Origin of the sequence: Lonepinella sp. BR2474, from assembly GCF_051851555.1 — a bacterium.
Taxonomy (GTDB): domain Bacteria; phylum Pseudomonadota; class Gammaproteobacteria; order Enterobacterales; family Pasteurellaceae; genus Lonepinella.
The window spans coordinates 1-57,671 of sequence record NZ_JBPDVH010000006.1; the positions used below are offsets into that span (position 1 = coordinate 1).

At 41.5% G+C, this 57,671-nt stretch carries 57 protein-coding genes, 2 rRNA genes and 1 pseudogene (1 of these 60 running past the window's edge); 48 read left to right on the forward strand and 12 right to left on the reverse strand.

Annotation, left to right across the window (positions count from 1 at the left end; all coding sequences use genetic code 11):
- From ACTG7Q_RS07855 to ACTG7Q_RS07910, 12 genes and pseudogenes are all read left to right on the forward strand, one after another.
- A 23S ribosomal RNA gene (locus tag ACTG7Q_RS07855) occupies positions 1-132 on the forward strand; the annotation flags it as partial.
- Positions 133-312: 180 nt separating this feature from the next.
- Positions 313-428 (forward strand): 5S ribosomal RNA (rrf, locus tag ACTG7Q_RS07860).
- A gap of 229 nt (positions 429-657) precedes the next feature.
- Complete coding sequence (locus ACTG7Q_RS07865) at positions 658-1,443, forward strand: M15 family metallopeptidase (RefSeq protein ID WP_439242619.1); 786 nt, start codon at positions 658-660, stop codon at positions 1,441-1,443.
- A gap of 9 nt (positions 1,444-1,452) precedes the next feature.
- The gene (locus tag ACTG7Q_RS07870; protein WP_439242621.1) at positions 1,453-1,830 is read left to right on the forward strand and encodes a hypothetical protein; all 378 of its coding nucleotides are present in this window, start codon (positions 1,453-1,455) and stop codon (positions 1,828-1,830) included.
- Positions 1,831-1,958: 128 nt separating this feature from the next.
- Complete coding sequence (locus ACTG7Q_RS07875) at positions 1,959-2,393, forward strand: hypothetical protein (protein WP_439242623.1); 435 nt, start codon at positions 1,959-1,961, stop codon at positions 2,391-2,393.
- Positions 2,394-2,575: 182 nt separating this feature from the next.
- On the forward strand, positions 2,576-3,391 hold the full coding sequence (gene cysQ, locus ACTG7Q_RS07880; protein WP_439242625.1) for a 3'(2'),5'-bisphosphate nucleotidase CysQ: 816 nt from the start codon (positions 2,576-2,578) through the stop codon (positions 3,389-3,391).
- A 70-nt stretch (positions 3,392-3,461) separates the two neighbouring features.
- Complete coding sequence (gene zwf, locus ACTG7Q_RS07885; RefSeq protein WP_439242627.1) at positions 3,462-4,949, forward strand: glucose-6-phosphate dehydrogenase; 1,488 nt, start codon at positions 3,462-3,464, stop codon at positions 4,947-4,949.
- Between the two features lie 9 nt (positions 4,950-4,958).
- Positions 4,959-5,657, forward strand: coding sequence for a 6-phosphogluconolactonase (gene pgl / locus ACTG7Q_RS07890; RefSeq protein WP_439242629.1), 699 nt, complete (start codon positions 4,959-4,961; stop codon positions 5,655-5,657).
- Between the two features lie 37 nt (positions 5,658-5,694).
- Positions 5,695-6,123, forward strand: coding sequence for a toxin-antitoxin system YwqK family antitoxin (locus ACTG7Q_RS07895; protein WP_439242631.1), 429 nt, complete (start codon positions 5,695-5,697; stop codon positions 6,121-6,123).
- Between the two features lie 55 nt (positions 6,124-6,178).
- Entirely contained in the window at positions 6,179-7,633 is a 1,455-nt protein-coding gene (gnd, locus tag ACTG7Q_RS07900; protein WP_439242633.1) for a decarboxylating NADP(+)-dependent phosphogluconate dehydrogenase, read from the forward strand.
- 61 nt (positions 7,634-7,694) lie between these two features.
- Positions 7,695-8,321 carry a ribosome biogenesis GTP-binding protein YihA/YsxC gene (gene yihA, locus ACTG7Q_RS07905; RefSeq protein WP_439242635.1) on the forward strand — a complete coding sequence of 209 codons (627 nt, stop codon included), beginning with the start codon at positions 7,695-7,697 and terminating at the stop codon, positions 8,319-8,321.
- Between the two features lie 97 nt (positions 8,322-8,418).
- Positions 8,419-9,954, forward strand: a pseudogene (locus ACTG7Q_RS07910) (YifB family Mg chelatase-like AAA ATPase).
- Between the two features lie 97 nt (positions 9,955-10,051).
- Here the strand turns inward: ACTG7Q_RS07910 and ACTG7Q_RS07915 are convergent.
- Both ACTG7Q_RS07915 and ACTG7Q_RS07920 read right to left on the reverse strand, forming a co-directional pair.
- On the reverse strand, positions 10,052-10,546 hold the full coding sequence (locus ACTG7Q_RS07915; RefSeq protein ID WP_439242637.1) for a YfbU family protein: 495 nt from the start codon (positions 10,544-10,546) through the stop codon (positions 10,052-10,054).
- Between the two features lie 29 nt (positions 10,547-10,575).
- A complete protein-coding gene (locus ACTG7Q_RS07920; RefSeq protein ID WP_439242639.1) occupies positions 10,576-11,325 on the reverse strand; it encodes an MlaA family lipoprotein in 750 nt (249 codons plus the stop codon).
- A gap of 266 nt (positions 11,326-11,591) precedes the next feature.
- Here ACTG7Q_RS07920 and carA point away from each other — a divergent pair, with 266 nt between their 5' ends.
- From carA to ACTG7Q_RS07940, 4 genes are all read left to right on the forward strand, one after another.
- Positions 11,592-12,719, forward strand: coding sequence for a glutamine-hydrolyzing carbamoyl-phosphate synthase small subunit (gene carA / locus ACTG7Q_RS07925; protein WP_439242641.1), 1,128 nt, complete (start codon positions 11,592-11,594; stop codon positions 12,717-12,719).
- Positions 12,720-12,767: 48 nt separating this feature from the next.
- Positions 12,768-13,325 carry a RipA family octameric membrane protein gene (locus tag ACTG7Q_RS07930; protein WP_439242643.1) on the forward strand — a complete coding sequence of 186 codons (558 nt, stop codon included), beginning with the start codon at positions 12,768-12,770 and terminating at the stop codon, positions 13,323-13,325.
- 18 nt (positions 13,326-13,343) lie between these two features.
- Entirely contained in the window at positions 13,344-16,550 is a 3,207-nt protein-coding gene (gene carB / locus ACTG7Q_RS07935) for a carbamoyl-phosphate synthase large subunit (RefSeq protein WP_439242645.1), read from the forward strand.
- A gap of 129 nt (positions 16,551-16,679) precedes the next feature.
- The gene (locus ACTG7Q_RS07940) at positions 16,680-16,931 is read left to right on the forward strand and encodes a hypothetical protein (RefSeq protein ID WP_439242647.1); all 252 of its coding nucleotides are present in this window, start codon (positions 16,680-16,682) and stop codon (positions 16,929-16,931) included.
- Positions 16,932-16,999: 68 nt separating this feature from the next.
- Here the strand turns inward: ACTG7Q_RS07940 and ACTG7Q_RS07945 are convergent, their stop codons facing one another.
- Positions 17,000-19,429 (reverse strand): autotransporter outer membrane beta-barrel domain-containing protein, encoded by a 2,430-nt coding sequence (locus ACTG7Q_RS07945; RefSeq protein WP_439242649.1) that lies wholly within the window; start codon positions 19,427-19,429, stop codon positions 17,000-17,002.
- Between the two features lie 174 nt (positions 19,430-19,603).
- Complete coding sequence (gene ilvC / locus ACTG7Q_RS07950) at positions 19,604-21,085, reverse strand: ketol-acid reductoisomerase (RefSeq protein ID WP_439242652.1); 1,482 nt, start codon at positions 21,083-21,085, stop codon at positions 19,604-19,606.
- A gap of 63 nt (positions 21,086-21,148) precedes the next feature.
- On the opposite strand from ilvC, the gene ACTG7Q_RS07955 reads away from it, so the two are divergent.
- Both ACTG7Q_RS07955 and ilvY read left to right on the forward strand, forming a co-directional pair.
- Positions 21,149-21,385, forward strand: coding sequence for a hypothetical protein (locus ACTG7Q_RS07955; protein ID WP_439242654.1), 237 nt, complete (start codon positions 21,149-21,151; stop codon positions 21,383-21,385).
- A gap of 436 nt (positions 21,386-21,821) precedes the next feature.
- Complete coding sequence (gene ilvY / locus ACTG7Q_RS07960) at positions 21,822-22,700, forward strand: HTH-type transcriptional activator IlvY (protein ID WP_439242656.1); 879 nt, start codon at positions 21,822-21,824, stop codon at positions 22,698-22,700.
- Positions 22,701-22,767: 67 nt separating this feature from the next.
- Here ilvY and ACTG7Q_RS07965 read toward each other — a convergent pair whose 3' ends face one another.
- From ACTG7Q_RS07965 to ACTG7Q_RS07985, 5 genes are all read right to left on the reverse strand, one after another.
- Entirely contained in the window at positions 22,768-24,693 is a 1,926-nt protein-coding gene (locus tag ACTG7Q_RS07965) for a UDP-glucose:protein N-beta-glucosyltransferase (RefSeq protein WP_439242658.1), read from the reverse strand.
- Positions 24,694-24,702: 9 nt separating this feature from the next.
- Positions 24,703-26,037: a 30S ribosomal protein S12 methylthiotransferase RimO gene (gene rimO / locus ACTG7Q_RS07970; RefSeq protein ID WP_439242660.1), complete on the reverse strand. Its 1,335-nt coding sequence runs from the start codon at positions 26,035-26,037 to the stop codon at positions 24,703-24,705.
- Positions 26,038-26,201: 164 nt separating this feature from the next.
- On the reverse strand, positions 26,202-26,798 hold the full coding sequence (gene slyD / locus ACTG7Q_RS07975; protein ID WP_439242662.1) for a peptidylprolyl isomerase: 597 nt from the start codon (positions 26,796-26,798) through the stop codon (positions 26,202-26,204).
- A 58-nt stretch (positions 26,799-26,856) separates the two neighbouring features.
- The gene (gene rraB, locus ACTG7Q_RS07980; RefSeq protein ID WP_439242664.1) at positions 26,857-27,282 is read right to left on the reverse strand and encodes a ribonuclease E inhibitor RraB; all 426 of its coding nucleotides are present in this window, start codon (positions 27,280-27,282) and stop codon (positions 26,857-26,859) included.
- Between the two features lie 83 nt (positions 27,283-27,365).
- Positions 27,366-29,285 (reverse strand): ABC transporter ATP-binding protein, encoded by a 1,920-nt coding sequence (locus ACTG7Q_RS07985; RefSeq protein ID WP_439242666.1) that lies wholly within the window; start codon positions 29,283-29,285, stop codon positions 27,366-27,368.
- Positions 29,286-29,342: 57 nt separating this feature from the next.
- Here ACTG7Q_RS07985 and ACTG7Q_RS07990 point away from each other — a divergent pair, with 57 nt between their 5' ends.
- The 13 genes from ACTG7Q_RS07990 (at position 29,343) to ACTG7Q_RS08050 (ending at position 42,424) form a co-directional block, all read left to right on the forward strand.
- On the forward strand, positions 29,343-29,972 hold the full coding sequence (locus tag ACTG7Q_RS07990; protein ID WP_439242668.1) for a MarC family protein: 630 nt from the start codon (positions 29,343-29,345) through the stop codon (positions 29,970-29,972).
- Between the two features lie 24 nt (positions 29,973-29,996).
- Entirely contained in the window at positions 29,997-30,836 is an 840-nt protein-coding gene (locus ACTG7Q_RS07995) for a DUF5718 family protein (protein WP_439242670.1), read from the forward strand.
- Positions 30,837-30,934: 98 nt separating this feature from the next.
- Complete coding sequence (locus tag ACTG7Q_RS08000; RefSeq protein ID WP_439242672.1) at positions 30,935-31,195, forward strand: oxaloacetate decarboxylase subunit gamma; 261 nt, start codon at positions 30,935-30,937, stop codon at positions 31,193-31,195.
- 15 nt (positions 31,196-31,210) lie between these two features.
- A complete protein-coding gene (gene oadA, locus ACTG7Q_RS08005) occupies positions 31,211-33,013 on the forward strand; it encodes a sodium-extruding oxaloacetate decarboxylase subunit alpha (protein WP_439242674.1) in 1,803 nt (600 codons plus the stop codon).
- Between the two features lie 12 nt (positions 33,014-33,025).
- The gene (locus ACTG7Q_RS08010) at positions 33,026-34,327 is read left to right on the forward strand and encodes a sodium ion-translocating decarboxylase subunit beta (RefSeq protein WP_439242676.1); all 1,302 of its coding nucleotides are present in this window, start codon (positions 33,026-33,028) and stop codon (positions 34,325-34,327) included.
- Positions 34,328-34,545: 218 nt separating this feature from the next.
- Positions 34,546-35,511 carry a TAXI family TRAP transporter solute-binding subunit gene (locus ACTG7Q_RS08015; protein WP_439242678.1) on the forward strand — a complete coding sequence of 322 codons (966 nt, stop codon included), beginning with the start codon at positions 34,546-34,548 and terminating at the stop codon, positions 35,509-35,511.
- Positions 35,512-35,594: 83 nt separating this feature from the next.
- The gene (locus ACTG7Q_RS08020; RefSeq protein WP_439242680.1) at positions 35,595-38,240 is read left to right on the forward strand and encodes a TRAP transporter permease; all 2,646 of its coding nucleotides are present in this window, start codon (positions 35,595-35,597) and stop codon (positions 38,238-38,240) included.
- Positions 38,241-38,281: 41 nt separating this feature from the next.
- On the forward strand, positions 38,282-38,707 hold the full coding sequence (locus tag ACTG7Q_RS08025; protein WP_439242682.1) for a universal stress protein: 426 nt from the start codon (positions 38,282-38,284) through the stop codon (positions 38,705-38,707).
- 195 nt (positions 38,708-38,902) lie between these two features.
- Complete coding sequence (rpoH, locus tag ACTG7Q_RS08030) at positions 38,903-39,748, forward strand: RNA polymerase sigma factor RpoH (RefSeq protein ID WP_439242684.1); 846 nt, start codon at positions 38,903-38,905, stop codon at positions 39,746-39,748.
- A 125-nt stretch (positions 39,749-39,873) separates the two neighbouring features.
- On the forward strand, positions 39,874-40,137 hold the full coding sequence (locus ACTG7Q_RS08035; RefSeq protein WP_439242686.1) for a type II toxin-antitoxin system prevent-host-death family antitoxin: 264 nt from the start codon (positions 39,874-39,876) through the stop codon (positions 40,135-40,137).
- A gap of 2 nt (positions 40,138-40,139) precedes the next feature.
- Complete coding sequence (locus ACTG7Q_RS08040; RefSeq protein ID WP_439242861.1) at positions 40,140-40,559, forward strand: type II toxin-antitoxin system VapC family toxin; 420 nt, start codon at positions 40,140-40,142, stop codon at positions 40,557-40,559.
- 90 nt (positions 40,560-40,649) lie between these two features.
- The gene (locus tag ACTG7Q_RS08045) at positions 40,650-41,354 is read left to right on the forward strand and encodes a FadR/GntR family transcriptional regulator (RefSeq protein ID WP_439242688.1); all 705 of its coding nucleotides are present in this window, start codon (positions 40,650-40,652) and stop codon (positions 41,352-41,354) included.
- Positions 41,354-42,424 (forward strand): Gfo/Idh/MocA family protein, encoded by a 1,071-nt coding sequence (locus ACTG7Q_RS08050; RefSeq protein ID WP_439242690.1) that lies wholly within the window; start codon positions 41,354-41,356, stop codon positions 42,422-42,424. The genes ACTG7Q_RS08045 and ACTG7Q_RS08050 overlap by 1 nt, the downstream gene beginning before the upstream one ends.
- 39 nt (positions 42,425-42,463) lie before the next feature.
- Here ACTG7Q_RS08050 and ACTG7Q_RS08055 read toward each other — a convergent pair whose 3' ends face one another.
- Positions 42,464-43,570 carry a Gfo/Idh/MocA family protein gene (locus tag ACTG7Q_RS08055; RefSeq protein WP_439242692.1) on the reverse strand — a complete coding sequence of 369 codons (1,107 nt, stop codon included), beginning with the start codon at positions 43,568-43,570 and terminating at the stop codon, positions 42,464-42,466.
- Positions 43,571-43,777: 207 nt separating this feature from the next.
- Between ACTG7Q_RS08055 and ACTG7Q_RS08060 the strand changes: the two genes are divergently transcribed.
- From ACTG7Q_RS08060 to ACTG7Q_RS08120, 13 genes are all read left to right on the forward strand, one after another.
- The gene (locus ACTG7Q_RS08060) at positions 43,778-45,019 is read left to right on the forward strand and encodes an MFS transporter (RefSeq protein WP_439242694.1); all 1,242 of its coding nucleotides are present in this window, start codon (positions 43,778-43,780) and stop codon (positions 45,017-45,019) included.
- A gap of 307 nt (positions 45,020-45,326) precedes the next feature.
- Positions 45,327-45,638 (forward strand): 30S ribosomal protein S10, encoded by a 312-nt coding sequence (gene rpsJ, locus ACTG7Q_RS08065; RefSeq protein ID WP_001181005.1) that lies wholly within the window; start codon positions 45,327-45,329, stop codon positions 45,636-45,638.
- 17 nt (positions 45,639-45,655) lie between these two features.
- Positions 45,656-46,282, forward strand: coding sequence for a 50S ribosomal protein L3 (gene rplC, locus ACTG7Q_RS08070; RefSeq protein ID WP_386687933.1), 627 nt, complete (start codon positions 45,656-45,658; stop codon positions 46,280-46,282).
- Positions 46,283-46,296: 14 nt separating this feature from the next.
- Positions 46,297-46,899, forward strand: a complete 603-nt coding sequence (rplD, locus tag ACTG7Q_RS08075) for a 50S ribosomal protein L4 (protein ID WP_386691562.1) — start codon at positions 46,297-46,299, stop codon at positions 46,897-46,899.
- The gene (gene rplW, locus ACTG7Q_RS08080) at positions 46,896-47,201 is read left to right on the forward strand and encodes a 50S ribosomal protein L23 (RefSeq protein ID WP_439242696.1); all 306 of its coding nucleotides are present in this window, start codon (positions 46,896-46,898) and stop codon (positions 47,199-47,201) included. Before rplD ends, rplW begins: the two co-directional genes overlap by 4 nt.
- A 19-nt stretch (positions 47,202-47,220) precedes the next feature.
- On the forward strand, positions 47,221-48,042 hold the full coding sequence (rplB, locus tag ACTG7Q_RS08085; RefSeq protein ID WP_439242698.1) for a 50S ribosomal protein L2: 822 nt from the start codon (positions 47,221-47,223) through the stop codon (positions 48,040-48,042).
- A gap of 25 nt (positions 48,043-48,067) precedes the next feature.
- Positions 48,068-48,343: a 30S ribosomal protein S19 gene (gene rpsS / locus ACTG7Q_RS08090; protein ID WP_005539416.1), complete on the forward strand. Its 276-nt coding sequence runs from the start codon at positions 48,068-48,070 to the stop codon at positions 48,341-48,343.
- A 10-nt stretch (positions 48,344-48,353) separates the two neighbouring features.
- Positions 48,354-48,686 (forward strand): 50S ribosomal protein L22, encoded by a 333-nt coding sequence (rplV, locus tag ACTG7Q_RS08095; RefSeq protein WP_012072223.1) that lies wholly within the window; start codon positions 48,354-48,356, stop codon positions 48,684-48,686.
- A gap of 17 nt (positions 48,687-48,703) precedes the next feature.
- A complete protein-coding gene (gene rpsC, locus ACTG7Q_RS08100; RefSeq protein ID WP_132299970.1) occupies positions 48,704-49,411 on the forward strand; it encodes a 30S ribosomal protein S3 in 708 nt (235 codons plus the stop codon).
- Positions 49,412-49,424: 13 nt separating this feature from the next.
- Positions 49,425-49,835, forward strand: a complete 411-nt coding sequence (rplP, locus tag ACTG7Q_RS08105; protein WP_386695011.1) for a 50S ribosomal protein L16 — start codon at positions 49,425-49,427, stop codon at positions 49,833-49,835.
- Positions 49,835-50,026: a 50S ribosomal protein L29 gene (rpmC, locus tag ACTG7Q_RS08110; protein ID WP_078239930.1), complete on the forward strand. Its 192-nt coding sequence runs from the start codon at positions 49,835-49,837 to the stop codon at positions 50,024-50,026. The genes rplP and rpmC overlap by 1 nt, the downstream gene beginning before the upstream one ends.
- Positions 50,026-50,283 (forward strand): 30S ribosomal protein S17, encoded by a 258-nt coding sequence (gene rpsQ / locus ACTG7Q_RS08115; protein WP_439242701.1) that lies wholly within the window; start codon positions 50,026-50,028, stop codon positions 50,281-50,283. Before rpmC ends, rpsQ begins: the two co-directional genes overlap by 1 nt.
- Positions 50,284-50,361: 78 nt before the next feature.
- Positions 50,362-50,718: a hemocin immunity protein gene (locus tag ACTG7Q_RS08120; protein WP_439242703.1), complete on the forward strand. Its 357-nt coding sequence runs from the start codon at positions 50,362-50,364 to the stop codon at positions 50,716-50,718.
- A gap of 221 nt (positions 50,719-50,939) precedes the next feature.
- Here the strand turns inward: ACTG7Q_RS08120 and lsrK are convergent, their stop codons facing one another.
- Both lsrK and lsrR read right to left on the reverse strand, forming a co-directional pair.
- The gene (gene lsrK / locus ACTG7Q_RS08125; RefSeq protein WP_439242705.1) at positions 50,940-52,514 is read right to left on the reverse strand and encodes an autoinducer-2 kinase; all 1,575 of its coding nucleotides are present in this window, start codon (positions 52,512-52,514) and stop codon (positions 50,940-50,942) included.
- Between the two features lie 30 nt (positions 52,515-52,544).
- Positions 52,545-53,504 (reverse strand): transcriptional regulator LsrR, encoded by a 960-nt coding sequence (gene lsrR, locus ACTG7Q_RS08130; RefSeq protein WP_439242707.1) that lies wholly within the window; start codon positions 53,502-53,504, stop codon positions 52,545-52,547.
- Positions 53,505-53,736: 232 nt separating this feature from the next.
- Here lsrR and lsrA point away from each other — a divergent pair, with 232 nt between their 5' ends.
- The 4 genes in view from lsrA to lsrB are tightly spaced (at most 59 nt apart) and all read left to right on the forward strand, a layout consistent with a single transcriptional unit that may run on beyond the window.
- Complete coding sequence (gene lsrA, locus ACTG7Q_RS08135) at positions 53,737-55,251, forward strand: autoinducer 2 ABC transporter ATP-binding protein LsrA (RefSeq protein ID WP_439242863.1); 1,515 nt, start codon at positions 53,737-53,739, stop codon at positions 55,249-55,251.
- Between the two features lie 11 nt (positions 55,252-55,262).
- Positions 55,263-56,252 (forward strand): autoinducer 2 ABC transporter permease LsrC, encoded by a 990-nt coding sequence (lsrC, locus tag ACTG7Q_RS08140; RefSeq protein ID WP_439242709.1) that lies wholly within the window; start codon positions 55,263-55,265, stop codon positions 56,250-56,252.
- A 9-nt stretch (positions 56,253-56,261) separates the two neighbouring features.
- On the forward strand, positions 56,262-57,251 hold the full coding sequence (lsrD, locus tag ACTG7Q_RS08145) for an autoinducer 2 ABC transporter permease LsrD (protein WP_439242711.1): 990 nt from the start codon (positions 56,262-56,264) through the stop codon (positions 57,249-57,251).
- A 59-nt stretch (positions 57,252-57,310) separates the two neighbouring features.
- Positions 57,311-57,671 carry the start of an autoinducer 2 ABC transporter substrate-binding protein LsrB gene (lsrB, locus tag ACTG7Q_RS08150; protein WP_439242713.1) on the forward strand. The gene runs 656 nt beyond the window's last position, so only the first 361 of its 1,017 coding nucleotides appear in the window; it begins with the start codon at positions 57,311-57,313; the stop codon falls past the right edge of the window.

Sequence of the window (57,671 nt, forward strand, 5' to 3'; positions counted from 1 at the left end):
TGCCTTGAGATGAGTTCTCCCCGACTTAAAGTTGGTAAGGGTTGTTTAAGACGAAGACGTAGATAGGTGTGGTGTGTAAGCGGTGTGAGCCGTTGAGCTAACACATACTAATTGCCCGAGAGGCTTAACTATACAACGCTCAAGTGTTTTTGGGTGAAGTAAGAAAAAGTAAGTAAAACTAAATCAAAATTAAATAAACTAAAAAATCAGACAAAAAAGAGAATCAAACAGACAGCTTGTTTTTAAATTTAAAGAATAGAATAAAAGAAATATAGGGTCGTATTGAATACGCCCAATCATCAAAGGAATAATCCTGATGGTCATAATGCAGTAGCCCCACCTGAACCCATGCCGAACTCAGAAGTGAAATGCTGTAATGCCGATGGTAGTGTTGGGTTTCCCAATGTGAGAGTAGGTCACCATCAGGTTTTTTATTAGAACACAAACCCCAGTTACGAGAGTGACTGGGGTTTTTGTCATTTTTATTTATCCCGCAAAGACATACTCTGCACTGGTGTACGGGGTTAAGCATAGTTACGCCACGCTGTGGCTATTCTGGTTGTTTAAAATACCGTCAATTTTTCAAGGATTATAATCCTTTTACTTGTTATTGACATAACAAGTAAACATCTCCTACAAATTAAAAAGGATTTCATTGTGAATAGGTTTGTTATTTTTTCTACTGTATTATTAACAACAAGTATCGTATTTGCGAATACTTCAGAAGATAAGATTGCACAGTGTTTACAAGTTTCTTATCCGCAAAGTATTGTTGCTAAAGACAATCAAATTCAGATTGGGAATAAGATATTTACAGTTAAATTTAGCCATACTAATGTAGATGCATCGAATTTTCAACAGCTATTAAATTCACCACAGATAGGTGATCAGTTCTTACAGATTTATCCAACATCATTTCAGTCTCCTCAACCTTATCAAGATCCAGGCCGAATTCGTTATCAACCTTTGTTTACTGCCATGTACGGTGAAACAGAGGAGCAAGTTAGACAGAATTTAGTGAAAGTACATTGGAAACCTTCTGGTAAAACAATTTTATTTAATCAGAAAAATGGTGCAGCTCAAGCATTGGAGCGTGTTGGTAATCAAATAGCTTCAGATCCAACATTAGCGAATTATGTTCGTAAAAGTTCAGGATCTTTTTATTATCGAGTCATTAAAGGCACAAATCGCTTAAGTGCACATGCCTTTGGTGTAGCGATTGACTTTGATTTACCCAATGAATTAGGTAAATATTGGCAGTGGTCTGGCTGTAAAGAGGGCGGAAATTGTCCTTATCCAAATGTATTATTAAAAGATGAAAAGTTTAATAAAGTTATTTCTATTTTTGAACAACATGGCTTTATTTGGGGTGGAAAATGGTTTCATTATGATTCCGTACACTTTGAATATCGTCCTGAATTATTAAATCCACAATGTTATTAGGAGTATTCCATGAAAAAATTTATACTATTGGTTAGTGTTATGTTATTGGCTAATATTGCAAAGGCTGAGTATTTATGCAGTTACGAGGCACAATTGTCAGACAATGATAAATATAATAGTTCGGGTAATTATATTGCGACATCTTATACCAAATCTGCAGCGGCCGGTGTGCTTCGACAAGATCGAGCAAATTATCATAAATTTGGTGTGAGGGATCCATTTGATCAAGGAGATTGTGTTTTTTACATTCCTGCCAATCGTGCAAAATTAGAATCATGGCTTGCTCGTGGTAAAATGCCTACATCAGTTATTCATCGTATTATTGATGGGAATCCTCTAATTCACGTGGATATTTATAGTAATAGTATTGACGTATATGTTAGATAATCATTATGTTAAGTAAGTTAATTTATAAGATCTAAATTAAAATTAGTTGTATAATGTCTTTGTTCATGACTTATAATGATAAAGTTCTAACGAAGACGATATAAGAATATGGTATCTAAGGGAGAAAAATGATGAAATTAAAAAGATTATTAGTACCTATATTATTAGGAATAATGGGAAGTGCAAATGCACAAGTGCAGACAATTTTTCATTGTAACACAAAGAATAATAAGCAGATTTTTTTAGGTTTTGAACCAAATACGAATACGGTGACCTATGCTTTTGGCAAGGATTTGAATCATCCTGAAATGATGCTGCAACGAAATATTCAACAGGTCAGAGGTGAATCTCATTATAGTTCTGCAGAGGGAGCAACAATAAATGTTGTTGATATACCTAATGGGAACGCACTATATAGTGTACAAGAGTTGTATACTCAAAATACAACAGAAGTTGGTGTTGAAGTTACTCAAAAAGGAAAGCGTATTACGTTTGTTTCTTGTAAGAACAATAAACCGAATATCTCCAATTTAGAGAGTTTTGCTTCTGAATTAAGTCAATAAATTTAGGTACCAATTCTCTTACTTTGGTAAGATTATAATTTGGTGAGCCTAGAGAACCAGTGGAGATACCTGTTCTTGTGCATCATTCACACAGGTATTTCCCCTCAAATCACAATATCATTCGTCAATTCCCACAAATTTTGCTACACTAAACTCATGGCTGATTTCACCTAGGATTTTCTATGCAACTCACGGATCAACTTCTTCAATCTGTTCTTCATATTGCCAATGAAGCAGGTAAAATCTTAGAAAATTTCTATCTAAAATCTGAATCTATTGAAATCCATACAAAATCAGACAATACACCCGTGACAGAAGTGGATGTTGCCATTAGTCAATTTTTAACCCAAAAACTCACCGCACTTACCCCTGATTTCCCTGTTCTCTCGGAAGAAAATTGCAATATTCCCTTAACAGAGCGACAAAACTGGGAAACCTATTGGTTAATCGATCCCTTGGATGGCACGCAACAATTTATTGATAGAACGGGGCAGTTTTCTATTTTAATTGCCTTAATTCAGCAAAATCGTCCCATTTTAGGGGTTATTCATGCGCCGATTTTACACAAAACCTATTACGCTATGCAGGGATTTGGGGCGTATAAACTGGAAGATAATAATCATCAACGCCTAATTGCTCGCCATATTGATTTAAGTAAACCGCTCAACATCGCCGTGGGTTCAGAAAGCCATAAGCAAAAAGTGCGGTGTATTTTGCCGGAGAATTTTCCCTGTGAATTTATTGTTTATGGTTCAAGCGGACTGAAAAGTACGTTAGTGGCGGAGGGGATAGCGGATTGTTATGTCCGCTTAGGTGATACTGGTGAGTGGGATACGGCGGCGTCTGAGGTTTTATTAAATGAGCTACATGGTAATATTTTTGATCCTTTTTTTTCACCTTTAACTTATAATCAACGTGAAACTTTTGTGAATCCGCCTTTTGTGATGACGGCGGATGGTGAAAAAAATTGGCAAAAAATCTTTCACTTTAATTTGTGATAGCTATTGGAAAATTGTGCGTTAATGGTGCATAGTATCGCAATAGTTTATTATTTTACTAGGATATAATATGAATGCAGAAAATAATTGTATTGTGATTTTTGGTGCGTCAGGTGATTTGACCCATCGTAAATTAATTCCCGCCCTTTATAACCTCTATAAAATCGGGCGTTTAGCGGAAAACTTTTCTGTGCTGGGCGTGGCTCGTTCAGATTTAAATGATGAAAGTTTTCGTGACAAAATGCGTAAAGCATTGATTAAACATGAGAAAGCAGCAGGCGAGAGTTTAGATAATTTCTGCTCACATTTGTATTACCAATCTGTAAACACCTCTGATTCGCAAGATTATGGTAAGTTAGTGCCACGTCTTGATGAATTACACGATAAGTACCAAACCTGTGGTAACACGCTTTATTACCTTTCTACCCCACCTAGCCTTTATGGTGTCATTCCAGAATGTTTAGCCGCACATGGCTTAAACACGGAAGAGTATGGTTGGAAACGGATTATTGTAGAAAAACCATTCGGTTATGATATTAAAACGGCCCACGCCTTAGATATTCAAATTCACCGTTTTTTTGAAGAACATCAAATTTACCGTATTGACCATTATTTAGGTAAAGAAACCGTACAAAACTTACTCGTATTACGTTTTTCAAATGGTTTGTTTGAGCCACTTTGGAACCGTAATTTTATTGATTATGTGGAAATTACTGGGGCGGAATCTATTGGTGTAGAAGAACGCGGTGGTTATTATGACGGTTCTGGTGCGATGCGTGACATGTTCCAAAACCATCTCTTGCAAGTGTTAGCCATGGTTGCCATGGAGCCGCCAGCGATTATTAATGCGGATTCTATGCGTGATGAAGTGGCGAAAGTCTTGCATTGTTTGCATCCATTAAGTGAAGAAGATATTCAGAATAATTTGGTGCTAGGCCAATATACTGAAACACAAATTGATGGCGAAGAGATTAAAGGATACTTACAAGAAAAAGGCGTGCCGGCAGACTCAAATACAGAAACCTTTATGGCATTACGCTGTAAAATTGACAACTGGCGTTGGGCTGGTGTGCCATTCTATGTGCGTACAGGTAAGCGTTTACCGACTCGAGTGACAGAAGTCGTGATCCATTTTAAAACTACGCCACATCCGGTATTTAGCCAAAATGCACCTGAAAATAAATTGATCATCCGCATTCAGCCGGATGAGGGAATTTCCATGCGTTTCGGCTTGAAAAAACCAGGTGCAGGGTTTGATGCAAAAGAAGTTTCCATGGATTTCCGTTATTCGGATTTAAGCGGCTCATCAAGTTTATTAACCGCTTATGAACGCTTATTATTAGACGCCATGAAAGGTGATGCAACATTATTTGCTCGTACGGATGCCGTACATGCTTGTTGGAAATTTGTGCAACCGATTTTAAATTACAAAGAAAATCGGGGTCGTGTGTATGAATATGAAGCTGGCACTTGGGGACCAAAAGAGGCGGATAAGTTAATCGCAAAATCGGGTCGAGTATGGCGTAAACCAAGTGGTCAAATGAAGAAAAAAGTGTAAGGGAATTAAATGAATACCATTATTTTTGATACTGCACAACAAGCCGTTGAAAACATTGCCGAGCAGTTTTTGCAATTAAGTCAACAGGATAAACCCGTACATATTTCTCTATCGGGGGGGAGTACGCCAAAATTGTTGTTTAAAACCCTTGCTCAAGCACCGTTTAACAGCAAAGTGCGGTGGAAAAATTTGCATTTTTGGTGGGGGGATGAACGTATGGTTGCCCCAACGGATCCTGAAAGTAATTACGGCGAAGTGCAAAAATTGTTATTCGATCATATTCAAATTCCAGCGGAAAATATTCACCGCATTCGGGGCGAAAATGATCCACAAGTTGAACTCGCTCGCTTTGAACAAGACATTCAAGCCAACATTCCCAACGGTGAATTTGATTGGATTATTTTAGGCATGGGCAATGACGGACACACAGCATCATTATTTCCGTATCAAACGGATTTCAATGATCCGAATTTAGCGGTGATTGCCAAGCACCCTGAAAGCGGACAGCTACGCATTTCTAAAACGGCGAAATTATTGAGCCAAGCAAAACGCATTAGTTATTTGGTCACAGGCGAAGCCAAAGCGGACATTATCAAAAAAATTGCCACGCACTCTGCTGACCAACTGCCTTATCCTGCAGCGAAAATTCAAAGCACGAAAGGGGTAACAGAGTGGATTTTGGATCGTGGAGCTGCGAAATTACTGTAATTTATTTAGAAATATGGTCAATAATTAGGAGTTGGAAATGAAAAATAGATTTATCCTTATGTCTGTCATAGTAGTACTCTTAACGGGATGTGTTAGCAGTTCATCTGAACAATTTTCTCAAAAAAAAGAAATAGGTATAGAACAAATTCCTGAACAATATAGAGTACATCCAAAAACCCCTGCACCTAAAGGCGTTAAGGATGGAGAATATACGGGTAAGATTAGTCAAGGAAGAACATATAAAACGGTCTTTAAGGATCACTTTGCGGATAAATATATTGATGTGTATTATCCAAATGGGCAGTTGCATTCACATACTCCTTTGGTTGATGGATTGGCTCAAGGTTGGTCTGAAGGATATACAGCAGAAGGAAAATTAAGAACAAAAGTTTTATATAAAGATGGTGTAGTGGTTCGTTACCAAACTTATGATGAACAAGGTAAGTTACTCCAAGATATACAATAGTAATCAAGCATAATAAATTTAAAGCAGAATTAATTTAACTCAACAGGAGAAAAAAATGTCAGTTAAAGGCGACATCGGCGTTATCGGTTTAGCGGTAATGGGACAAAATTTGATTTTAAATATGAACGACAACGGCTTTAAAGTGGTGGCGTATAACCGCACCACCAGCAAAGTTGACGAGTTCTTACAAGGTGCAGCCAAAGGCACAAATATCATTGGGGCTTACTCATTAGAAGATCTAGCCGCCAAATTAGAAAAACCACGCAAAGTGATGTTAATGGTGCGTGCGGGCGATGTGGTGGATCAATTTATTGACGCCTTATTACCGCACCTAGAGCAAGGTGATATTATTATTGACGGCGGTAACTCAAACTATCCTGATACCAACCGCCGAGTGAAAGCCTTGGCAGAAAAAGGCATTCGCTTTATTGGTTCTGGTGTATCAGGCGGTGAAGAGGGTGCAAGACATGGGCCGTCTATTATGCCTGGTGGTAGCCAAGACGCATGGCCTTATGTGAAACCCATTTTCCAAGCCATTTCTGCGAAAACAGATAAAGGCGAGCCTTGCTGTGACTGGGTAGGTAAAGATGGCTCAGGTCATTTCGTAAAAATGGTACACAACGGCATTGAATATGGTGATATGCAATTAATTTGTGAAGCCTACCAATTCTTAAAAGACGGTTTAGGCTTAAGCTACGATGAAATGCACGCTATTTTCCAAGAATGGAAAAATACCGAATTAGACAGCTATTTAGTGGATATTACAACGGATATTTTGGCGTATAAAGACGCTGACGGTTCGCCGTTAGTAGAAAAAATCTTAGATACCGCAGGCCAAAAAGGTACGGGCAAATGGACAGGGATTAATGCCCTTGATTTCGGTATTCCATTAACCTTAATCACCGAATCGGTATTTGCTCGTTGTGTTTCTTCTTTCAAAGATCAACGTGTTGCTACGTCTAAATTGTTCAACAAAACCATCTCGCAAGTCACGGGCGATAAAAAAGTGTGGATTGAGGCGGTTCGCCGTGCCTTATTGGCATCAAAAATCATCTCTTACGCCCAAGGCTTTATGCTGATTCGTGAAGCGTCAGAGAATTTTGAATGGAATATTAATTACGGTGCAACGGCGTTATTATGGCGTGAGGGCTGTATTATTCGCAGCCGTTTCCTAGGCAATATCCGTGATGCCTATGAAACCAATCCTGATTTAGTGTTCTTAGGTGCTGATCCGTATTTCAAAGGCATCTTAGAAAACTGTTTGAGTGATTGGCGTAAAGTGGTGGCAAAATCTATCGAAGTGGGCATTCCAATGCCTTGTATGGCAAGTGCAATTACGTTCTTAGATGGTTATACGTCCGCCAACTTACCAGCCAACTTGCTACAAGCCCAACGTGACTATTTCGGTGCACATACTTATGAGCGTACCGATAAACCACGTGGCGAGCATTTCCACACCAACTGGACAGGTCGTGGTGGCAATACGGCATCAACGACGTATGATGTGTAGTTGAGCAATATCTGGTGGGGGAGAACTGACATGGTTTTTCCCCACTTCAAGAGAGAAAAAAATGTCCGAATTAAAATTAAACTACCATAAAACCCACTTTCTCACCAGTGCAGCGAATATCATGCAACTGCCAGAAGATACAGGAATCGAAATTGCCTTTGCTGGTCGATCAAATGCAGGAAAATCCACCGCACTGAATGCCTTAACCAATCAAAAAAACTTGGCTCGCACCTCAAAAACCCCTGGGCGGACGCAGTTAATCAATCTGTTTGAAGTGGAGCCACAATGTAAATTGGTAGATTTGCCTGGTTATGGTTATGCGGCGGTGCCAGAACAGATGAAATTGCAATGGCAGAAGTCTTTATCGGAATACTTGCAGAAACGAGAATGCTTGCAAGGTGTGGTGATTTTAATGGATATTCGCCATCCATTAAAAGATCTCGATCAGCAAATGATTGAATGGGCAGTGGCCTCAGAACTGCCTGTCCTATTATTACTCACCAAAGCCGATAAACTCAGCCAAAGTGCCCGATCAAAAACCGTAAAAATGGTGCGTGAGGCGATTTTACCTTTTCAGGGCGATGTGCAAGTTGAACCGTTTTCGGCACTGAATAAAATTGGTATTGATCGCTTGTCGATGAAGTTAAATGACTGGTTTAGTCCCGCTTTTGAGGGTGAAAATAGTTAATTTTGTGATCTTGATTCCAAAAATACACCGTAGTTTTTGCAAAGTGCGGTGTATTTTTTTATGCTTTTTCTAATTTAGCCATAAAAAAGGAAAAGTTATGTCGTTAGCGATTGTTTATAGCCGTGCCTCTATCGGGGTGCAAGCCCCTCTGGTGACCATTGAAGTGCATATTAGTAATGGTAAGCCGAATTTTGTGTTAGTTGGATTGCCAGAAAAAACCGTGAAAGAGGCGCAAGATCGAGTGCGAAGTGCGTTGATTAATGCGCAATTTAAATATCCCCCAAAACGTATTACGGTGAATCTCGCCCCAGCGGATTTGCCCAAAGAGGGCGGACGTTTTGATTTGCCGATTGCCTTGGGCATTTTGGCGGCCTCAGGGCAAATTAATGCGGAGCAATTACGTCAATTTGAATTTTTGGGTGAACTGGCATTAACCGGTAATTTACGTGGTGTGCAAGGCGTTATTCCCGCTATTTTAGCCGCCTAGAAAGCGAAAAGAACCATGATTATTGCGCCACAGAATGCCAATGAGGCCTCGCTTATTTCGGGCCATGACAGTTATTATGCCCATTCCTTGTTGGAAGTGGTGCAGTTTCTCGGCAATCAATTAAATTTACCCACGGCGAGCCAAATGGCGGCGCAAGTCCGAGCAAATGCACAGCAAAGTGCGGTGCAAAATCAGCAAGATTTAACCGATATTATTGGTCAACATCATGCTAAACGCGCTTTAACCATTGCGGCAGCAGGGCAGCATAATTTGCTGTTATTGGGGCCACCGGGGACAGGCAAAACCATGTTAGCTAGCCGATTAACTGACTTACTGCCAGAAATGAGCGATCAAGAGGCCATTGAAACGGCCTCCGTCACCAGCCTGATTCAAAATGAACTGAATTTTGCGAACTGGAAAAAGCGTCCTTTTCGGCACCCTCATCATAGTGCCTCTTTGCCTGCTTTAGTGGGTGGAGGTTCGATCCCAAAACCTGGCGAGATATCATTAGCAACCAATGGCATTCTTTTCTTAGATGAGTTGCCCGAATTTGAACGTAAAGTATTGGACGCCTTGCGCCAACCCTTAGAAAGTGGCGAAATTGTGATTTCTCGAGCTAATGCAAAGATACAATTTCCTGCCAGATTTCAATTAGTTGCAGCCATGAACCCCAGCCCTACTGGCCATTATCAAGGCTTGCATAACCGTACCTCACCACAGCAAATCATTCGTTATTTAAACCGCCTGTCTGGCCCATTTTTAGATCGTTTTGATCTCTCTATTGAAGTGCCATTATTACCACAAGGCGCATTACAACGTCAAGAAGATCGTGGGGAAACGAGCGAACAAGTGCGTGCAAAGGTGCTAAAAGTGAGGGAAATTCAGTTCGCTCGACAAGGCAAAGTGAATGCCCATTTAACCAGTAAGGAAATTGAACGCTATTGCCCGTTATCAGAAAAAGAGGCGATGTTTTTGGAAAATGCGCTAACGAAGTTAGGCTTATCCGTACGGGCCTATCACCGTATTCTAAAGGTGTCACGCACCATTGCGGACTTGGCGGAATCAGAACATATTACCCAAGCCCATTTAGCCGAGGCGTTGGGCTATCGCACCATGGATCGGTTATTGTTGAAATTACACGAGTAATCAACGGTTTAGAGAGAAAGAAAATAGACAAAAATAAACCGCACTTTTTGTGTCTGAGCATGTTGTTCAACAAAGTGCGGTCTTTTTTTAATGAGATTTAGGCATTTAAAATATTCTGAATTTCTTGAATACTTAAATGATAACCATGCGGGCAATTACGCCATTCATCAAGCATTTTGGTGTATTTATCCCACATTGGGGTTTGGGAGTCACAGCCGTGTTCACAACGCATAAATTCTTGATATTTACCCTCAACACCGGTAATAAAACGCAAGTAGCTTAAATATTTTTTCTCACGCACCGCACAATAGCCCACAAATTGTAAGCGGTGAGGCGTTACCGTGGATTTATCGGTTAAATTGTTGTACGAAACATGTAAGGCTTTATACATTTCGAGCGTATCTAGCACGGTTTGGCATTCTTCTAATGAAATGTCATTAAATTCTTGATCCAGTTCTTTTAATTCACGCGCAAAGCCACCTTTTACGATAGCCTCTAAACGGGCATATTTCGCTTTATTTTCAGGTTCAAGTAAACCCATTAATTTATATTGATTGCTTAAAATTAAGCGTTGTGTTGATGTCATTTCCATAATAAATTCCTTGTTTCTTTAAATTTTATTTAGTCGATACTGTTTAAATCTTCTTTTGAAAGCCCGCTTTCTTTCACTTTTACGTTACCGTCTGTGGCACGATATTCAAGGTTTTGATAATAAGCCTCACGGAATGTAATGTACGGATCTTGTGCTTGTTCTAACAAGGCCTCTTTATCCATGGCTTTGGCACGGGTGTCCACGGCTTGCACGCCGGTTTTGACTAACGACCAAGCTCCGCCAACCCAATGCCAGAAAGGATAGGTATAAGCGGTATCGACCACAGAACCAGTTAATTCTCGAGGTGTGGTGGCATTATAGACAGGGAGAACCACATAGCTACCCGCCTCTACGCCATAACTGCCGAGGCTATCGCCGAAAGTGCGTTGGTGTTCAATTTTGAGTGGATCGCTATAACTGGCCCAGTCAATTAATCCGCCTAAGCCAAAGGTGGAGTTAATCACAAAGCGGTTAAAATGCACCATGGCTTTTTTGACCTCGCCCTCGAATAAGCGGTTCACAAAGCTCACAGGTTCATCAAGGTTATTGGCCACATTTGAAATCCCTGTGGTGACGGGGCTTGGCAAGGCATTCCAACCTTTGGCAGCCGGTTTCAATAAATAAGGGTCGAGAACTTTGTAGTTGAAATCCCACATCGTGCGGTTAAATCCTTGTAAAGGATCTTGACGTTCTCCCGTGACAGGATCGAGCGTGTTAGTACAGCCACTTAGTAACACAAGGCTACAAAGTGCGGTGGAAAAGAGCGTTGTTTTTTTCATTAAGTTGATTTCCAAATAGAATTTTGCTTATTGTAAATGAGTTAGGCAAAATCTACAAAAAAATTTACCGCAGTTTAGATTAAAAACTGCATGAGATGAATATTAATTCAGTTTTATTGCATAAATATATTTCTTTGCAACTTTACAAGCGGATCGGGGCTTGATAGAATAGCTTGAATTTAACCAATTCACCTCAAGAGATTGTCATCAACAATCTTTGGTTAATGAATATTTGTAAGTGTTCAACCACACATTCAGGAGCAATTATGTCCGCACAAGCCATTCTCGTGCTTGCCGACGGCAGTGTTTTTCACGGCACCTCTATTGGTGCTGAGGGCCACACTATCGGCGAAGTCGTTTTTAATACTGCCATGACCGGCTATCAAGAAATTTTAACTGATCCTTCCTATTTTCAACAAATCGTTACGCTCACTTATCCCCATATTGGCAACACTGGTTGCAATATTGAAGATCTTGAAAGCCAACAGGTTTTTGCCTCTGGCTTAATTATTCGTGATTTACCCTTAACGCATAGTAATTTCCGTGCTAACCAAAGCCTTTCAGATTATTTAAAAGCCAATAATGTGGTGGCGATTGCGGATATTGACACTCGCCGTTTAACCCGAATTTTACGTGACAAAGGAGCACAAGCTGGTTGTATTATGACCGGTGAAGTTGACGAGAAAAAAGCCTTGGCATTGGCGTTAAGTTTCGGTTCCATGGCGGGCAAAGATTTAGCTCAAGAAGTGACGTCTAACGAACGTTATCAATGGACACAAGGCGAATGGCAATTAGGTAAAGGCTATGTGGAAACGAAACATCCTGAATTTAATATTGTGGCGTACGACTTCGGCGTGAAACGTAATATTTTAAGAATGTTGGCGGAGCGGGGTTGCAATATCACGGTTGTGCCGGCTAAAACTTCAGCCGAGGACGTGTTGGCTTTAAACCCTGATGGTATTTTTCTTTCCAACGGACCAGGCGATCCTGAACCTTGCGATTATGCCATTTCAGCAATCCAAACCTTATTAAAATGCAAAAAACCGATTTTTGGCATTTGCTTAGGACATCAATTATTAGGTCTAGCCGCAGGCGGTAAAACTAAAAAAATGCCATTCGGCCACCACGGCGCTAATCATCCGGTACAAGATTTAGACAGTGGCAATGTGTTGATTACCAGCCAAAATCACGGCTTTGAAGTAGATGAACACAGTTTGCCAACCAATGTGCGAGTGACCCACCGTTCGTTGTTTGATAACTCGGTACAAGGCATTGAACTCACCGACCAATCGGCATTTTCATTCCAAGGACACCCAGAGGCCAGTCCGGGGCCGAATGATGTGGCGTATTTGTTTGATAAATTTATTGCGAGTTTGAGAGCGGCGAAAGCGTAATACCCCATTATTTTTACCAAAATGATTACTAAGTTTATGGAGTAAAATGTGAATAATGAAAATCGGGTAAAAGAATTAAAGAGAGTATATGAACGTTGTATAGAAACTAGAAACTTTGAAATACAGCAGTTATTGCATCGAAATAACTTTATGCTTGTGTTTCAGGCGGCTCTATTTACAGCGTTTTCTCAATTATATTCTCAAAGTAACAAATATAATATGATAATTATTATATTAGGATTAGTTGTTTCTTGTTTTCAAATAGGAATTGCTGCTGGGGCTAAATTTTGGCAAGAATATTGGGAAGCTAAGCTGAGTGATATTGAAAGAAAATTAAAAAGTTCATTGCCACATAATGATGATGAATTTATCTACTTGTTTTCAATTGATGGAAATACAAATAATGATAGAAACGCTCAAGAGTTAGTTCGGGAACGATTAGATATATCACGTAAGAACATTCTAGTAAAATTTTTAATAGAACGTAAATTTTCTGTAAGCACCATTCCAATATATATGGGAATGGTATGTCTAGTTGTTTGGGTAATTATGTTGCCAATTGATTGGGGTAACACGTTTTCCTGTATTGCAACTAATATAAATTAGTTTAATGAGAAATTTAAAATGCCAAAACGTAACGACATAAACACAATATTAATTATCGGCGCCGGTCCGATTGTAATTGGTCAGGCTTGTGAATTTGACTATTCAGGGGCGCAGGCTTGTAAGGCTTTGCGGGAAGAGGGCTATAAAGTGGTATTGGTCAACTCCAACCCTGCCACCATTATGACCGATCCGAATATGGCGGATGTGACCTACATTGAACCGATTCAATGGCAAACCGTGGAAAAAATCATTGAAAAAGAACGCCCTGATGCGATTTTACCAACCATGGGCGGACAAACGGCGTTAAATTGTGCGTTAGATTTGTCTAAACATGGCGTGTTGAAAAAATACAATGTAGAGCTGATCGGGGCGACAGAGGACGCTATTGATAAAGCCGAAGATCGTGGGCGTTTTAAAGAGGCCATGGCGAAAATTGGCTTGCATACGCCAAAATCTTTTGTGTGTCATAGCTTTGATGAAGCGTGGAAAGCACAGGAAGAAGTGGGTTTTCCAACCTTAATTCGCCCGTCTTTTACCATGGGTGGTTCAGGCGGTGGGATTGCTTATAACCGTGATGAATTTCAAGCCATTTGTGAACGGGGTTTTGATGCCTCACCGACCCACGAATTGTTGATTGAGCAGTCCGTACTCGGTTGGAAAGAATACGAGATGGAAGTGGTGCGTGACAAAGCGGACAACTGTATTATCGTCTGTTCCATTGAAAACTTTGACCCAATGGGCGTGCATACGGGCGACAGTATCACCGTTGCCCCAGCACAAACCTTGACCGATAAAGAATACCAAATTATGCGTAACGCCAGCCTTGCAGTGTTGCGTGAAATCGGCGTGGATACGGGCGGTTCAAACGTGCAATTTGCGATTAATCCTGACAATGGCGAGATGATTGTGATTGAAATGAATCCACGGGTGAGCCGTTCTTCTGCATTGGCAAGTAAAGCAACAGGCTTCCCGATTGCTAAAGTGGCAGCCAAATTGGCAGTGGGTTATACACTCAACGAACTGCGTAACGACATTACAGGCGGTTTAATTCCAGCATCTTTCGAGCCATCCATTGACTATGTGGTGACCAAAGTCCCACGTTTTGCCTTTGAAAAATTCCCACAAGCGGACGACCGTTTAACTACGCAAATGAAATCCGTGGGCGAAGTGATGGCAATGGGTCGCACGTTCCAAGAAAGTTTGCAAAAAGCCTTGCGTGGCTTGGAAACAGGAATTTGTGGTTTCAATTTGCTTTCCGAAGAACCTGAAAAAATCCGTAGCGAATTAGGTAACCCCGGTCCGAACCGTATTTTGTATGTAGCAGACGCATTCGGAGCAGGTTTCAGCTTGGAAGAAGTCCATCATTATTCCAAAATTGATCCTTGGTTCTTGATTCAAATTCAAGATTTGGTGCAAGAAGAATTAGCCTTAGAAAAACGTACCTTAGATGATTTAGACTACGCCGAACTTCGCCGTTTAAAACGCAAAGGCTTTTCCGATAAACGGATTGGTCAGCTTACTCAAGCTGGCGAAAGTGCGGTGCGAAATAAACGAAATTTATTAGATTTGCACCCTGTTTACAAACGAGTAGATACCTGTGCGGGTGAGTTTAAATCGGATACGGCATATCTCTATTCTACCTATGAAGAAGAATGCGAAAGCCGTCCAACGGATCGCAAAAAAATTATGATTTTAGGTGGTGGTCCAAACCGTATCGGGCAAGGCATTGAGTTTGACTACTGTTGCGTTCATGCCGCCCTTGCCTTGCGTGAAAGCGGTTTTGAAACCATTATGGTCAACTGTAACCCTGAAACGGTTTCGACCGATTTTGATACATCGGATCGTTTATATTTTGAACCGTTGACATTGGAAGATGTGTTGGAAATCATCCATGTGGAAAATCCGTACGGCGTCATCGTGCATTACGGTGGTCAAACCCCGTTAAAATTGGCGAACGCTTTACACGATAACGGCGTGAACATTATCGGTACGTCCGCCGATAGCATTGATGCCGCCGAGGACCGTGAACGTTTCCAAAAAATCTTGCACGATCTCGGCTTAAAACAACCGAACAACCGCACCGCTCGCAATGCCGTTGAAGCGGTGAAATTGGCGGATGAAGTAGGTTATCCGTTGGTGGTGCGTCCGTCTTATGTGTTGGGTGGTCGGGCCATGCAGATTGTGTATAACGTGGACGAACTCAACAAATATATGCGTGAGGCAGTGCAAGTGTCGGATGACAGCCCGATTTTGCTTGACCATTTCTTGAACAATGCCATTGAAGTGGATGTGGATTGTATTTGTGACGGCAAAGAAGTGGTGATTGGTGGTATTATGCAACATATTGAACAAGCAGGCATTCACAGTGGTGACTCCGCTTGCTCCTTGCCTGCGTACTCCTTAAGCCGAGAAGTGCAAGATGAAATCCGCCGCCAAACCGTGGCCATGGCGCAAGCTCTGAATGTGGTAGGCTTAATGAATGTGCAATTTGCGGTACAGGATAACGTGATCTATGTGTTAGAAGTCAACCCTCGTGCCAGCCGTACCGTGCCATTTGTCAGCAAAGCCACAGGACGTTCCTTGGCGAAAATTGCTGCTCGAGTGATGGCGGGTATTTCCCTTGCGGAACAGGGTATTGCCGGTGAAGTGATCCCTGATTATTACTCCGTCAAAGAGGCCGTGTTCCCGTTTATTAAATTCCCTGGTGTAGATACGATTTTAGGGCCTGAAATGCGTTCAACAGGCGAAGTGATGGGCGTGGGTAAAACGTTCTCCGAGGCCTTTTTGAAAGCAGAGCTTGGTGCAAATGAACGGATTCCAAAAACCGGTAAAGTCTTTGTATCGGTGGATAACAAAGACAAAGCCCGCCTATTGCCAGTGGCTCGCAGTCTACAAGAACAAGGTTACGGCTTGTGTGCCACCATGGGAACCGCTAAATTCTTACGGGACAATGGCATTTCGGCTCAAATTGTGAATAAAGTCCGTGAGGGGCGCCCGCATATTGTGGATGCGATTAAAAACGGTGAAATTGCCATGATTATCAACACCGTGGGTAGCACCCCAGAAAGCGTGACGGACAGTCATTCCATTCGCCAAAGTGCGTTGCAACAAAAAGTCTTTTTACAAACCACCCTGTCAGGGGCAGAGGCTTTGGTAGAGGGCGTGAAAAGCCTTGCGGGGTGTGATGTGTATTCGTTACAAGGTTTGCATCAGCGGTTGCAGTAAGAGCCAAACAACTAGACACAAAAAATGTGTCTAGTTAAATCAAAAGAGGGAACTATTTCTTTTCTTTACATTCTAATCAAGGCGGACATTTTGTCCGTCTTTTTAATCTTTAAACAAGGAAACTTTTATATGAAAAAATTACTCGGAGTATCATTCTTAGCTGTTTTATTAACGGCTTGTACATCAGAATCAAACCAACGTCCGCAAGGTCCACGTGGCGAACGCCCACAAAATCCACAACTTGAAGCAGCAATGAAATCTTGTCACGAATCTGTGGGTCAAACGCAAGATCGTACTAAGTTTGAGGCCTGCATGAAAGAAAAAGGATTTGAGAAACCCGCTGCTCGCCCAAGTAAACCGAGTTCAACCAGTGCAAATTAATGGATTAAATTGATCAAATAAAAACCGCTTGCCGAGTAGACGACAAGCGGTGCTTTATGGATTTAAAATTACCATTGATAGCGATAAACCGCCTGAATATTATAAGGTTGGTCGAGATATTTACCGTGGGTTATTTTGCCCTCTATCCCAACACGGTGATTACCGAATGCGGCATTCAAGCCGACAGCCGTCTCTAAACGATTTTTCGAACTTTCCACATCAAATTGATATTGGTTGACTCGGATATGAGAATCGTTATTTTTAGATATTACACCATGTAATTCCGCATAAGGTTGTAATGACCAATTGCTAACTGCAAAGGATTTATCAACTCGAACGCCAACTCGTCCTGTGATAGCAGATAGTCTTTGTTCATTATCATGACCAGAAATAGTTGTCCAAGTGGCTTGGATTTGTGGGGTAATTGCCCAGCTACCAATTTGATGAATTCGCCCGATTTCAGTAGAAAGGGAGTAAGCATTATATTTTTGTTTATCTATTTTGTCCGATTTAGAAGAAATACGCTCATATTTCGCAATATTGTCCCAGTAGAAACCATTATTTGCCAAATAAGTGCCATATAGCCCGAATGATACTGCATCGACATCACCAGAGCCGTAATTGCCGTTGAAATCTACATTAGAATGCGTGTTACCAACAAACCCACCAAGACGCAGATTATCTGTAACGGCGACATCTGCACCTAATTGGATAAGATGCAGATCTTGTTTGAAACCAGATGAATAGCTGTTGCTTGATGTTTGCGTGGCATCAAGTTCATTACGGCTATTTATATTGCGAACCCACACATTGCTTTTTTCACCTTGTTTTATTTCACCTAAACGATCATGTAAGCCGACTAGCGAACTTTCTACCAACAAAAGTTGAGCTTGGCGTAGAGAAGCCAGATTGTTGCTTATTGCACTTAATGTATTGGTATTAGTAGGTGCAGGTGGTGTTATGGTTTGTGTTGGCGGTGTTGGTGTGATTGGTTGGGTTGTTGTATTTGCCGTGATATTGGTTGTGCCAACATCTGTGTTAGGGACGGTGGTATTTGTCGTTTGTGTTGTGTTTGTCGTGTCAGTTAAGTTGTTTGTTGTACTGTTTGATTGAGCAGTGTCTGTACTCGTATTTGATGTTGTGTTTTCTGTTGTGGTATTTGGCGTTGTAGTATTCGCTGTAGAAGTATTACTTAACACCCAGTTATTGCCGTCTTGGGTTAAGAAATAACGATAGGCACCGGCATCAACATAATTATTGGTCAGTTTAAAATTGGCAGTACTTGCATCGGTGGCTTGAACAAGGGTCACTTTGCCATTGGCTGAGTTAGGTTCATTACCACTATCACTCACAGCGAGATTAAAATCACCGCTAGATTTACCCTGTAAAATAAGCTGATCGGATTGTTGATTGGCTAAGTCTGTGTTTAAGTGGAACGTGCCAGAACCCGATAATTCATCGGTAATGGTTAGCGTTTGGAACTCATTTTCTTTTGGTAAAATCACCGCACTGTTGGATAGTTTTAGGTTGGTAATTGAGTTCGTGATTCGTAGTTGGTCTTCTGAGTGAAAATAGGTCGGAAGTGTGAGTGTTGAATCTGTTAACGTAACATTGTAGGTTGTTTTATATTTATCAATGCTTGAGGTACTAATTAGCCCAGTTAAATTTGAATTTGTTGCGACAAGATTAAACGTATCATCGGTATTATTTGTATCGTCCTCTTCAGGATCGTCAACAAAGGCACCTAATACAATAATTTTACTGGTAATATCACTATTATTCACGGTTAAATTCAAATCAGCATAACTGACACTACTTGATGAACCCCACCAAGACGCAATGAGTTCATTTTCGGCATTGATGGAGGAATTATTGATGGTGAGACGATTATTTTTATCAAAATAACTAAAAGCACTGCTATAAAGATGATCCGTTGATAGCGTGCTGTTATTTAATGTCGCTTGGCTACCATATTCTAAACTTATTATACTGGAGACATCGCCTGAGCTAGTCAGACGAGTATTGTTTGCGTTAAGTGTGGATTTATTTAATCTAATGACATCACCATAAGCATTGTCAACCTTTAAGGTACTGTTATTGATAGTTATATTGCTATTATCTTCGCTATTTAATATGGCAACAGAAAGGTCTTCTTGCCCATATCCTTTAATCTCCAGTTGGCTATTATTGATGGTGAGCTGAGTTTGAGAAGGGGAAATAAGATAAATATTGGCACTACTTTGGCTTTCTGAGATAGTTTGTTGCAACGAAAATTGATCAACGGTTACGGTGCTATTTGAGAGATAATATAACGCATTATAGTAGTGAGTGTAGCTAGAATTGATTGTATCCGTTTGAATATTACAATTAGCCAGACTGGCTTGAGCATTACTAATTTCGGTTGGGATTGTGCAATCATTTGCTAAAGCAGAGGTACTTAATACACCACTTGCAATCAGAGCAAGATAAATGGGTGAATATTTTGACGAGAACGACATAAAAGCTCCTTTGGTTATAAAATTAATTAAATATTTTAGGATCTCACTAGGCGAACCACTATTTTGAAATATACGCTAATTTTTTATGAAAATAAACAGTTGTTTTATATATTAAATAAAAAAGAGAGTGCGATTAAACACTCTCTTTTTGCTGAAACGAAACAGCTAAATTGCTTAGCTTTGTGACGAAATACGTTTCATATCTGTCATATAACCACGTAATTCTTGACCGATTAATTCAATCGGGTGATTGCGAATCGCATCATTCACATCACGTAATAACACGTTATCAATTTCAACCGTTGGTGCTGGTTCACCTAAGTCACCTTTTTGTAAGGTTGGAATCACTTTTTCTGCCAAAATTGGTGTTGCCACGTGGGAGAATAGATAGTTACCATATTCTGCGGTATCAGAAATCACCACGTTCATTTCATATAAACGTTTACGAGCAATTGTGTTGGCAATTAATGGTAATTCGTGTAAAGATTCGTAGTAAGCGGATTCTTCATAAATACCACTTGCCACCATGGTGTCAAATGCCAATTCTACGCCAGCTTTCACCATCGCTACCATTAACACGCCGTGATCAAAGTATTCCTGTTCAGAAATTTTGATGTTGTCGCCTTTTGGTGAATTTTCAAAGGCGGTTTTGCCTGTGGCCTCACGCCATGTTAATAGGTTCACATCATCGTTCGCCCAGTCTGCCATCATGGTGGAGGAAAATTCGCCACTGATAATATCGTCCATGTGTTTTTCAAATAAGAACGCTAATTCCTCTTTGATTTGTTCAGATAATTCAAAGGCACGCAATTTGGCACTGTTCGATAAGCGATCTAACATCAGCGTAATACCGCCTTGCTTTAAGGCCTCGGTGATGGTTTCCCAGCCGTATTGAATTAATTTACCGGCATAAGCGGGGTCTTTGCCGTCTGCTACTAATTTGTCGTAACATACAATAGAACCTGCTTGTAACATACCGCAAAGAATGGTTTGTTCGCCCATTAAGTCAGATTTTACTTCTGCCACGAATGAAGATTCTAATACACCTGCACGGTCGCCCCCTGTGGCACTTGCCCATGCTTTAGCGATCGCCATGCCTTCACCTTTCGGATCATTTTCAGGGTGAACAGCAATTAAGGTTGGCACACCAAAACCACGTTTATATTCTTCACGAACTTCCGTACCAGGGCATTTTGGTGCAACCATGACGACGGTGATGTCTTTACGAATTTGTTCGCCCACTTCAACGATATTGAAACCATGCGAATAACCAAATGCCGCCCCATTTTTGATTAATGGCATGACATCCGCTACCACTTTTGAGTGTTGTTTGTCTGGGGTTAAGTTGATGACTAAATCCGCCGTTGGAATGAGTTCTTGGTAAGTACCCACTTTAAAACCATTTTCGCTAGCACGTTGGAATGAGGCACGTTTTTCTGCAATCGTTTCTGGGCGTAACGCATAGCTGACATCTAAGCCAGAATCACGCATATTTAAACCTTGGTTTAAGCCTTGCGCGCCACAACCGATAATGACGACTTTTTTGCCTTTTAAGAAGTTGCAGCCATCGGTGAATTCGTCACGTTCCATAAAGCGGCAACGACCGAGTTGATCGAGTTTTTGGCGTAGATTTAGGGTGTTGAAATAGTTAGACATTTTTATTTTCCTTTTGGATTGTTAGCTGTTTTTGTTGAATGAGGGGATTATAGGGGTTTTATTGTGTTGCGTAAATTGATATTATTGGGATTTGATATTGCGGATTTTGCAATTATTAAAATCGGGTTTCACCCGATGGGCGACCATACTTTCTTTTGCTTGTGGCAAGAACGGATTTCGCCGTTGGCGACTATACTTTTTCTTTGCTCGTGCAAAGAAAAAGTAAGCAAAAAGAAAGCACGCCCCAACTTTGCCTTGTTTCCTGAAAATACGTTAATTTGCTTAACGGAAAATGGCTGAACTCGCTGCGCTCAGACAGACGCCATTTTCCTACAAATTAACGTATTTTCAGGCGGCAAACATGGGGCCCATTGGTGATGAAATAAAGTGCGGTGGAAAAATTGAGAATACCTAGTACTGGCGTACTAGGTTAAGCATGGTAATGCTACTCTGTGGCTTAAAAATATCTATTTTTTCCATCGCACTGTTATCTATGCTCGATCAAAAAATTGGGGCCCCGTCTGAACCGCCTTTGCGACTTGAAATTTTTAGGTAAAATCGCCTTGTTTGAGCGTAGCGAGTTGCGATTTTACCGTTAAGAAAATTTCAACCAAGCAAAGATAAGCGGTGAAGTCGGGGTGTGTTTCTTTTGTTACTTTTCTTTGCACAAGCAAAGAAAAGTAAAAGACGTGGCGAAATCCGATTGTAATAAAATTGTAATTTAAGAGAAAAAACCATGAACTTCACTGATCTAAAAATCTTCCTCCACCTCACCCAAACCCAAAATTTCAGCAAAACCGCTGCCCAAAACCACATGTCTCCCTCCACGCTTTCACGCCAAATTCAACGCATGGAGGAAGAACTGGGGCAGCCTTTGTTTCTCCGTGATAACCGCCAAGTGATCCTCACCGAAACAGGCGCCAAATTTCTCACGTTTGCACAACAAAATTGGCATAATTGGGACGTGTTTAAGCAACAGTTACGCTCGACTTCTCAAGAATTATCTGGCGAGTTAAAACTCTTTTGCTCGGTGACGGCGGCTTATTCGCATCTTCCACAAATCTTAGAAAAATTTCGGGCTCGTTATCCTAAAGTGGAAATTCAATTAACCACGGGCGATCCTGCTTTAGCGGTGCAAATGGTGGAGGGGAAACAAGCCGACTTGGCCTTAGCAGGGCGACCATTGAATTTGCCACATTCTCTTGAATTTCAACCTATTGACGATATTTCATTGTCGTTAATTGCGCCTCGTGTGGCTTGTGTGGCGACCCAATTATTGCAGCACGATCCCATTGATTGGCAACAGATTCCGTTTATTCTTCCCGTCGAGGGGCCAGCTCGTCAACGGATTGATGAATGGTTACGCCATAAGAAAATCAAACACCCGAAAATTTATGCGACGGTGAGTGGGCATGAGGGGATTATGTCGATGGTCGCGTTAGGTTGTGGGGTGGCGTTATTGCCAGATGTGGTGATTAAAAATAGCCCTATTAGCACCCAAGTCTCCTCGTTAAATTTGGATATGCCTGTTGCACCTTTTGAATTAGGTATCTGTGTGCAAAAACGGGCGTTAGCCTCGCCACTCGTTAAGGCATTTTGGTTGATGTTAGGGTAAAAAAAGTGCGGTAAGAAATTAAACAATTTCTTACCGCACTTTGACGAGATAAGCGATTTAACCTAGATTAAGCCTCTTTTTTCTTAGTCGTTTTTTTAGCTCTTGGTAAGGTGAGTTTGACTTTATTGGCTTTGCCCCATTCTTTTAAGCGTGCCATAAATTCTTTACCCATTGGGCTAGGATCACCTGTGAATAATTTTTGTAAGCCGTTATTTTCAATGATATGACGACGTAATTCTAAACGTTCTTGATGATTTTCCGCTAAACGAATCGCACGTTCCACATATTCATCCACTGTATTGGCAATTAACCATTCAGGCAAGCCTAAACGTTTGAATAAGCCCTCATCAATATGTTCATGTACTTCAGGCCCTGTTTTACAAATACCCACTAAACCTAAGGTGACCATATCAATAATGCCATTGGTGTTGCCAAATGGGAATGGGTTCACCATCATATCGCAGTGATGTAGAATGCTGAGATATTTATGGTATGGTGAATGTGAATGTGCTGTAGCTGACTCACCTAAGTAACTTTTAATAAAGCGTTCTACATAAGGGTGTGTAATGCCATTTGATTGTCCCAAGGCAAAGTGGAAATGCACTTTCACTTTGGCACGATCACGGATGGCTTTTAATGCCTCAAGGAAATACGGGTTCAACTTCATGGTGGTGGAGGCGATACCGATATTGACCACTTCAGGATTTTCACGCAAGCGATATTCCACTTTTGCCGGTGCTAAGGCAGATGGCACATAAGGTAGTGCATCTTTTGGTAAACGTAATAATTTTTCACTAAAGCATTCTTCTGAGCCTACGTAGTCATCTTCAACGACCACATATTCAATAAATGGCGAGTGAGTGGTGGCTGGGTGACCTAACGCAATGGCTTGAATCGGCGCCATACGAGTGTTACTGGTGAAAATCGGCAGTAAATCCATACCAATACTTGGCATATATAACACGGCGGCACCGTTTTCTTCACAAATTTGTTTTAAAGAGGTGAGTTTCTCAAAAATATTGTTGCCAGCGGTGAGATGGAATTCATCAAAAACCTCACGCCCCAGTTGATCTACGGCATCATTCCCCATACCAATGACGTAGAATAATTCACGGGCCGCACGCATTGAAGTGGAGTGAGTACGATAAATAGAGTGCGCAGAATGGAAATGTTCAAGCAACACCACCATTACAGGTTTCCCATCGCGGTAGCCAATATTGCTGACATCACGGTCTTGCCAACCGCCTGTGACTAAGTGGTTACGGATCACTTTATTGAGGGCGTTTTTTACCCAATGCTTATTCGCCGCCACATCGTAACTACAATGCATATAGACATCATGTGAAATACTGCTTGGCAGATTATTCAAGTTAGGCATTTGTGATAAACGTTCAGGGAACCATTGTAAAATCGTGCCACGTTTGCTGAATGCTTGTACGGTACCAATAAAACGAGGTGATTGTAAGGCAAAGCATAGTGATGCACAAAGATTACGGTCTAACTGCCATAAAGCATCTAAATTAATGGTTAAGTTAGATTCTGGGAAATACATGATACAGAATTTGACCCACACCGCTTTATTGGATTCTAATTGAATATTGGTGTCGGATTTATCTGGATTTAAGTTATAACTTTGTAAAATATGATCCGCATTAATATAAGGAGAGGAGGCAAATATTAGCGCCATCCAACGTTGATAACCAAAAAATCTTTGCGCCCCCGACTCGGATATCACCAAGGCTTTATCGCTAAATAATGGCGTGATTGCATTGGCCATGCGTGTACAAAAGTACACAATGCGCTCTTGTTCGAGTTCAGTGTTTGATAATTGTTTTGGCATGTTGAACTCAATGCCTTGGATGCTACCGAAGTTACTGTCTAATTTGGTTAAAATAGCCAGTAAGGTATTACAAGCGAGTTCATAATTTTTTGTTTCAACCGCTTGTTCAAATTGCTCAACATTTGGTCTAATTTCTGTTTGTTTGTCTGTCATAAGATCTCCTTAACAGGTTCCCCATAAATCATATTCATCTGCGTTAGTTATCGTGACGGAAAGAATGTCACCGATTTTCACCGCACTTTGGCTTATATTATCCACATAAACCACGCCATCAATTTCAGGTGCATCTGCCATGGAACGGCCGATAATCCCGTCTTCATCAATGTCATCCACAATTACAGGTAAGGTTTTGCCAATTTTTTGCTGTAATCGTTGGGCGGAAATTTGCTGTTGGACTTCCATAAAACGTTGGAAACGTTGTTCTTTAATGTCCTCTGGCACTTGATCTGGCATTGCTGTTGCGGTAGCGCCCTCGACGGGACTAAATTTAAAGCAACCGACACGATCAAGTTGTGCCTCTTTTAAAAAGTCGAGTAATAATTCAAAATCTTCTTCTGTTTCACCTGGGAACCCTACAATAAAGGTGGAGCGCAAGGTTAATTCTGGGCAAATTTCTCGCCATTTTTTAATCCGTTCTAAAATCCGCTCTACCGAACCTGGGCGTTTCATCAATTTCAAAATTTTTGGACTGGCGTGTTGCAACGGAATATCCAAATACGGCAAAATTTGCCCCGCCGCCATTAAAGGGATTAATTCATCCACGTGTGGATAAGGATAAACATAGTGCAAACGTACCCAAACTTTTAAACTGGCTAACATCTGGCAAAGGGTAATGAGATTATTTTTAATCGGCATGCCATTCCAAAATACGGTTTTATTTTGGTTCTCTTTGCGTTGATCGAGCGAATAAGCTGAAGTATCTTGTGATACCACCAACAATTCTTTTACCCCCGAATCCACTAAGCGTTTGGCCTCATCTAAAATTTGGGTAATAGGACGGCTGTCTAAGTCTCCACGCATGGACGGAATAATACAAAACGTGCATTTATGATCGCAGCCCTCTGAAATTTTCAAATAGGCGTAATGTTTCGGCGTGAGTTTTACGCCTTGGCTTGGCACGAGACTCACATAAGGATTATATTCCGGTTTCGGCACATATTTATGCACATTTTCCATCACCGCCTCATAGCTATGTGGCCCTGTAATTTCCAACACTTTGGGGTGAACTTCACGGATTTTATCTTCTTTTGCCCCCAAGCAACCGGTGACTAATACACGGCCGTTGGCCTCAAGCGCCTCGCCAATGGCCTCTAAGGATTCTTGTACGGCACTATCAATAAAACCGCAAGTATTGACGATCACCAGATCGGCATTTTCATAAGTAGGGATAATATTGTAACCGTCAGTACGTAACTCGGTGAGAATGCGTTCGGAATCGACTAAATTTTTCGGACAACCAAGGCTAACAAAGCCAATGTTTGGCGTTTTTGATGACATAAATAATCTTAAAATAATGTAAAAAAATTGGGCGTATTGTACAAAAATTTTAAGGGAAAGGCGACAAAATCAACGTAAATATTTTGTAAAGTTTGGGAAACATCGTGAAAAAATACCGCACTTTGAGGTTATTTTGCTAACAAAGTGCGGTATTTTTAAGCTGATTAATGGTGGTGATGACCACAACCACAGCCGTCGTGGCTATGTTCTTCTTCATGGTGGTGATGGTGACTGCCACAACCGCAACCCTGACCTTCTTCATCCGAATCATGGTGATGACCACCGCAGCAACCGCCCTCCGCATGAATATGACCATGGGCAATTTCTTCCAAGGTGGCTTCACGGGTTGCGACCACTTCCACAGTGAAATGCAATTCTTGACCGGCTAACATATGGTTACCATCAACGACCACATCGGCATCACCCACTTCGGTAATCACAACAGGTAATGGACCCATATCCGTATCGGCAATAAAACGCATGCCCACTTCTAATTCATCTACGCCTTGGAATACCTCTTTTGGTACACGTTGCACCATATTTTCATTGTATTCGCCATAACCTTCTTCCGGTTTTACACGTACTTCAAATTTATCGCCAACTTCTTTGCCTTCTAGCGCATTCTCTAAACCAACCACTAAATTATGGTGACCTTGTAAATAGTCTAAAGGTTGATTGGCTGGCGCCTCGTCAACTAACACGCCATCTTCGGTACGCACTTGGTAAGCAATGCTTACGACCACATTTTTTGCTACTTTCATTTTTTTCTCCAATGTTAAAAAGGGGGCTATTCTATCGAAAATTCGGTCAAATAGCTAACTATTCATCTTCTTCGTCAAATTCTTCTTCAAAAAATTCGCCATCATCACCATATTCATCCTCTTCGGCATTGGGATCTTCAAAATAAGTCCCCCAACCGTCATAAATCCCGCCATGTTTTGCCACTAACGGCACGATTTCTTTTTGTTGCGCATCAATGATTTCAGGTTTGAGTTCCACTTCGGCGATAATATCGAAACAGAACAATAATTTACCGTTATCATCTTCTAATTCTTCGGCTTCTGACACTTCATATCCCGCTTTGAACGCATCCACGGCGATTTTTTCTAATTTATCAAAATCGTCGTGCGCAATATGGTGTTCAATAATATAAAGAGCGCTCGGATCGCTACCATCACGGAATAAATATTCAATAATTTCACGGGTTTCAGCTTGCAATTCTGCTGGAGTTGGATGGTTTGCCATAATGTTTGTCCTATTTTATGAGTGGGTAAATCGGGCTTATTTTAACACAGAAAGTGACAAAATAACCGCATGCGTATTAACAATCAATAACTATCCAATTCTTCTTGTACGGCCAACCAATCCATTTCTACCATTTCCAATAGTTTTTTCACATTCACCTGCTCCGCCAAAAGTGCGGTCAATTTTTCTTTATTTTCTGGCGAATAGAGATCATTATCGGAAAGCTGTTGCTCAATCTCTGCCAACTTCTCTAATATTTTTTCCATCTGGCTTTCAAGTTGCGTGAGTTTTTTACGTAATGGTGCAGTTTGTTGCCGTAACTCGGCCTCTCGGCGTTTTTGATCTTTGCGATTTTGTTGGGAATTTTCCGAAATATCGCTGTTTTGCACCGCACTTTTATTTAATTCCTTACGTTCTTGCGTATTGATATTATTCAGCCATTTCGCATAATCGTCCAAATCACCGTGAAATTCTTCCACTTGCTTGTCATGCACCAAATAAAATTCTTCCACCGTGTTACGTAATAAATGACGGTCGTGCGACACGACCACCAGCGAACCTTGATAATCCACTAACGCCTCCGTTAAGGCTTGTCGCATATCTAAATCAAGATGGTTAGTCGGTTCATCTAATAACAGCAAATTTGGACGTTGCCATACAATTAACGCTAACACTAATCGGGCTTTTTCGCCGCCAGAAAAGGTTTTTACGGCTTCGTTAACTTTGTCGCCGTGAAAAGCGAAACTGCCTAAATAATTGCGGCATTCTTGTTCGGTGAGTTTGTCGTCTAATTTTTGTAAATGCCACAAGGCGGATTCATCGGCTCGTAAGGTGTCTAACTGATGTTGAGCAAAATAGCCCAGTTGCACGCCTTTGGCCAGTTGCACGTTGCCTGAAAGGGCGGTTAATTCGCCAGCTAATAATTTGATCAGCGTGGATTTCCCTGCACCGTTTTTACCAAGTAACCCAATTCTTGAACCTGGGACAAGGTTGAGTTTAATTTTTTGCAAAATTTCCACCGCACTTTCGCCCACCCCATAGCCAGCAGCGGCTTTTTCAATCATGACTAACGGACTTGGGAGTGACAAAGGGTCTCTAAATTCAAAGGTAAAGGGATTATCAATATGGGCAGGCGCAATTTTTTCCATACGTTCAAGGGCTTTCATGCGACTTTGAGCCTGTTTGGCTTTGGTCGCTTTGGCTTTGAAACGGTCGATATAGCTTTGTAAATGCGCAATTTTTTCTTGTTGCTGACGGAAAAGTGCGGTCTGTTGTGAAAGTTTTTCTGCACGTTGTAATTCAAAGCTCGAATAATCACCGGTGTATTCGTTCAGTTGCTGATTTTCAATATGTAAAATCTTATTGACGATAGGATCAAGAAAATCACGGTCGTGGGAAATTAATAACAGGGTGCCTTGATATTGGGTCAACCAACGTTCTAGCCAAATCACCGCATCTAAATCTAAGTGGTTGGTGGGTTCGTCCAACAGCAATAAATCGGACGGACATAACAAGGCTTGTGCCAAATTCAGCCGCATTCGCCAACCACCCGAAAAGGATTTTACAGGGCGTTGCAATTCTTCTTGAGCAAAACCTAACCCATGCAACAACGCGGAGGCTCGGGATTGAATGGTCCACGCATCAATATTGTCTAACTGAGCATGAATATGTGCAATGGCATGGCCGTCATTACGTTGGTTAGCTTGCACTAACTCGGTTTGTAATTGGCAATAAAGGCGGTCGCCCTCAATCACATAATCTAAGGCTGACGTGTCTAACGCAGGTGTTTCTTGATTCACCCAAGACACCGCCCAATGAGACGGAAAATTCACATCACCGCCCTCGGGTGACATTTCTTTTTTGAGTAAAGCAAGCAAAGAAGATTTACCGCAACCGTTCTTTCCCACTAGGCCTACTTTTTGTTTTGGATTAATGGTCGCGGTGGCATTTTCGAGCAGTAAATTTTGCCCACGTTTTAAAGATAAATTTGAGAATATGATCATTTTTTATGGTATATTTTTTAAAGTTTCCTTATTTTCCTGTTTTTTAAAGGTTTTGCAATGTTTGATTCGTTAATTGTGCAATTTGTGGTACTTTGGGCGGTGATTGATCCCATTGGTTCCATTCCAGTTTATCTTACCAAAACGAGCCGTTTATCTTTAGCCGATCGGCGTAAAGTGGCATTAAAAGCGGTGTTGATTGCCACAGGGATTTTGCTGTTTTTCTTAATTGCCGCACAAGGTCTTTTTGAAGCTATGCAAATTCCACTGGCGGCGTTCCAGATTGCAGGCGGTTTGGTATTGTTTTTATTTGCGTTAACCATGATTTTTGGTGAGGGCAAACCTGAGCATGAAATGAAAATGAGCACTAATTTAAGTGAATTAGCGGTTTACCCTTTAGCCGTGCCGTCTATTGCGTCGCCTGGGGCGATGATGGCGATTGTCTTACTCACCGACAATCACCGTTTCAGTTTTTCTGCACAAGTCGTTACCACCTTTATTATGCTCGCCGTGTTGCTGATTACCTATTTATTGCTGTTGGTCGCCAACCGTGTACAAAATGTGATTGGCAATACAGGGGCATCGGTGATTAGTCGTGTGATGGGGCTGATTTTGGCGGCTGTCGCCGTGAATAATGTGTTAGTGGGGATTCAAGAATTTTTTATGACCGGCGGTATCAATTTAAGTTAATCATTTTATCAGCAAGGAAAAATTATGTTAGACAAAAATTTTATTGGTTTAGGCGTGGCCGGTAATTTTGCCGGTCATTTGGAACAAGCGGGTGAGGCGGCAGATTTTGTGAAAGTGAAAACAGAAAGTGCGGTGCAACCCAAGGCCATTTTCCCTTTTTATGTGCCAAGTCAGCAGTTAGACGAAAGCGAAGGTTTTTTATCGGTTTACCCGATTTCTCATGATCGCTTGCAGTTTCCACTAAATGCCGATAATTTGCAAATTGAGCCAGAAATTGCGTTAATTTGCGACGTGCAATATGATAAAACCAGTCAAAAAGTCACCGCACTTTTACCGACCCATTTTGCTGCTTACAACGATTGTTCCATTCGTCGCCCCAACGCCCACAAAATTTGTGAAAAGAAAAACTGGGGAGCCGATTCCAAAGGGATTTCGGCAACTTGGATTGCCCTTGATAGCTTTGCTACTGGCAGTAATATTGATGATTATCATATTGCCTGTTTCCACCAACGTAATGGCGTGTTAACGGAATACGGTATTGACAGCCCCGCTGCGGAATACAGTTATTTTCATCAACAATTATTAGACTGGATTGTGGATAAAATGAATCATCAGCCTGATCAGGATCCGATGAATGATATTGCCAAATTACTCAAACAAGCCAATTTTCCAAGCAAAGCTGTCATCAGTATTGGAGCCACTCGTTACACTGAATTTGGTGAAAAGAATTTCTTGCAAGTGGGCGATGTCAGCCAAGTAGTGGTCTATAATAGTAAAAAATATTCGCACTCGCAAATTGTCGAAATGGCCGAGCAAATGCACTTCGCACAGGATATTTCTGCGTTAGTGCAAAAAGTGGTGTAAATAAAATAATTTGCTCACTTTGTGATCTTTATCAAAGATTTTATTTTCATTAAGTCGTAAGATACAACAATGTTCTATTTCATATAAGGATGATTAATATGACCCCTGCAGAACTTTTCGGCGAAGGGATTAACCTGATGTTTTCAGGTATGGGTTTTGTGTTGGTCTTTTTGCTCATTTTAATTTGGGCGATTGGATTAATGTCAAAACTGATTACCCGATATTTCCCTGAACCTGTGGCTGTCCCCAAAACAGCACCCAATTCCACCGCACTTCAGCCTGTCAGTAACGACTTAGATCGTTTGCGTCCAGTGATTGTCGCTGCCATTGCACATCATCGTGCGACCCATTCAAATTAAGAGAAGGATTTTATTATGACTAAAAAAATTAAAATAACCGACGTGGTACTTCGTGACGCTCATCAATCTTTGTTTGCTACCCGTTTACGTTTAGATGATATGTTGCCGATGGCGGCGGAATTAGATGATATGGGGTATTGGTCGTTAGAAGCGTGGGGCGGTGCGACCTTTGATAGCTGTATTCGTTTTTTAGGCGAAGATCCTTGGGTGCGTTTGCGTGAGTTGAAAAAAGCCTGCCCGAAAACCCCGTTGCAAATGTTATTACGTGGACAAAATTTATTGGGCTATCGTCATTATGCCGATGATGTGGTGGATCGCTTTGTGGAACGTTGTGTCGCTAATGGCATGAGCGTATTCCGTGTATTTGATGCGTTAAACGACCCACGTAATATGCAAGCCGCTTTGCAAGCGGTGAAAAAACACGGTGGTCACGCACAAGGGACATTGAGCTATACCACCAGCCCAGTGCATACTTTGCAAACGTGGTTAGAGGTAACAGAACAGCTACTTGAAATTGGCATTGACAGCCTTGTGATTAAAGATATGTCAGGGATTTTAAACCCAATGGCGGCTGCCGAATTAGTCGGTGAAATCAAAAAACGCTTTGATGTGCAATTACATTTGCATTGTCACTCCACCACAGGTATGGCAGAAATGGCATTATTAAAAGCGATTGAAGCAGGTGTTGATGGGGTGGATACAGCCATTTCTTCAATGTCAGGTACTTATGGACACCCAGCTACCGAATCCATTGTGGCGACCTTACAAGGTACGGAATTTGATACGGGCTTAGATATTCCACGTTTAGAAAAAATTGCCGCGTATTTCCGTGATGTGCGGAAAAAATATGCCAAATTTGAAGGGCAGTTGCGTGGTATTGATAGTCGTATTTTGGTGGCACAAGTGCCAGGTGGTATGTTGACTAACCTTGAGGGGCAATTAAAACAACAAAATGCCAGCGATAAATTAGATTTAGTGTTGGAAGAAATTCCACGCGTGCGTAAAGATTTAGGCTATATTCCGTTAGTCACCCCGACATCACAAATTGTGGGTACGCAATCTGTTATCAACGTGTTAATGGGCGAACGTTATAAAACCATCGCCAAAGAAACCGCAGGGATTTTAAAAGGCGAATATGGTCGCACGCCAGCCCCTGTGAATGCAGAATTACAAGCTCGTGTGCTTGAGGGAGGCAAACCAATTACCGACCGTCCAGCGGATCATATTGCCCCTGAAATGGCGAAAATTGAAGCAGAAGTGAAACAAACCGCTCAAGAAAAAGGCATTAAACTGGCTGAAAATGCGGTAGATGATGCGTTAATTGTGGCGTTATTCCCACAAATTGGTTGGAAATTCTTAGAAAATCGTGGTAATCCTGCTGCCTTTGAGCCTGCTCCGACATTAGAAAGTTCGGTGCAAAAACCAGCAGAAAAAGCCCCAGCCAAACCAGCAAGCGGTTCAGCGGTTTACACCGTGGAACTTGAGGGTAAAGCCTTTGTAGTGAAAGTGTCTGAAGGTGGCGATGTTACTCATATTGCACCGACAGCAGCTCCAGTGGCAGCCCCTGTGGCTCAAACTGCTCCAGCACCTGCTGCAAGTGGCACTGGCACCGCAGTCACCGCACCAATGGCAGGCAATATCTGGAAAGTGGTCGCCACCGAGGGGCAAACTGTCGCAGAGGGTGATGTGTTGTTTATTTTAGAAGCGATGAAAATGGAAACCGAAGTACGGGCGAACCTTGCTGGTACGGTGCGTGGTATTTGTGTGAAAGCGGGTGATTCAGTGGCTGTGGGCGACACCGTCATGACCATTGCTTAATTTGGAGGCAGTATGGAAAGTATTATTGCTCTACTGAAAGGCACAGGTATTATGCACCTTGAATGGGGGCAAGCGGTGATGATTTTGGTGAGCCTGTTGTTATTGTGGCTTGCCATTGTGAAAAAATTTGAACCGTTGTTGTTATTACCGATTGGCTTTGGTGGCTTGTTATCGAATATTCCTGAAGCGGGCATGGCGATGACGGCATTGGATAATTTGTTACATTCAGGCACACCTGAACAACTTGCTGTGATTGCAGGAAAAATCGGTGTAGTGGCAGATCCTGTTGTAATTAAAACCGCTCTTGCGAGCTTGCCAGCCTCTGTGCAAGCACAGCTTGAAGTCACCGCTGGCGATCTTGGCTTTAGTGCAGGTATTTTAGCCCTGTTCTATAAAGTAGCGATTGGCTATGGTGTTGCGCCGCTGGTGATTTTTATGGGAGTCGGTGCCATGACGGATTTTGGTCCGTTAATTGCCAATCCAAGAACCTTATTGCTCGGTGCGGCGGCACAATTCGGGATCTTCACTACCGTATTGGGTGCCTTGGGTTTGAACTGGTTAGGGGTAATTGATTTTACCTTGCCACAAGCTGCCTCTATCGGGATTATTGGGGGGGCAGACGGTCCAACTGCCATTTACTTAACCAGTAAACTAGCACCTGAATTATTGGGGGCGATTGCAGTGGCTGCCTATTCTTATATGGCGTTAGTCCCATTAATTCAACCGCCAATTATGAAAGCCTTAACCACCGAAACTGAACGCAAAATTCGGATGACGCAACTTCGCAATGTGAGTAATACAGAAAAAGTGATGTTCCCAATTATCTTGTTATTATTGGTGGCATTATTATTACCTGATGCCGCCCCATTGCTCGGTATGTTCTGTTTTGGTAATTTAATGAAAGTCAGTGGCGTGGTGGATCGTTTAAGTGATACCACACAAAATGCCTTGATTAACATTGTCACCATTGTGTTAGGTTTATCGGTTGGGGCGAAATTGGTGGCAGATAAATTCTTGCAACCACAAACCCTTGGTATTTTACTGTTAGGCGTGATTGCTTTTGGTATCGGAACGGGTAGCGGTGTGTTGATGGCGAAATTGATGAACAAATTCAGCAAAAATAAAATCAACCCACTGATTGGTTCTGCTGGCGTGTCAGCCGTGCCAATGGCAGCTCGTGTTTCTAACAAAGTAGGGTTGGAAGCCGATCATCAAAACTTCTTACTGATGCACGCCATGGGACCGAATGTGGCTGGCGTAATTGGTTCAGCCATTGCTGCAGGGGTGATGTTGAAATACGTTGCAGCGATGTAAAATAGGATAAAAAAACACCGCACTTTTTGTCACGAAGAGGTGATACCAACAAAAGTGCGGTGCAAAAAATGCGATCTTTGTCGCATTTTTTATATTCAATTCGTTGTAATGTAAAAAATATGTTGCAACCGACAGCTAAATTGGTATATTTTTAACTGTCCCTTTTTAATAGGTACGGAAATATACAACTTCATCCCCTTTCTAGGAGAACTATTGTTATGAAAAAATTCTTAAAACTTTCCCTTGTCGCTGGCGTTGCAATGTCGGCATTTTCCACTCAAGCTGCAGACGAACAGTTTATTACCATTGGTACTGGTGGACAAACGGGCGTATATTATGTGGTTGGTCAATCGATTTGTCAGTTAGTGAACCGTGATACGGCGAAAACCCACATTAAATGTAATGCCCCCTCAACTGGTGCCTCAATCGCAAACTTGAATGCGATTGCTGCCAAGGAAATGGATATGGGGATTGCACAATCTGACTGGCAATATCATGCCTATAACGGCACCAGTTCTTTTGAGGGCAAGAAAAATGACAAATTGCGTGCGGTGTTCTCCTTACATGCTGAACCTTTTACGTTAATGGCTCGTGATGATTCGGGGATTAAATCCTTTGATGACTTGAAAGGAAAACGTGTGAATGTGGGCGACCCAGGTTCTGGTACCCGAGCCACCATCAACGTTATCATGAAAGAAAAAGGTTGGACGGACAAAGATTTCAAAGTGGCTGCGGAATTAAAACCAGCGGAAATGGCGTCATCTATGTGTGACAACAACCTTGACGCCATCACTTACAACGTTGGTCACCCGAATGGTGCATTGAAAGAGGCCGCAGCGTCTTGTGATTCTCACTTAGTGCCAGTAACCGGTCCTGAAATTGATAAATTAGTGGCGCAACATGCTTACTATGCGAAAGCCGTGATTCCTGGTGGTTTGTATAAAGGTACCGATAATCCAGTGGATACATTCGGTTCTTATGCGACGTTAGTGAGTTCAACGGATGTGGACGCAGATAAAGTCTATGCGGTGGTAAAAGCCGTGTTTGATAACTTCGACCGTTTCAAACGTTTACACCCTGCTTTTGCGAACTTAAAAGAAGAAGAAATGATTAAAAATGCCTTGTCTGCACCATTGCACGAGGGGGCGGCTCGTTACTACAAAGAAAAAGGCTGGTTAAAATAAATTAATCCTGCTTTGTCCTTTTCTATTACACCCTACGCAGCCTGTGTAGGGTGTCTATTTTATCGTTATTCGGGGACTTTACGATGTCTGCACAAGAAAAAGCGATGGATTATGATGACTTGCAAGATATGGTGGCATCCAATGATGCCGGCGGTCGAAATCCAAGAGGCTTTGCCAAAAAACTCATTATTGTGACCGCAATTGTTTGGTCGATTTTTCAGCTCTATTATACTTCTCCGTTTCCATTTTGGTTGCAAGAGCAATTAACGCATCTCGGCATTCCGTTAAATGTGGTGGTGGACGACACGAAAGCCCGTTCTTATCATTTGGCGTTTGCGTTATTTTTAGCGTTTCTTTCGTTCCCTGCCTTTGCCAGTTCACCTAAACATCGGATTCCTTTATTCGACTGGTGTTTAGCTATTGCTGGGGCGTTTTTAGGAGCTTATTATTTATTTTTCTACGAGGGCTTAGTCACTCGATTTGGTGCACCAAATTTGCAAGATATTATTGCAGGTTGTTGCGGTGTCTTGCTGTTATTAGAGGCCACAAGACGTAGTTTAGGTTTGCCATTGGTGGTGATTGCGGTGGTGTTCTTGCTGTATAATTACTTCGGGCAATTTATGCCAACAGATTGGATTATCAGCCACCGTTCAGGCTCATTGGCTCAAATTGTCAACCAACAATGGATCACCACTGAGGGGGTCTTTGGTGTGGCGCTTGGCGTCTCCACGAAATATGTGTTCTTATTTGTATTATTTGGTGCGTTGTTAGATAAAGCGGGGGCGGGTAATTATTTTATTAAAACTGCCTTTGCCTACTTAGGCCATTTAAAAGGCGGGCCTGCTAAAGCCGCTGTGGTCTCTTCTGCGCTCACTGGATTGGTTTCTGGTTCCTCCATTGCGAATGTGGTGACCACAGGGACATTCACGATTCCCATGATGAAACGTGTGGGCTTTTCAGCCGAGAAAGCGGGCGCCGTAGAAGTGGCGTCTTCCGTTAATGGCCAAATTATGCCACCTGTAATGGGGGCCGCCGCATTTTTGATGATTGAATATGTCAATATGCCGTACAGCCAATTAATTATGCACGCTTTTTTACCGGCGCTAATTTCTTATATTGCGTTAGTTTACATCGTGCATTTAGAGGCCAATAAAATGGGCTTAAAAGGGCTTGATCGTGTCGATCCTGCTCGTCCGTTTTTAATGGTCGTGATCCGTACGCTAGGCTTTTTCTTGACCCTTTGCGTGATTTTCTTTGCTTTACATTTTGGCTTAGGCTGGATTAAAACGCTGATTCCGGATTATTCCTTTATGGTGATCGGGACGTTACTTGGCTGTGTTTATTTAGGCTTAATCCGTCGTGTGGCACAGTTCCCCGATTTAGAACCTGATGATCCTAATTCCAAAATTGTCAAATTGCCGTCAGCGAAACCGACAGTGAATGCAGGCTTACATTACTTATTGCCGGTGGTGGTATTAATGTGGTGTTTGATGATCGAACGTTTATCACCGGGGCTTTCCGCTTTCTGGGCAATCTTGGCGTTATCTTCTATTTTAGTGAGCCAACGGCCTCTATTAAGTTGGTTCAGACAGGAAAAAAGCGACAAAAAAGCGCTGTTTAAACAAGGTTTATATGAACTTATTGATGGCCTTGAAGTCGGTGCCAGAAATATGATTGGTATTGGGATTGCAACTGCCACTGCTGGTATTATCGTAGGCGTGGTGTCTTTGACCGGTTTCGGTGTGCAATTAGCCGGCATTATTGAATTTTTGTCCATGGGCAATATTTTATTAATGTTGATTCTGGTGGCAATGTTCAGCTTAATCTTAGGAATGGGCTTGCCGACCACCGCCAACTATATCGTGGTGTCCTCCTTAATGGCCTTGGTGATTGTGGAAGTGGGCAAACAAAACGGCTTAATTGTGCCATTAATTGCGGTGCATTTATTTGTCTTTTATTTCGGTATTATGGCCGATGTGACACCTCCCGTCGGTTTGGCCTCTTTTGCCGCTGCCGCTATTTCAGGTGGCAGTCCGATTAAAACTGGGGTAACCGCATTTTATTACAGTTTAAGAACCGCTATTTTGCCGTTTCTGTTTATTTTCAATACGGATTTATTACTTATTGATGTCAGTTGGTGGCATGCCTTGCTGATATTCTGTGTTGCGACCATTGGGATTATGATTTTCACGGCGGCAAGCATGAATTTCTTTGTGGTGAAAAATAAAGCATGGGAAACAGCGGTGTTAATTTTGGCAGCGTTTACGTTATTTCGTCCGGGGTTCTTTATGGAATATGTTTCCCCGACCGCACGTAGCGTGGAGCCTGCGCAATTTGTGCAAGAGTTGGGACAAACACCCGTCGGGCAAAATATTATGCTGAAAGTATCTGGCATTAACCCTTATGGCAAAGAAATTCAATTCTACTCACAACTGGCCGTGCCAGCGGGAGAAACGGGCGAAGATCGGGTGAAAGCCTTAGGTTTAACCCTGTTAGATACGGGTGAACAGATTGAAATTAACGGCAAATTGTCACCGAAAATCTTAATTGATAACGTAGAAATGGATTCTCCAGCGGCTAAAGCAGGATTAAACTGGGATCAAACGATTCTTGAGTTGGATTTACCGACTCACTCGATTCCAAAAGAATGGATGTTTATTCCCGCCCTATTATTGGCATTCGGGGTGTGGTGGAATCAACGTCGTCGGAAATCTCAAATCACGAATTAATGTATGGCTGGCAACCCGCCAGCCTTTAAAAAGGATATTTTATGTATAACAACTTGCTCATTGCGATTGATTTAAATAATTTGCAAAGTGCCAAATATGTAGTGGACACTTGCTTAAAACTGACAGCGCATAAACCCGATGCGGTTTATCGTGTGGTGTCCATTATTGAACCCATGGATGACAGCTTTATCTCTGCGTTTTTACCGAAAAATTTTGATAAATCCGTGGTCGAAGAAGCCAATAAAGCCTTACACGAGTTCACTCAAGCGAATTTTCCCGCCGGTGCGAAAGTGCAACATATCGTCGCCCATGGTACCGTATATGAAGAAGTGAACCGTATTGCACAAGAAAAATCGGTGGATTTAATCGTCATGTTGGCGAGCAGTAAACCGAAAGCCAAGGGATTAAGCTCTAACACCGTCAAAGTCGCACGCCATAGTGAAAAACCGATGTTGATTCTCAAATAGAAACTCGGTAAAATTGACAAAAAGGTTTAAGCTATTAATCAAGGCAGATTCTTGGCTAAATATTTTATGAAGTAGCGGAACTTTTATGAAAAAAGTGCGGTCTAATTTAACATAAAATTGAAAGCAGTTGATCTTTTGCTGTTTTATGTTATAAAGACAGAAACTATTTCGTCTTACATTTGAAGAAGGAAAGCGATGAATAAAGAAGCACAAATGATGTTAGTTCCGCAAGGTAATCTCGAGGGTTATATTCGTGCCGCTAATGCGTACCCAATGCTCACGGCAGAAGAAGAAAAGGAATTGGCGGAACGTTTGTACTACAAAGAGGACCTTGATGCGGCAAAAGCCTTAATTTTGTCACACCTCCGCTTTGTGATTCACGTTGCTCGTGGTTATTCAGGCTATGGTTTACCGCAAGCGGATTTAATTCAAGAGGGTAATATTGGCTTGATGAAAGCGGTCAAACGCTTTAACCCAGAAGTGGGCGTACGCTTGGTGTCATTTGCAGTGCATTGGATCAAAGCCGAAATTCACGAATATGTACTCCGTAACTGGCGTATCGTGAAAGTGGCAACCACTAAAGCACAACGCAAATTGTTCTTCAACCTACGTAAAACCAAACAACGTTTAGGTTGGTTTAACGAAAACGAAGTGGATTTAGTGGCCAATGAGCTCGGCGTGTCTAAACAAGACGTGATCGAAATGGAAAGTCGCATGACGGGGGCCGATGTTGGTTTTGATTTGCCCAATGAAGATAGCGAAGAAAGTAGTTTTTCTCCCGTGATGTATTTGGAAGATAAAAGCTCCAATTTCGCTGCGGAATTAGAAAATGAAAACTTTGAAAACCAAGCCGTTGAGCAATTAAGTAACGCCATGGAAACCTTGGACGAACGGAGCCAAGACATTATTAAAGCCCGCTGGTTAGATGATGATAAAGCGACATTGCATGATTTGGCTGCTAAGTATAATATTTCTGCTGAACGGGTGCGTCAGTTGGAAACTAATGCGTTGAAGAAATTGAAAAGTGCGGTGAATTTTTAGGGAATTTATTACAAGAAAAAAGATCGAAGAAATTCGATCTTTTTTGTTATCTGTTTATTTTTGTTGTAACAATATAACTAATGTAGTAGCATTAGCTAATATTTACAATGGAAAGGAAAGGGAATATGAATGTGATTACCAGTCGGGAATTTTACCAAAATACAGGAAAAGCCCACAAAATTGCAAAAATAGAACCCGTGTTGATTACCAAACATGGTACGCCTGATATTGTTGTATTAAATTATACGGAATATCAACGCTTAACTCAGCTTTCATCTTCTCGATCATTATATGATATTTTTGCGAGTAGCAACCCACAAGTTGCAGAAATTGATTTAATCTTGCCAGATCGTGAAGTGGATCATCAACGTCCAGATGTGGAGTTCTGATGATGTTCTTAATTGATACGAATATTATTAGCGAAATACGTAAAATTCCCTTGGGTTATGCCAATGTTGGGGTAGTTGCGTGGGCAAAGAACGTCACGGAAGATCAGACCTTTATTTCTGCGGTTTCTATCATGGAAATTGAACGTGGTATTTTAGCCTTATACAGACGAGATCCCACTCAAGCAAAAATCATTCAATTTTGGTTTGAAAATACGGTAAAACGTCAATTTCAGGGGCGAATCTTACCTATTGATTCACAGACTGCAGAAATCTGTGCCAAATTACATGTTCCCAACAAACGCCCTGAAAATGACGCTTGGATCGCAGCCACAGCCTTGCAACATCAGTTGACCTTGGTTACTCGTAATATTAAAGATTTGGACATGAAAGATTTATTGGTTTTTAATCCGTTTAGGGAATAGAAATTGTGTTAAAATTCAACAAAACTTTTTAGATTGATGAAACGGTATTTTGTTATACACTTTCTGATTTCAGAAATATAAACTAACGTTATGAAAAAATCTGCCAAAAAAGAAGCAAGCTTGGCTTTACAAGAAAAAATCAAGCACATCATTTTGCAACGTCACCTGAAAGCAGGTGATTTAATGCCCACGGAAAACGAGCTCATTGAGCAATTAGAGGTGAGCCGTTCCAGTCTTCGGGAAGCTATTAAATCATTAGAGGCCTTACATATTCTGGATATTCAACACGGTGTAGGAACATTTGTTGGGCAGTCATCAATGACCCCGATGATTCGCACGCTTGCCTTTCACGCTCAGTTGGATTTAGCCAATGATTGTCAGTATCTATTGAATATTTTAGATGTGCGAGAGATTTTACAATATGGCTTTGCCTCTTTGACATTGGCGAGAATCAGCGATGAAGAGGTGGAACAATTACAGCTTTTGGTGAAGCAATTACAACAGCAGGCTCGTCAACAGCAATATGCGTTGGAGATCGAAAAAGCCATTCATTTGCAAACCTATCAATCGGTACATAATCCTTTATTATCCCAGTATTTAGATGCTTTTTGGCAGATTTTTGAGTTACTTGATACGGAATTGCCTGCTCCACCTTATACACCAACTGAATTGGCAATGTTATATCAAGAATGGGTCGATGCGGTAGAAAGCCGTGATGTGGATCGGTTTCAACACAGTATTTTGAGCTATTTTCATCAAATTAGACAACGTTTGATTGTACAGGAGAAACAATAATGCAAGGTTTAAAAGTCGCTTTAGTGGGCTGTGGTTTCTTTGGTCAACAGTTGGTTTTGGCATTCCAAAAAGCGGGTGCCAATTTGGTGGGAATGGTGGATTTAGATATGGTGTTGGCTAGACAATTAGCGGAACGATGCCAAAGTCAATGCTATGAGCAATTAGAGCAATTATTGGCAGAGCAGAAACCTGATTTAACCCTAATTGCTACCTATAATAATACGCATGTTGATATTGCAAAAACAGCATTGCAAGCCAAAAGTGCGGTGTTTATTGAAACACCTTTTACCTTAACAAAACAAGATTGTACGGAGTTAATAGCGTTAGCGAAACAGCAACAATCTGGCTTATTTGTGGGGCATTTGTTGCGAATCATGCCTGGGTTGCAAAAAGCAAAAATGATTTTAGAAAAACATCAACTAGGCAAATTAACTGTGGCAAGAGCCAATCGTCAGCGTTGGATTGATTCAGGCGAAACGCAAAATTGGTGGAAAAATGATGTGAATTTGACAGGCGGTAAACTGTTGCACGAAATCCACGAATTGGATTTGTTGTGTTGGTTATTGGGCGATGTCAGTTCTGTTTATGCTCAAGCTACCAACCAAGCCCATTTAGATTTTCCAGCTAACCACGATATTATTCAAGTCTTGCTACAATTTGAAAATGGTATTTATGGTTCGCTAGAAATGGGAACAGCATACCGTTTGCACAAATGGGATATTGCAATTCACGGTGAATTGGGTTCTTTAGTTATTAATTTTACGACATCTACAGTTACCTTGACATCTGCTCAGGGACATCGTCAGCAGTTTAATTTATTCGATGAATTTGAAGCAGATTTGTCCTTACGGGAACATAGTAAAGGTGTGCAGAAATATAATCAGATTAGCACCTCATGTCCTTATTGGCTCACTCGGGCAACAGAAATTGAAGCGGACTATATTGTACAGAATTTTGCGTTGAATAAGGCAAATATGTTGAGCGTGAATCCCCACAAAGCGGTTTGTGTCGCAGTGGCGGCAAAAGAATCTATTCGGCAAGGTAGACAGATTCAGGTTAAATATGAATAATTGTAGGGTGCGGACACATGGGCCGCACCCTACAATTTTTTATTTAACAATTTCAGCTAATGCCACTTTACGATTCTGATAACGTGAAAGCGTACAGGCATCTGCCGTTGCAATGGCTGCCAGTGCGGCTTCCCCTGTTAGTAATTTTTCAAATTCAGCGGTCGGTTTCATGCCCGACATAATTTTGTGTAAATATGCCATTTCTTTGTGAATAATGGAATTGAGCCACTGTGGCGTACGTTTCCCAGGTTTACCGTATTGAATTGCGCCGTCCATTTCTGTGCTGGTATAAATTCTTGTGCGATCATCATCTTCGGCTTGGCTTTCGTGAACTAAGAAATGACTGTCTTTGCCATCGACTCGCAATGTTCCACCACAATGGTACATGTCAATTTTGATTGCCCCTTTCTCCCCTTGAATTAACACATAATGTTCGCCCCAACGGAAAGCCGAACCATATTCTAAGACAGCAAATCGACCATCAGAAAATTCCATATTAATAAATAACATATCATCTTCATCACCAAAATGTTCACTTTGATGAGCTACATTATTCGCCGTCATAGTGACAGTTTCAGGCATGCCATTCATTAAAAATTGAATACAGTCCAATTCGTGAATATGATGATATAAATGCCCGCCAGATTTTTCCCGAATTTTTTTCCACGAAATGCTCGGTTGCACATCTTCCCAACCGTTACGGGCTGAATGACAATAAAGTACTTTGCCAATCACTCCACTGTTAATTAACTCTTTTGCGTGGTGTACACCATTGAAGAAATTCATAATATGCCCCGCCATAAAAATGACACCGTGTTTTTTGCAGGTTTCTACCATTTCTTTGCAATCGGCATAATTTAACGCAATGGGTTTCTCACAGAAAACATGTTTTTTATGTTGAGCTGCTAACAATACAGGTTCTTTGTGTAGATAATTCGGTGTCGCCACTACCACACAATCCACATCATCACGAGATACCAGTGCCAACAAACTGTCCGTATTATCACAACCGAGTTCTTGTGCAATGGTTTCGCCATTTTCAGGATCGTACACCGCAGAAATAATTGCACCGTCATTAGTTTTTAATGCTCGAGCAAGATCCGCACCAAAGTAGCCTGTACCAACAATGCCATAACGAATATTCATAGAAAACTCCTTATTTGATGATTTGATGTTAAAAATAAATTTTTTTAAACTTTTTTTCAAAAGTGTGATCTAGATCTCTTTATTTTAGATCTGATATATGACATCATACGTCATATCTTAAGAAGTGCAAGTGGTAATAAGATCTAAATTTAATTTTTGTGATCTAACGCACATTTTTTATCATCAACTAAAAATAAGGTGACTACTATGAGTACAGTAACAAAACTTCCGTGGTATAAAGAAGTGAATCCAATGCAGAAAAAAGCATTATTTGCTGCTTGGCTAGGCTATGTTTTTGATGGTTTTGACTATATGTTAATAACCTATGTTCTGCTGGATATTCAGAAAGAATTTAGTATGACGACCACAGAAACATCAACTTTATTATTGGCAGCCTTTATTGCCCGCCCGCTAGGAGGGGCGATTTTTGGTAGCTTTGCCGATAAACATGGGCGACGTTTAGCTATGATTGTGTCCATTATTGTTTATTCTGTCGGCACATTCTTGTGTGGTTTATCCACTAACTTCATTTGGTTATTCATTTTCCGAATGATAGTAGGAATGGGTATGGCAGGTGAATATGCCTGTTCATCTTCTTATGCAGTAGAAAGTTGGCCACAGCATTTACGCACCAAAGCCAGTGCTTTTTTAGTCAGCGGTTTTTCGGTAGGAAATATTTTAGCATCGCAAATTATTCCGACTGTTTCTGCTAATTATGGTTGGAGAGTGGCGTTCTTTATTGGATTAATCCCTGTGATTCTCGTCCTTTATGTTCGCCGTCATGCGCCTGAAAGTGAAGAGTGGGAAAAAGCAAGAGATGCGGGCAAAACGAATAAAGTGTCTTTATGGGCATTGTTTTCTAAACAGCAATTAGCCACCACATTGATTATTTTTGCTGTATGTTATTCCATTTTCTCCGTCAACTGGCCAATTACAGGTTTGTTACCTCTTTATTTAAAAGAAAATGGCTATGCCGAAAGTGTGAAATCCTTAATGTTCTGGGCTGGTTTTGGTATTTTAATTGGTACCTTAATTTCCGGATTTGTGGGTGATAAATGGGGAGAGAAAAAAACCTTTATCGTGGGTCTATTACTTTCATTGATCTTTTTATTCCCTGCGTTCTATCTTCCAGAGGGCAATACTGCATTACTTGGTGCATTATTGTTCTGTTTAATGGCTACAAACTTAGGGATTGCAGGTTTAGTACCAAAATATATGTCTAAATTCTTCCCAACAGAAATGCGTAGTGCAGGCATTGGTTTTATCTATAATGTTGCTGCTATTGGTGGCGGTGTATCTCCTGTTATTGCGGCAAAAGTGAGTGAACAGGTGGGATTAGGAAAATCATTGGTTTATGTGACATTGTTTTGGACGGTAACATTAGTGTTATTAGTTGGTTTACGGATTCCTGAACGTATTCAGCAACGTAATCAATGTATTCAAAAATAAGACAATACTAAATAATTGTTGAGATCTTTTATGCTACTTATTTTATATGAAATGAGTAGCATAATTTTATGAATCATTTATTAAATTCCTTGCAAATACATTTTAATCCTTGTATAATCCACCGCACTTTCAATCCGAAAGTCGTTTAATGTAATCATTTATTAAACGTACTCTTACGATATGTGAGAGATAAAATGTTCCCGATTTGGGAGCTAAAATAGGTCTGCTGCACTTCCCTTTATTTAAGTTGTACAAAGGTGATGGTGTCAGTTTTTTATTAGCTAAAAATTATTGGAGCTCTGGTCTAATGCAGAACCAAAGAATCCGTATCCGCTTAAAAGCATTTGATCATCGCTTGATCGATCAATCTACGGCGGAGATCGTAGAAACAGCTAAACGTACTGGTGCACAAGTTCGTGGTCCAATTCCTTTACCAACTCGTAAAGAACGTTTTACCGTATTGATTTCACCACACGTTAATAAAGACGCACGTGATCAATATGAAATCCGTACGCACAAACGTTTAGTTGATATTGTTGAGCCAACAGAAAAAACTGTTGATGCATTGATGCGTTTAGATCTGGCTGCCGGCGTTGACGTGCAGATCAGCCTAGGTTAATTTAAGAGGTTATTACAATGATTGGTTTAGTCGGTCGTAAAGTTGGTATGACGCGTGTCTTCACTGAAGACGGTGTGTCAATTCCAGTTACCGTTATCGAAATTGAATCCAACCGTGTGACTCAAGTGAAAACTCTTGAAAACGATGGCTATTCTGCTGTTCAAGTTACTACTGGCTCTAAAAAAGCAAGTCGTGTAACTAAGCCAGAAGCTGGTCATTTCGTGAAAGCAGGTGTTGAAGCTGGTCGCGGTTTATGGGAATTTCGTACTGAAGGTGAGGAATTCACTTTAGGTCAAGAAATTAATGTTGACATCTTTGCAGATGTTAAAAAAGTCGATGTTACTGGTACATCAAAAGGTAAAGGTTTCCAAGGTGGTGTTAAACGTTGGAATTTCCGTACTCAAGATGCTACACATGGTAACTCTTTATCACATCGTGTGTTGGGTTCTATTGGTCAAAACCAAACCCCAGGTCGTGTGTTTAAAGGTAAAAAAATGGCTGGACACTTAGGTGCTGAACGTGTAACCGTTCAATCACTTGAAGTTGTTCGTGTTGATGTTGAGCGTAAATTATTATTAGTCAAAGGTGCCGTTCCAGGTGCAACTGATAGTAATGTTATCGTGAAACCAGCGGTTAAAGCGTAAGTCAGGAGATAGAGATGGAATTACAAGTTGTCGGTGCTAACGCACTCAGCGTTTCTGAAACTACCTTCGGACGTGAGTTTAATGAAGCGTTAATTCATCAAGTAGTTGTTGCTTATGCAGCAGGTGCTCGTCAGGGTTCTCGTGCACAAAAAACTCGTGCTGAAGTGTCTGGTTCAGGTAAAAAACCTTGGCGTCAAAAAGGTACAGGTCGTGCACGTTCTGGTGATATTAAATCGCCAATCTGGCGTTCTGGTGGTATCACATTCGCTGCGAAACCACAAGATCACAGCCAAAAAGTGAACAAAAAAATGTACCGTGGTGCAATTAAAAGCATTCTTTCTGAATTAGTTCGTCAAGACCGTTTGGTTGTGGTGGAAAAATTCGAAATTGATGCACCAAAAACGAAGTCATTAGTTCAAAAATTAAAAGATTTAGCGTTAACAGACGCATTAATCATTACTGCAAGTTTAGATGAAAATCTATTCTTAGCAGCACGCAACTTATATAAAGTTGATGTGCGTGATGTTCAAGGTATCGACCCTGTGAGCTTAATTGCTTTCGATAAAGTGGTTGTGACTGTGGATGCAGTAAAACAAATTGAGGAGATGTTAGCATGATTCAACAAGAACGTTTGCTAAGTGTGCTTAAAGCACCGCTTATCTCTGAGAAAGCAACAAATAATGCTGAAGGCTCAAACACTATCGTTTTCAAAGTGGCATTAGATGCCAATAAAGTTGAAATTGCTAACGCAGTTGCTCAACTTTTCGAAGTGAAAGTAGATTCAGTGCGTACTGTGGTTGTTAAAGGTAAAACTAAACGCCGTGGTGCGAAAGTGGGTCGCCGTAGCGACTGGAAAAAAGCTTATGTTACACTTCAAGAAGGTCAATCTTTGGACTTCGTTGAAGGTGCGACAGAGTAATTAGGAGGAGAAACTAGAAATGGCTATCGTTAAATGTAAGCCGACCTCCGCTGGTCGTCGTCACGTTGTTAAAATCGTGAACCCTGAATTACATAAGGGTAAACCTTATGCACCTTTACTTGATACTAAATCAAGAACAGGTGGTCGTAATAATTTAGGACGTATTACTACTCGCCATATCGGTGGTGGTCATAAACAACATTATCGTTTAGTTGATTTTAAACGTAATAAGTTGGATATTCCAGCGGTTGTTGAGCGTCTTGAATATGATCCAAATCGTTCTGCCAATATTGCATTAGTGCTTTACAAAGACGGTGAACGCCGTTACATCTTAGCACCAAAAGGCTTATCAGTAGGCGATCAAATCCAAGCTGGCGTAAACTCACCAATTAAAGTGGGTAACTCATTACCAATGCGTAATATTCCAGTTGGTTCGACTGTACATAACGTTGAATTAAAACCAGGCAAAGGCGGTCAAATCGCTCGTTCTGCAGGGGCTTATGTACAAATCATCGCACGTGAAGGTAACTACGTGACATTGCGTTTACGTTCTGGCGAAATGCGTAAAGTATTAGCAGAATGTGTAGCGACCATCGGTGAAGTCGGTAACTCTGAACATATGTTGCGTGTACTTGGTAAAGCAGGTGCAAGCCGTTGGAGAGGTATCCGTCCTACCGTTCGTGGTACTGCAATGAACCCAGTAGATCACCCACATGGTGGTGGTGAAGGTCGTAACTTCGGTAAACACCCTGTTACTCCTTGGGGCGTTCAAACCAAAGGTAAGAAAACTCGTCACAACAAACGTACTGATAAATTTATCGTACGTCGTCGTGGCAAATAATTTTAATTAAATAAGAGGATAAGCCATGCCACGTTCTCTCAAGAAGGGTCCTTTCCTTGACCTACACTTGTTGAAGAAGGTAGAGAAGGCGGTGGAAAGCGGGGATAAAAAACCAATTAAAACTTGGTCCCGTCGTTCAATGATCATTCCATCAATGATTGGTTTGACCATCGCAGTCCATAATGGTCGTCAGCACGTTCCTGTTTATGTTTCCGATGAAATGATCGGACATAAATTAGGCGAATTTGCACCGACTCGTACATACCGCGGTCACGCTGCGGATAAAAAAGCTAAGAAGTAAGAGGTAAAAGATGGAAACTATAGCAAAACATCGTTACGCTCGCACTTCAGCTCAAAAAGCTCGCTTAGTTGCGGATTTAATCCGTGGTAAGAAAGTAGCAGCTGCACTTGAGATCTTAACTTACACTAACAAAAAAGCCGCGGCTTTAGTGAAAAAAGTTCTTGAGTCTGCGATTGCTAACGCCGAGCACAATGACGGTGCAGATATCGATGATCTCAAAGTCGCTAAGATTTTCGTTGACGAAGGTCCTAGTATGAAACGTGTTATGCCACGAGCCAAAGGCCGTGCAGATCGCATTTTAAAACGTACAAGCCACATCACTGTGGTTGTGTCAGATCGTTAATCGTAGAGGAATAGCAAATGGGTCAAAAAGTCCATCCACATGGTATTCGCCTAGGTATTGTTAAGCCTTGGAGCTCTACTTGGTTCGCGAATACACAAGACTTCGCCGATAATTTAGAAGGCGATTTCAACGTACGTAAATTCTTGAATAAAGAATTAGCGAGTGCTTCAGTGTCACGCATCACTATTGAGCGTCCTGCAAAAAGCATTCGTGTTACTATTCACACAGCTCGCCCAGGTATCGTTATCGGTAAAAAAGGCGAAGATGTTGAAAAATTACGCAACGCAGTAGCGAAAATCGCTGGTGTGCCTGCTCAAATCAACATTGCTGAAGTGAAAAAACCTGAATTAGATGCAAAATTAGTTGCAGACAGCATTGCTTCTCAATTAGAACGCCGTGTAATGTTCCGCCGTGCAATGAAACGTGCAGTACAAAACGCCATGCGTTTAGGTGCTAAAGGTATCAAAGTTGAAGTAAGCGGTCGTTTAGGTGGTGCAGAAATTGCACGCTCAGAATGGTATCGTGAAGGCCGTGTGCCATTACATACACTGCGTGCGGACATCGATTATAACACTGCAGAAGCACATACCACTTACGGCGTAATCGGCGTAAAAGTATGGATCTTCAAAGGTGAAATTTTAGGTGGAATGGCTGCAATTGCACAACAACCAGAACAACAACCTGCCCAGCCTAAAAAGGCACCACGTGGCAAAGGTCGTAAGTAAGGAGAACTGCTAAATGTTGCAACCAAAACGTACAAAATTCCGTAAAGTCCACAAAGGACGTAACCGTGGTTTAGCAGGTGGTACTGAAGTAAGTTTCGGTACATTCGGCTTAAAAGCGGTGGGTCGTGGTCGTTTAACAGCACGTCAAATCGAAGCAGCACGTCGTGCCATGACTCGTGCGGTTAAACGTCAAGGTAAAATCTGGATTCGTGTATTCCCAGACAAACCAATTACTGAAAAACCATTAGAAGTTCGTATGGGTAAAGGTAAAGGTAACGTGGAATACTGGGTAGCTCTTATCCAACCAGGTAAAGTACTTTATGAAATGGACGGAGTTTCCGAAGAAATCGCTCGTAATGCTTTCGCATTAGCAGCGGCGAAACTTCCAATTAAAACAACGTTCGTAATTAAGACGGTGATGTAATGAAAGCTCAAGAACTAAGAAACAAAAACGTTGAAGAGCTGAATGCTGAGTTAGTGAACCTTTTAGGTGAACAATTCAAATTGCGTATGCAAGCAGCCACCGGTCAGCTTCAACAAACCCATCAGTTAAAACAAGTGCGTCGTAGTATTGCACAAATTAAAACTGTGTTAACCGAAAAGGCGGGTGAGTAATGACTGATAAAATTCGTACAGTTCAAGGTCGTGTAATCAGCGATAAAATGGATAAATCTTTCACTATCGCCATTGAGCGTAAAGTGAAACACCCACTATTGGGTAAATTTATCCGCCGCACTACTAAATTACACGTTCACGATGAAAATAACGAAGCAAGAATTGGTGATGTAGTAGAGATCAAAGAATCTCGTCCTATCTCAAAAACCAAATCTTGGACATTGGTTCGTGTCGTTGAAAAAGCAGTGATTGCTTAATCTTCGATCATAAATAGAAAAAGCCTAGCACGATTGTGTTGGGCTTTTTTGTCTTAAGGCGTGATAAAAGAGATGAAAATGAAAGGTACTATCGGTCCTCACGAAGGCAAAGAATTTGAGTTAATGCGAAATGGTCAGAAAAATATCGCCCTTTTTTATAGTGATTATGAATTTCCTGAGAGTTTTATTCCTTATATTAAATCAGGTACATTTCGACTAAAAGAAGTTTTTATTTCATCTTCGCCTAAATGTGATTTAACCGCTCAAATTGTTTATAAGCCAGAAGCGGAGAAAGAGGCGGATTTATTAGCTGAATTGATTAAAATTCTAAAATTTATTCCCGAAAACGAAAAGAAGATCGGTTTACTGTTAGGCTATTCGGAAGAAGATGTTGATTTTTATGTATCAAGATCCTTAAGTAGAATGAAAAAATAGCTATTTTTTACCGCACTTATTTTTTAGGAACACGCTCTAGTATTGAGGGTGAAGTTGTTTAATCCGTTTAATGATAATTAGTTCAGAAATCCCAGCAATTGCTGGGATTTTCTGTTAGAAAATTTATGATTTTTTACCCACAATTCCCAAAGGAATTACTCGTGACTTTGCTCCCGTTGCTCCGCAACGTTGAAATTCCTTCGAAATTTTTCACCGCAGTTTTACAACCCTGGTGCTTTCCAAAGGGAAGTTACTACCCCATTATCCACCAATTTCAACTGTGCCGAGTAGGCATTCTCCCATTTAGCTTTATGAGCTTGATAAAGCTGGTGATTTTCAAGGTTGGGTTGATGCGTGCGTTCAAATTTCACCAGTTTTTTGCCTGCCTCGGAAAGGGAGGAATAAAGCCCCACTCCCACCCCTGCGGCAATGGCACAACCTAATGCGGTGGCTTCTTTGACTACAGGGATTTTCACGGTTAAGCCCGTCACATCGGCTAAAATTTGACTCCATAACCGCCCTTTTGAGCCACCGCCTGCGAAGACGATTTCGCTTAAATTTACCCCTGAAAATTGTTTGACTTGATCGAGATTGCAAGAAGACACAATGGCGGCGTTTTCTTCTAATGCCCGAAACAAGGTGGCTTTGTTGCATTTTTGCGCGTCAATGGACAAATTAATAAAAGAGGGGGCGGCGTGATACCAAGATTTAAAGTGCATGGCATCGGAGAAAATCGGGATCACATCATTTGCTCCCACGGGAACGTTTTCTGCCATTTGTTCAAGTAAGGTATAAGTATCAATGCCAAGACGTTTTGCCAAGATTTTTTCTTCTTCACAAAAGGCATCACGAAACCATCGCATGGTTAAGCCTGTGTAAAAACTAATGGATTCCGCTTGCACCATGGGTGAAATCACATGCGGATTGATTCGCACATTCATTTGTGGATCGGTGACAGGCTCTGGAAGATTCACCACTTGTTGCCAGAATGTGCCGCCAATAATCGCTGCTTGTGAGGCTTCAGTAATGCCTAAACCAATACAACCCAGTTGCACATCGCCACCGCCCACAATCACAGGCGTACCCGCTTTTAATCCCGTTTGTTGAGCAATGTCGGCTTGCACATAGCCCAACAGTTCGCCCGTTTCTTTCACCGGCGTGAGAATATCGGAATGTAATCCTGCCATCTCTAATAATTCAGGTTGCCATTGGCGACTGTGTAAATTGAGCATGCCCGTGGTGCCAGCGTTGGACGGTTCAACGGCTAATTCGCCACTTAACATAAACCCGAGCCAGTCGCTAATCATCGAAATGGCTTTGGTTTGGCGATAAATATCACTGCGATGATGAGCCAGCCAAAGTAGCCGTGGAATGGCACTTAGTGCCAAAGTTTGCCCTGACACCGCATAAACTTGCTGTTCAAATTGATGATCATTTAAGGTTTTGAGTTCATTCACTTCTTCGCTGGCTCTGGCATCCACATTGCCACAAGCCCAAATGGGGTTTTTCGCCTGATCATACAGCACAATCCCTTCTCGCATGGAACAAGTGGAAATGGCGGCAATCTGTTCCGCTAGGATTTGCGATTGTGCAAGTGCACCACGGATACAATCGCAGGTCAATTGCCAGTTATGCTGGAGATCAAATTCCATTGAACCTGGAATATTCGGGTCGGATAAATGCGTCCATTCTTGTTGTGAGCTGACAATTTGATTGCCGTTGAGATCAAAAATCACCGCACGCACGCTGCCCGTTCCTGCATCGAGAGCCATTAAATAAGCCGTTGAATTTTCCATATTGTTCTCCTTGTGAGAGAAAATTACGCCCTAAACCAACTGTGCCAACATCAGACGAGCGGTTCTTTCCTCTGTGACTAATGAATTAATGTATTTTCCTTGTAACGCACTTAAAATCGCTTCCACTTTATTCTCGCCCCCAGCAATGCCAATTACATGGGGGATTTTGGTTAAATCCGACAACGGAAGACTAATGAGTTCATCGTGTAAAGGCATATTTGGCAACAATGTGCCGTCTTTTTGCATAAAATAACCCAAAATATCGCCCACCGCCCCTTGCTGGCGGATTTCTTGTTGTTTTTGTTCACTAATATAACCCGTGCGTAACAGCGTGGCTTGTCCTTTTTGCAAGGTTGCCCCAATGCCCACAATGGCGACATCTGCCCCTGTAGCCGCCAGCATAATATCTTTAATACAGGATTCTCGTTTAAACAGTTTCGCCGCTTCAACCGATGACGCTCGCAACGGAGCGGGAATCATGCTCACGGAACAAGATCCGTCTAACTGCCCGATGCCTTTCATATAAGGCCCAACACCGCCTGATAAAGTGATTAATTTAATGTTATTGTTGGTGATAAACTCATTGCTGAATTTAATGGTTTGCATAATGGTTTCACCAAAACCAATGGCGAGTAATTGTTGCGGTTTCAACAGGGAAGCCAATAACTGTGCAGCCCCATTGCCAAGGCGTTCATTGACATCGTGGCTTTCCAAGGCTGGCAACACCCGAATATGCTTTAATTGAAAATGATGTTGCAGGGCTTCTTCTAATTCAAAACAACCCGTAAAGGCGGAGTGAATTTCCACTTTAATAATGCCCATTTGTCGTCCTTTTTCCAATAAGCGAGAGACTTTTAAACGGGGAATATTCAAGCGTTCGCCAATGTCATTTTGGGTTAAGTTGTCGTGGTAATAAAACCAAGCAATGCGAGCTAACAGCTCTTCTTCACTCATGGCTTGAGCTTGAATTTCTAAATCGATATCGTTCATTCTGCTTTCCTTTTATAATATGGCTATATTATTCATCTGTTTTTCAAAATAATCAAATGTTCATTTAAGATTTTCTTAAAATTGTGATCTCGATCACAAATTTGAGAAAAATCGGCAGTAAATTTTCAAAATTGTGAACTAGATCACACTTTTTTATTTATGAATCCTATACAATGCAAATCAAATGATATTTTATAAATACATTTGATCACTCTTTCCAAGGAGCGTTATGATGACAGAACAATATGATCAATCCAACTGTTTACTGGCGGTACATCAAGTCAGCAAGTCTTTCTCAGGCGTCAGCGTGTTAAAGGGCATTGATTTTTCTTTATACGCTGGTGAAGTCCACGCCTTATTAGGTGGAAATGGAGCAGGTAAATCGACATTGATGAAAATCATTGCAGGTATAGAAAATCCTGATACAGGTAGGATAGAAATCAAGGGGCAACCTTATAGCAAATTATCCCCGACCAGAGCTCATCAGTTAGGGATTTATCTGGTGCCACAAGAACCCTTGCTTTTTCCGAGTTTAACGGTCAAGGAGAACATTCTATTTGGCTTGGCGAAAACGCAAAATTTAAATGAAAAATTGACCGCACTTTTACAGGAATTGAACTCGCATTTAAACCTTGAAATGCAAGCAGGTCTGCTGGATGTCGCCGATCAGCAACTGATTGAAATTATGCGTGGGCTAATGCGTGATGCCCAGATTTTGATTTTAGATGAACCGACCGCTTCCCTTACGCCAGCAGAAACGGAAAACCTGTTTCATAAAATTCATTCGCTGTTAGAAAAAGGCGTGGGCATTGTGTTTATTTCCCATAAATTGCCCGAAGTGTGGCAAATCGCCCATCGAGTGAGTGTGATGCGAGATGGTTATATTGCCTTAACGGGGCAAACCCAAGCCTTAAATAAAGATGAAGTGATCACAGCGATTACGCCAAAGGCTAAAGAAACAGTGATGTCGGAGTCGCAAAAACTATGGCTGGAATTACCAGGTCATCATCGTATTAAAGATAGCACCAAACCGATTTTACAAGTGAAAAATCTCAAGGGCGAAGGTTTTAAGAATATTTCTTTTGAGTTGTACCCTGGGGAGATTTTAGGGCTGGCTGGTGTGGTGGGAGCTGGTCGCACGGAACTTGCTGAAACCCTATATGGCTTACGCCAAGAAAAGTGCGGTGAAATTCTCTTTAATTCTGAAGAAATGAACAACACCACCATTCAACAACGGCTACAAGCAGGCATTGTGTATTTGCCCGAAGACAGACAAGCCTCGGGGTTGTATTTGGATTCGCCATTGACGTGGAACAGTTGTGCATTCACTTATCATCAAGGTGATTTTTGGATTAATGCCGCCAAAGAAAGTGCCATTTTGGAACGTTATCATCGAGCCATTGGGATTAAATTTAGTGATGAAAATCAACCAGCTCGCACGCTGTCTGGCGGTAATCAACAAAAAGTGTTAATTGCCAAATGTTTGGATGCGGATCCTGCCTTGTTAATTGTGGACGAACCCACAAGGGGCGTGGATGTGGGGGCGAGAGCGGATATTTATCAATTGATTCGTGGCATCGCCAAACAAAATGTGGCGATTCTGTTTATTTCCTCGGATTTGGAAGAAATTGAGAAGATGTCGGATCGGGTGTTGGTGATGCACGATGGGGAATTGAGTCAGCCTTTAATGGGGGCGGATATTAATCAGAAAAACATTATGCACAAAGCGTTCAACGGTGATGAATAAAGGAGTGAATGATGTGGAAATTTATTCAAAATAATCGTGAATTAACCATTTTATCCGCTATTGCCTTGCTGTTTTTGGTACTGGCATTTGGCGATGGGCAATTTCATTGGCAAACGCTCACGATGATTTTTAGTTCGGCACAAATTGTGATTTTACTGGCGATGGGGGCAACCTTTGTCATTTTAACTCGCAATATTGATGTGTCGGTGGGATCAACAATGGGCTTATGTGCCGTGGTGGTGGGGACGTTGCTTAACGCAGGTTTTGCGTTGTCTACAGCGGTGCTGCTTACCGTGATGTTAGGCTTTTTCGCTGGCTTATTTAATGGCGTGCTGGTGTCGTTATTACGAATCCCAGCCATTGTCGCCACCTTAGGCACATTGGGCTTATACAAAGGCATTATGTTGCTCATCACAGGCGGTAAATGGATTGAGGGCTTACCACAATCCCTGAAAACTTTATCTGAACCGATTTTTGCTGGGATCTCACCGATTGGTTGGCTGATTATGGCATTCATTGGCTTGACTTACCTATTATTAGCCAAATCAGCCTTTGGTCGCCATTTTTATGCGGTGGGCGATAACTTACAAGGGGCATTGCAACTGGGAGTGAAAATTAATCAAGTGCGATTATTGGCTTTTGCCCTTAACGGCACAATGGCCGCACTCGCAGGGATTGTATTTGCCTCCCAAATTGGCTTTGTACCTAATTCCACTGGGGCAGGATTAGAAATGAAAGCCATTGCCGCTTGTGTTCTTGGGGGGATTAGCTTACTTGGCGGCTCAGGTAATGTGATCGGGGCAGTACTCGGGGCGTATTTCTTGATTCAAGTTGACAGTATTTTAGTGTTGCTCAAAGTGCCAGCCTATTGGAATAACTTTGTAGCTGGCTTGGTGTTGTTGCTGGTATTGATTTTCGATGGACGCTTGCGAGTGATGATTGCGAAAAATATCACGCAACAGCGTTATGCCCGTTTTCTAAAAGATGATGAAAAAGCCTAGGGGGAAAAGATGATTTTCAAAAAATATGGTTGGGAAAGTGCCTTATTGATTTTGCTGGTCGTAGAAATTTTGGGATTTGGTCTTGTCAATCCACGAATGTTGGAACTCAATGTATTACTTTATAGTACCAGTGATTTTATCTATATCGGTATGCTCGCTTTGCCACTCACTTTGATTATTGTGAGCGGTGGAATGGATATTTCCTTTGGTTCCACCGTGGGACTTTGTGCCATTGTATTAGGCTTGCTTTTTAAAGCAGGGATGCCGTTGCCGTTGGCAATCACGCTGACCTTTGTGGTGGGAGGACTTTGTGGCTTGCTCAATGCGTTGTTAGTGATTTATACCAAAGTCAATCCCTTAGTCATTACCTTAGGCACGATGTATTTATATGGCGGCGGTGCGTTATTACTGTCAGGATTTGCAGGGGCAACAGGTTATGAAGGCATTGGCGGATTTCCTGATAGCCTATTGGATTTTGCTAATCAAACGTTGTTCTCCATTCCAACCCCGATGATTTATTTTGCCCTAATGACCTTGGTATTTTGGTTATTAATGCACAAAACCACCACAGGTCGCAGTATTTTCTTTATTGGACAAAGTGAACGCACTTCACGTTATAGTGCCGTGCCAATCAACAGAACTCTATTTATTATCTATGCGTTAATCGGTTTCGTAGCCGCCTTTGTTGCCGTCTTACTGGTGTCTTATTTTGGCTCCGCTCGTTCTGATCTCGGCAGTTCTTTGTTAATGCCTGTGTTGACTGCCGTGGTATTAGGTGGAGCGAATATTTATGGTGGTGCAGGTTCGATTATTGGTACGGCAATCGCCGCCTTGCTCATTGGATATTTGCAACAGGGGTTACAAATGGTGGGGATTGCTAATGAAATTTCCAGTGCGTTATCAGGTGCATTGCTGATCATTGTGTTAATCGGTAAATCGCTCAGTCAATATTCTGGACAGATTCGCCATTGGTTAAAACAGCAATGGTTAAAAAATTAAAATCAACATACTGGCTGTTTGGTGTGTTTCCTTCAAAAACTCAACTAAGGAGTATTATTATGAAAAATGTAATTAAAACAACCGCACTTGCGGTGGCATTGGGCTTATCTTCCATCAGTGCAGCACAAGCGACAGATCGTATCGCCTTTATTCCTAAACTGGTGGGCGTAGGCTACTTTACCAGCGGTGGACAAGGTGCGGTAGAAATGGGGAAAACCTTAGGTGTTGACGTAACCTATGACGGTCCAACTGAACCGAGTGTTTCCAATCAAGTACAATTAATTAATAACTTCGTCAATCAAGGTTATAACGCCATTGTCGTCGCGGCGGTTTCGCCAGATGGCTTATGCTCTACCTTACAACGTGCAATGAAACGGGGCGTGAAAATCTTGACGTGGGATTCTGATACCAAACCTGAAT

Coding starts and splice junctions, on each gene's coding strand:
- ACTG7Q_RS08120 (WP_439242703.1), top strand. CDS start 50,362: ATGAAAGGTACTATCGGTCCTCACGAAGGCAAAGAATTTGAGTTAATG.
- rpoH (WP_439242684.1), top strand. CDS start 38,903: ATGAATAAAGAAGCACAAATGATGTTAGTTCCGCAAGGTAATCTCGAG.
- ACTG7Q_RS08020 (WP_439242680.1), top strand. CDS start 35,595: ATGTCTGCACAAGAAAAAGCGATGGATTATGATGACTTGCAAGATATG.
- ACTG7Q_RS08060 (WP_439242694.1), top strand. CDS start 43,778: ATGAGTACAGTAACAAAACTTCCGTGGTATAAAGAAGTGAATCCAATG.
- ACTG7Q_RS08015 (WP_439242678.1), top strand. CDS start 34,546: ATGAAAAAATTCTTAAAACTTTCCCTTGTCGCTGGCGTTGCAATGTCG.
- rraB (WP_439242664.1), bottom strand. CDS start 27,282: ATGGCAAACCATCCAACTCCAGCAGAATTGCAAGCTGAAACCCGTGAA.
- rplC (WP_386687933.1), top strand. CDS start 45,656: ATGATTGGTTTAGTCGGTCGTAAAGTTGGTATGACGCGTGTCTTCACT.
- ACTG7Q_RS08055 (WP_439242692.1), bottom strand. CDS start 43,570: ATGAATATTCGTTATGGCATTGTTGGTACAGGCTACTTTGGTGCGGAT.
- lsrC (WP_439242709.1), top strand. CDS start 55,263: ATGTGGAAATTTATTCAAAATAATCGTGAATTAACCATTTTATCCGCT.
- carA (WP_439242641.1), top strand. CDS start 11,592: ATGTCCGCACAAGCCATTCTCGTGCTTGCCGACGGCAGTGTTTTTCAC.
- ACTG7Q_RS08040 (WP_439242861.1), top strand. CDS start 40,140: ATGTTCTTAATTGATACGAATATTATTAGCGAAATACGTAAAATTCCC.
- slyD (WP_439242662.1), bottom strand. CDS start 26,798: ATGAAAGTAGCAAAAAATGTGGTCGTAAGCATTGCTTACCAAGTGCGT.
- ACTG7Q_RS08045 (WP_439242688.1), top strand. CDS start 40,650: ATGAAAAAATCTGCCAAAAAAGAAGCAAGCTTGGCTTTACAAGAAAAA.
- rpsS (WP_005539416.1), top strand. CDS start 48,068: ATGCCACGTTCTCTCAAGAAGGGTCCTTTCCTTGACCTACACTTGTTG.
- rplW (WP_439242696.1), top strand. CDS start 46,896: ATGATTCAACAAGAACGTTTGCTAAGTGTGCTTAAAGCACCGCTTATC.
- rplB (WP_439242698.1), top strand. CDS start 47,221: ATGGCTATCGTTAAATGTAAGCCGACCTCCGCTGGTCGTCGTCACGTT.
- ACTG7Q_RS07985 (WP_439242666.1), bottom strand. CDS start 29,285: ATGATCATATTCTCAAATTTATCTTTAAAACGTGGGCAAAATTTACTG.
- ACTG7Q_RS08025 (WP_439242682.1), top strand. CDS start 38,282: ATGTATAACAACTTGCTCATTGCGATTGATTTAAATAATTTGCAAAGT.
- rplV (WP_012072223.1), top strand. CDS start 48,354: ATGGAAACTATAGCAAAACATCGTTACGCTCGCACTTCAGCTCAAAAA.
- ACTG7Q_RS07895 (WP_439242631.1), top strand. CDS start 5,695: ATGAAAAATAGATTTATCCTTATGTCTGTCATAGTAGTACTCTTAACG.
- ACTG7Q_RS07870 (WP_439242621.1), top strand. CDS start 1,453: ATGAAAAAATTTATACTATTGGTTAGTGTTATGTTATTGGCTAATATT.
- ACTG7Q_RS07990 (WP_439242668.1), top strand. CDS start 29,343: ATGTTTGATTCGTTAATTGTGCAATTTGTGGTACTTTGGGCGGTGATT.
- lsrK (WP_439242705.1), bottom strand. CDS start 52,514: ATGGAAAATTCAACGGCTTATTTAATGGCTCTCGATGCAGGAACGGGC.
- carB (WP_439242645.1), top strand. CDS start 13,344: ATGCCAAAACGTAACGACATAAACACAATATTAATTATCGGCGCCGGT.
- ilvY (WP_439242656.1), top strand. CDS start 21,822: ATGAACTTCACTGATCTAAAAATCTTCCTCCACCTCACCCAAACCCAA.
- rpsJ (WP_001181005.1), top strand. CDS start 45,327: ATGCAGAACCAAAGAATCCGTATCCGCTTAAAAGCATTTGATCATCGC.
- pgl (WP_439242629.1), top strand. CDS start 4,959: ATGAATACCATTATTTTTGATACTGCACAACAAGCCGTTGAAAACATT.
- rimO (WP_439242660.1), bottom strand. CDS start 26,037: ATGTCATCAAAAACGCCAAACATTGGCTTTGTTAGCCTTGGTTGTCCG.
- ACTG7Q_RS07920 (WP_439242639.1), bottom strand. CDS start 11,325: ATGAAAAAAACAACGCTCTTTTCCACCGCACTTTGTAGCCTTGTGTTA.
- ACTG7Q_RS07915 (WP_439242637.1), bottom strand. CDS start 10,546: ATGGAAATGACATCAACACAACGCTTAATTTTAAGCAATCAATATAAA.
- cysQ (WP_439242625.1), top strand. CDS start 2,576: ATGCAACTCACGGATCAACTTCTTCAATCTGTTCTTCATATTGCCAAT.
- gnd (WP_439242633.1), top strand. CDS start 6,179: ATGTCAGTTAAAGGCGACATCGGCGTTATCGGTTTAGCGGTAATGGGA.
- ACTG7Q_RS07940 (WP_439242647.1), top strand. CDS start 16,680: ATGAAAAAATTACTCGGAGTATCATTCTTAGCTGTTTTATTAACGGCT.
- ACTG7Q_RS08050 (WP_439242690.1), top strand. CDS start 41,354: ATGCAAGGTTTAAAAGTCGCTTTAGTGGGCTGTGGTTTCTTTGGTCAA.
- rpsQ (WP_439242701.1), top strand. CDS start 50,026: ATGACTGATAAAATTCGTACAGTTCAAGGTCGTGTAATCAGCGATAAA.
- ACTG7Q_RS07875 (WP_439242623.1), top strand. CDS start 1,959: ATGATGAAATTAAAAAGATTATTAGTACCTATATTATTAGGAATAATG.
- zwf (WP_439242627.1), top strand. CDS start 3,462: ATGAATGCAGAAAATAATTGTATTGTGATTTTTGGTGCGTCAGGTGAT.
- rplP (WP_386695011.1), top strand. CDS start 49,425: ATGTTGCAACCAAAACGTACAAAATTCCGTAAAGTCCACAAAGGACGT.
- lsrR (WP_439242707.1), bottom strand. CDS start 53,504: ATGAACGATATCGATTTAGAAATTCAAGCTCAAGCCATGAGTGAAGAA.
- oadA (WP_439242674.1), top strand. CDS start 31,211: ATGACTAAAAAAATTAAAATAACCGACGTGGTACTTCGTGACGCTCAT.
- ACTG7Q_RS08010 (WP_439242676.1), top strand. CDS start 33,026: ATGGAAAGTATTATTGCTCTACTGAAAGGCACAGGTATTATGCACCTT.
- ACTG7Q_RS07965 (WP_439242658.1), bottom strand. CDS start 24,693: ATGACAGACAAACAAACAGAAATTAGACCAAATGTTGAGCAATTTGAA.
- ACTG7Q_RS07995 (WP_439242670.1), top strand. CDS start 29,997: ATGTTAGACAAAAATTTTATTGGTTTAGGCGTGGCCGGTAATTTTGCC.
- lsrA (WP_439242863.1), top strand. CDS start 53,737: ATGACAGAACAATATGATCAATCCAACTGTTTACTGGCGGTACATCAA.
- ACTG7Q_RS07945 (WP_439242649.1), bottom strand. CDS start 19,429: ATGTCGTTCTCGTCAAAATATTCACCCATTTATCTTGCTCTGATTGCA.
- rpmC (WP_078239930.1), top strand. CDS start 49,835: ATGAAAGCTCAAGAACTAAGAAACAAAAACGTTGAAGAGCTGAATGCT.
- ilvC (WP_439242652.1), bottom strand. CDS start 21,085: ATGTCTAACTATTTCAACACCCTAAATCTACGCCAAAAACTCGATCAA.
- ACTG7Q_RS08000 (WP_439242672.1), top strand. CDS start 30,935: ATGACCCCTGCAGAACTTTTCGGCGAAGGGATTAACCTGATGTTTTCA.
- rpsC (WP_132299970.1), top strand. CDS start 48,704: ATGGGTCAAAAAGTCCATCCACATGGTATTCGCCTAGGTATTGTTAAG.
- ACTG7Q_RS08035 (WP_439242686.1), top strand. CDS start 39,874: ATGAATGTGATTACCAGTCGGGAATTTTACCAAAATACAGGAAAAGCC.
- yihA (WP_439242635.1), top strand. CDS start 7,695: ATGTCCGAATTAAAATTAAACTACCATAAAACCCACTTTCTCACCAGT.
- lsrD (WP_439242711.1), top strand. CDS start 56,262: ATGATTTTCAAAAAATATGGTTGGGAAAGTGCCTTATTGATTTTGCTG.
- rplD (WP_386691562.1), top strand. CDS start 46,297: ATGGAATTACAAGTTGTCGGTGCTAACGCACTCAGCGTTTCTGAAACT.